This window comes from Roseivirga sp. UBA838, from assembly GCF_002296035.1.
Taxonomy (GTDB): Bacteria; Bacteroidota; Bacteroidia; order Cytophagales; family Cyclobacteriaceae; genus Roseivirga; species Roseivirga thermotolerans.
The window spans coordinates 1-57,671 of the sequence record NZ_DBHC01000033.1 but is presented as its reverse complement, the minus strand read 5'-3'; the positions used below and the strand labels follow the sequence as shown (position 1 = coordinate 57,671).

The 57,671-nt window shown below is 44.2% G+C and carries 41 protein-coding genes and 2 tRNA genes (1 of these 43 running past the window's edge); 17 read left to right on the top strand and 26 right to left on the bottom strand.

Features of this window, described 5'->3' with window-relative positions; all coding sequences use genetic code 11:
- The 3 genes in view from B3O12_RS11390 to purE are tightly spaced (at most 56 nt apart) and all read left to right on the top strand, a layout consistent with a single transcriptional unit that may run on beyond the window.
- Nucleotides 1–403, top strand: the final stretch of a protein-coding gene (locus B3O12_RS11390; RefSeq protein WP_286742424.1) for a MutS-related protein. It extends 1,400 nt beyond the left edge of the window; 403 of the gene's 1,803 nt are visible here — the last part of the coding sequence; its start codon lies off the left edge, out of view; the stop codon is at nucleotides 401–403.
- Nucleotides 404–459: 56 nt separating this feature from the next.
- Nucleotides 460–1,596: a 5-(carboxyamino)imidazole ribonucleotide synthase gene (locus B3O12_RS11385; RefSeq protein WP_286742421.1), complete on the top strand. Its 1,137-nt coding sequence runs from the start codon at nucleotides 460–462 to the stop codon at nucleotides 1,594–1,596.
- Nucleotides 1,593–2,099 (top strand): 5-(carboxyamino)imidazole ribonucleotide mutase, encoded by a 507-nt coding sequence (gene purE / locus B3O12_RS11380; RefSeq protein WP_286742418.1) that lies wholly within the window; start codon nucleotides 1,593–1,595, stop codon nucleotides 2,097–2,099. Before B3O12_RS11385 ends, purE begins: the two co-directional genes overlap by 4 nt.
- Here the strand turns inward: purE and B3O12_RS11375 are convergent.
- From B3O12_RS11375 to B3O12_RS11365, 3 genes are all read right to left on the bottom strand, one after another.
- On the bottom strand, nucleotides 2,096–2,317 hold the full coding sequence (locus tag B3O12_RS11375; RefSeq protein ID WP_189629180.1) for a hypothetical protein: 222 nt from the start codon (nucleotides 2,315–2,317) through the stop codon (nucleotides 2,096–2,098). The genes purE and B3O12_RS11375 overlap by 4 nt on opposite strands.
- A gap of 138 nt (nucleotides 2,318–2,455) precedes the next feature.
- Nucleotides 2,456–5,542, bottom strand: coding sequence for an AsmA family protein (locus B3O12_RS11370; RefSeq protein WP_286742415.1), 3,087 nt, complete (start codon nucleotides 5,540–5,542; stop codon nucleotides 2,456–2,458).
- 119 nt (nucleotides 5,543–5,661) lie between these two features.
- The gene (locus B3O12_RS11365; RefSeq protein ID WP_286742413.1) at nucleotides 5,662–6,198 is read right to left on the bottom strand and encodes a PepSY-associated TM helix domain-containing protein; all 537 of its coding nucleotides are present in this window, start codon (nucleotides 6,196–6,198) and stop codon (nucleotides 5,662–5,664) included.
- A gap of 210 nt (nucleotides 6,199–6,408) precedes the next feature.
- Here B3O12_RS11365 and B3O12_RS11360 point away from each other — a divergent pair, with 210 nt between their 5' ends.
- A complete protein-coding gene (locus B3O12_RS11360) occupies nucleotides 6,409–7,272 on the top strand; it encodes a hypothetical protein (RefSeq protein ID WP_189629177.1) in 864 nt (287 codons plus the stop codon).
- Nucleotides 7,273–7,351: 79 nt separating this feature from the next.
- Here B3O12_RS11360 and B3O12_RS11355 read toward each other — a convergent pair whose 3' ends face one another.
- The 18 genes from B3O12_RS11355 to mutS form a co-directional block, all read right to left on the bottom strand.
- Nucleotides 7,352–9,577 carry an OmpA family protein gene (locus B3O12_RS11355; RefSeq protein WP_286742409.1) on the bottom strand — a complete coding sequence of 742 codons (2,226 nt, stop codon included), beginning with the start codon at nucleotides 9,575–9,577 and terminating at the stop codon, nucleotides 7,352–7,354.
- An 87-nt stretch (nucleotides 9,578–9,664) separates the two neighbouring features.
- Nucleotides 9,665–11,980, bottom strand: coding sequence for a patatin-like phospholipase family protein (locus tag B3O12_RS11350; RefSeq protein WP_286742407.1), 2,316 nt, complete (start codon nucleotides 11,978–11,980; stop codon nucleotides 9,665–9,667).
- Between the two features lie 65 nt (nucleotides 11,981–12,045).
- Nucleotides 12,046–13,332: a M23 family metallopeptidase gene (locus B3O12_RS11345; protein WP_286756371.1), complete on the bottom strand. Its 1,287-nt coding sequence runs from the start codon at nucleotides 13,330–13,332 to the stop codon at nucleotides 12,046–12,048.
- Between the two features lie 227 nt (nucleotides 13,333–13,559).
- A complete protein-coding gene (locus tag B3O12_RS11340; protein WP_286756370.1) occupies nucleotides 13,560–15,584 on the bottom strand; it encodes a protein-disulfide reductase DsbD family protein in 2,025 nt (674 codons plus the stop codon).
- A gap of 24 nt (nucleotides 15,585–15,608) precedes the next feature.
- A complete protein-coding gene (locus B3O12_RS11335; RefSeq protein ID WP_286756369.1) occupies nucleotides 15,609–16,994 on the bottom strand; it encodes a dipeptidase in 1,386 nt (461 codons plus the stop codon).
- A 69-nt stretch (nucleotides 16,995–17,063) separates the two neighbouring features.
- Nucleotides 17,064–17,810: a peroxiredoxin family protein gene (locus tag B3O12_RS11330; RefSeq protein ID WP_286756368.1), complete on the bottom strand. Its 747-nt coding sequence runs from the start codon at nucleotides 17,808–17,810 to the stop codon at nucleotides 17,064–17,066.
- A gap of 5 nt (nucleotides 17,811–17,815) precedes the next feature.
- On the bottom strand, nucleotides 17,816–22,495 hold the full coding sequence (locus B3O12_RS11325; RefSeq protein WP_286756367.1) for a hypothetical protein: 4,680 nt from the start codon (nucleotides 22,493–22,495) through the stop codon (nucleotides 17,816–17,818).
- Between the two features lie 57 nt (nucleotides 22,496–22,552).
- Complete coding sequence (gene prmA / locus B3O12_RS11320; RefSeq protein ID WP_286756366.1) at nucleotides 22,553–23,386, bottom strand: 50S ribosomal protein L11 methyltransferase; 834 nt, start codon at nucleotides 23,384–23,386, stop codon at nucleotides 22,553–22,555.
- On the bottom strand, nucleotides 23,386–24,147 hold the full coding sequence (gene tpiA, locus B3O12_RS11315; RefSeq protein ID WP_189629168.1) for a triose-phosphate isomerase: 762 nt from the start codon (nucleotides 24,145–24,147) through the stop codon (nucleotides 23,386–23,388). Before tpiA ends, prmA begins: the two co-directional genes overlap by 1 nt.
- A 93-nt stretch (nucleotides 24,148–24,240) precedes the next feature.
- Entirely contained in the window at nucleotides 24,241–26,922 is a 2,682-nt protein-coding gene (locus B3O12_RS11310; RefSeq protein ID WP_286756365.1) for an ABC transporter permease, read from the bottom strand.
- Nucleotides 26,919–27,248 carry a PadR family transcriptional regulator gene (locus B3O12_RS11305; protein WP_286742387.1) on the bottom strand — a complete coding sequence of 110 codons (330 nt, stop codon included), beginning with the start codon at nucleotides 27,246–27,248 and terminating at the stop codon, nucleotides 26,919–26,921. Before B3O12_RS11305 ends, B3O12_RS11310 begins: the two co-directional genes overlap by 4 nt.
- A 106-nt stretch (nucleotides 27,249–27,354) precedes the next feature.
- Entirely contained in the window at nucleotides 27,355–29,832 is a 2,478-nt protein-coding gene (locus tag B3O12_RS11300; RefSeq protein ID WP_286756364.1) for a TonB-dependent receptor, read from the bottom strand.
- Nucleotides 29,813–31,171 (bottom strand): HTTM domain-containing protein, encoded by a 1,359-nt coding sequence (locus tag B3O12_RS11295; RefSeq protein WP_286756363.1) that lies wholly within the window; start codon nucleotides 31,169–31,171, stop codon nucleotides 29,813–29,815. The genes B3O12_RS11300 and B3O12_RS11295 overlap by 20 nt, the downstream gene beginning before the upstream one ends.
- Nucleotides 31,171–32,280: an imelysin family protein gene (locus B3O12_RS11290; protein WP_286756362.1), complete on the bottom strand. Its 1,110-nt coding sequence runs from the start codon at nucleotides 32,278–32,280 to the stop codon at nucleotides 31,171–31,173. The genes B3O12_RS11295 and B3O12_RS11290 overlap by 1 nt, the downstream gene beginning before the upstream one ends.
- A 22-nt stretch (nucleotides 32,281–32,302) precedes the next feature.
- The gene (locus B3O12_RS11285; protein ID WP_286743981.1) at nucleotides 32,303–33,535 is read right to left on the bottom strand and encodes a DUF4856 domain-containing protein; all 1,233 of its coding nucleotides are present in this window, start codon (nucleotides 33,533–33,535) and stop codon (nucleotides 32,303–32,305) included.
- A gap of 144 nt (nucleotides 33,536–33,679) precedes the next feature.
- Nucleotides 33,680–33,763 (bottom strand) — tRNA-Leu (locus B3O12_RS11280).
- Nucleotides 33,764–33,883: 120 nt separating this feature from the next.
- A tRNA-Gly gene (locus B3O12_RS11275) sits at nucleotides 33,884–33,956 on the bottom strand.
- Nucleotides 33,957–34,049: 93 nt separating this feature from the next.
- Nucleotides 34,050–36,656, bottom strand: a complete 2,607-nt coding sequence (gene mutS / locus B3O12_RS11270) for a DNA mismatch repair protein MutS (protein WP_286756361.1) — start codon at nucleotides 36,654–36,656, stop codon at nucleotides 34,050–34,052.
- A 276-nt stretch (nucleotides 36,657–36,932) separates the two neighbouring features.
- On the opposite strand from mutS, the gene B3O12_RS11265 reads away from it, so the two are divergent.
- The 9 genes from B3O12_RS11265 to B3O12_RS11225 all read left to right on the top strand — a co-directional run bounded on the left by B3O12_RS11265 (nucleotide 36,933) and on the right by B3O12_RS11225 (nucleotide 46,502).
- On the top strand, nucleotides 36,933–37,847 hold the full coding sequence (locus B3O12_RS11265) for a DUF4382 domain-containing protein (RefSeq protein WP_286756360.1): 915 nt from the start codon (nucleotides 36,933–36,935) through the stop codon (nucleotides 37,845–37,847).
- Between the two features lie 140 nt (nucleotides 37,848–37,987).
- On the top strand, nucleotides 37,988–40,393 hold the full coding sequence (locus B3O12_RS11260; protein WP_286756359.1) for an ATP-binding protein: 2,406 nt from the start codon (nucleotides 37,988–37,990) through the stop codon (nucleotides 40,391–40,393).
- A 31-nt stretch (nucleotides 40,394–40,424) separates the two neighbouring features.
- Nucleotides 40,425–41,771, top strand: a complete 1,347-nt coding sequence (locus tag B3O12_RS11255) for a sigma-54-dependent transcriptional regulator (RefSeq protein WP_286743975.1) — start codon at nucleotides 40,425–40,427, stop codon at nucleotides 41,769–41,771.
- Between the two features lie 231 nt (nucleotides 41,772–42,002).
- Entirely contained in the window at nucleotides 42,003–42,572 is a 570-nt protein-coding gene (locus B3O12_RS11250; RefSeq protein WP_189629158.1) for a hypothetical protein, read from the top strand.
- 24 nt (nucleotides 42,573–42,596) lie between these two features.
- The gene (locus B3O12_RS11245) at nucleotides 42,597–43,517 is read left to right on the top strand and encodes a hypothetical protein (RefSeq protein ID WP_189629157.1); all 921 of its coding nucleotides are present in this window, start codon (nucleotides 42,597–42,599) and stop codon (nucleotides 43,515–43,517) included.
- Nucleotides 43,518–43,594: 77 nt separating this feature from the next.
- Entirely contained in the window at nucleotides 43,595–44,209 is a 615-nt protein-coding gene (locus tag B3O12_RS11240; protein ID WP_189629156.1) for a porin family protein, read from the top strand.
- A 186-nt stretch (nucleotides 44,210–44,395) separates the two neighbouring features.
- Nucleotides 44,396–45,307 carry a hypothetical protein gene (locus tag B3O12_RS11235; RefSeq protein ID WP_286756357.1) on the top strand — a complete coding sequence of 304 codons (912 nt, stop codon included), beginning with the start codon at nucleotides 44,396–44,398 and terminating at the stop codon, nucleotides 45,305–45,307.
- 127 nt (nucleotides 45,308–45,434) lie between these two features.
- Nucleotides 45,435–45,968 (top strand): RNA methyltransferase, encoded by a 534-nt coding sequence (locus B3O12_RS11230; protein WP_286756356.1) that lies wholly within the window; start codon nucleotides 45,435–45,437, stop codon nucleotides 45,966–45,968.
- Between the two features lie 84 nt (nucleotides 45,969–46,052).
- A complete protein-coding gene (locus B3O12_RS11225) occupies nucleotides 46,053–46,502 on the top strand; it encodes a hypothetical protein (RefSeq protein WP_286756355.1) in 450 nt (149 codons plus the stop codon).
- A 27-nt stretch (nucleotides 46,503–46,529) separates the two neighbouring features.
- On the opposite strand, the gene B3O12_RS11220 is transcribed toward B3O12_RS11225, so the two are convergent.
- The 3 genes from B3O12_RS11220 to B3O12_RS11210 are packed head-to-tail and all read right to left on the bottom strand — an operon-like array spanning nucleotide 46,530 to nucleotide 51,847.
- Nucleotides 46,530–47,480: a pyridoxal-phosphate dependent enzyme gene (locus B3O12_RS11220; protein ID WP_286756354.1), complete on the bottom strand. Its 951-nt coding sequence runs from the start codon at nucleotides 47,478–47,480 to the stop codon at nucleotides 46,530–46,532.
- A 1-nt stretch (nucleotide 47,481) separates the two neighbouring features.
- Nucleotides 47,482–50,280, bottom strand: coding sequence for a DNA polymerase I (gene polA, locus B3O12_RS11215; protein WP_286756353.1), 2,799 nt, complete (start codon nucleotides 50,278–50,280; stop codon nucleotides 47,482–47,484).
- A gap of 46 nt (nucleotides 50,281–50,326) precedes the next feature.
- Nucleotides 50,327–51,847, bottom strand: a complete 1,521-nt coding sequence (locus B3O12_RS11210) for a S41 family peptidase (protein ID WP_286756352.1) — start codon at nucleotides 51,845–51,847, stop codon at nucleotides 50,327–50,329.
- Between the two features lie 558 nt (nucleotides 51,848–52,405).
- Here B3O12_RS11210 and B3O12_RS11205 point away from each other — a divergent pair.
- On the top strand, nucleotides 52,406–53,899 hold the full coding sequence (locus B3O12_RS11205) for a DUF5723 family protein (protein WP_286756350.1): 1,494 nt from the start codon (nucleotides 52,406–52,408) through the stop codon (nucleotides 53,897–53,899).
- On the opposite strand, the gene B3O12_RS11200 is transcribed toward B3O12_RS11205, so the two are convergent.
- Together B3O12_RS11200 and B3O12_RS11195 are read right to left on the bottom strand one after the other, a co-directional pair.
- Complete coding sequence (locus tag B3O12_RS11200; protein WP_286756349.1) at nucleotides 53,896–54,342, bottom strand: DinB family protein; 447 nt, start codon at nucleotides 54,340–54,342, stop codon at nucleotides 53,896–53,898. The two genes, B3O12_RS11205 and B3O12_RS11200, sit on opposite strands and share 4 nt — an antisense overlap.
- Complete coding sequence (locus B3O12_RS11195; protein ID WP_189629147.1) at nucleotides 54,339–54,752, bottom strand: hypothetical protein; 414 nt, start codon at nucleotides 54,750–54,752, stop codon at nucleotides 54,339–54,341. The genes B3O12_RS11200 and B3O12_RS11195 overlap by 4 nt, the downstream gene beginning before the upstream one ends.
- 83 nt (nucleotides 54,753–54,835) lie before the next feature.
- Between B3O12_RS11195 and B3O12_RS11190 the strand changes: the two genes are divergently transcribed.
- The 3 genes from B3O12_RS11190 to B3O12_RS11180 all read left to right on the top strand — a co-directional run bounded on the left by B3O12_RS11190 (nucleotide 54,836) and on the right by B3O12_RS11180 (nucleotide 57,584).
- On the top strand, nucleotides 54,836–56,527 hold the full coding sequence (locus tag B3O12_RS11190; RefSeq protein ID WP_286756348.1) for an amidase: 1,692 nt from the start codon (nucleotides 54,836–54,838) through the stop codon (nucleotides 56,525–56,527).
- Nucleotides 56,528–56,599: 72 nt separating this feature from the next.
- Complete coding sequence (locus B3O12_RS11185) at nucleotides 56,600–57,379, top strand: type III pantothenate kinase (protein WP_189629145.1); 780 nt, start codon at nucleotides 56,600–56,602, stop codon at nucleotides 57,377–57,379.
- On the top strand, nucleotides 57,366–57,584 hold the full coding sequence (locus B3O12_RS11180; protein ID WP_189629144.1) for a hypothetical protein: 219 nt from the start codon (nucleotides 57,366–57,368) through the stop codon (nucleotides 57,582–57,584). Before B3O12_RS11185 ends, B3O12_RS11180 begins: the two co-directional genes overlap by 14 nt.
- The last annotated feature ends 87 nt before the right edge of the window (nucleotides 57,585–57,671 follow it).

The window sequence follows — 57,671 nt, the reverse complement described above, 5'->3', positions numbered from 1 at the left end:
GTTTACAAGCATGCGCACCCAAGACGATCTGGAAGAAAGTGTTTCTTCATTTTATGCCGAACTGAAAAGGTTGAAGCAACTATTGGGTCAAATTGATGATGACAGACCCACTCTTTTTATGATCGATGAAGTATTGAAGGGTACCAATTCAGACGACCGTCACAGAGGTGCAACAGCTCTTATCAAACAATTGAACAGGCAAAATGCCTTTGGTTTTGTTTCTACTCACGACATTGTATTGGGCAACATGACCAACGAACTCCAAGGGGTAAAAAACTATAGCTTTAACAGCACCATTTCGGGCAACCAAATACACTTTGACTACAGGCTGACTCCGGGCATTTGCAAAAGTTTTAATGCGACCAAACTAATGCAGCTTATGGGTATTGAGGTAGATGCTTAAAACAGTCTTTGCTTTGGGTTGAATTACTTATTTTTGGGCTCATTTCTAAAAATATCATGGCCTTCGATTCAAATCTAAAAATTGGAGTTCTTGGTGGCGGGCAATTGGGCCGAATGATGATTCAATCGGCTATTGACTTCAACCTGGACATTCACGTACTTGACCCTGACCCTAATGCTCCCTGCAAATGCATAGCTACAAGCTTTGAAACCGGTTCATTAACCGACTATGAGCGGGTAATGGCTTTTGGCCAGGACAAAGACCTGTTGACCATAGAAATTGAAAATGTAAACACGCAAGCGCTCAGCGAACTGGAAAAGCAGGGAAAGAAGGTATTTCCTCAACCGAGGGTTATAGAGCTTATTCAAAACAAGCTACATCAGAAAAAATTTTATGCCGCCAATGGCATCCCTACTGCGGAATTTCAAGAAGTTTCAGGAGCAGCCGAAGTAGCCCAAAAGAAAGATTTTTTGCCATTTGTGAACAAACTGGCCACTGGCGGATACGATGGGCGTGGTGTACAGGTTATTCGTACAGAAGATGCTTTAGGGAAGGCTTTTGATGCTCCCGGCTTTGTAGAAAAACTGGTCGATTTCGATAAAGAGTTAGCGGTAATTGTTGCCCGCAACGAGGCCGGGCAGGTGCAAACATTCCCTACGGTGGAAATGGTCTTTCATCCGGAACACAACTTGGTAGAATACTTATTTTCACCTGCTTCCATTAGCCCTGAAATTGAAGACCAAGCTCAACAACTCGCTAAGGAGCTCATAGAAAAATTAGATATGGTTGGTCTTTTGGCCATTGAAATGTTTCTTACCAAAGAAGGCCATCTGTTGGTTAATGAAATAGCACCACGAACTCATAACAGTGGCCATCAGACTATCGAGGGCAATGTCACTTCGCAATTCGAACAGCACCTCAGAGCCATACTAAACTGGCCCCTTGGCAACACAGACACTCTCATTCCTTCGGCCATGGTAAACCTGTTGGGAGAAGATGGCTACAGTGGAGAGGCTCGCTATGAAGGTATGGAGCAAGTGCTGGCCAAAAACGGTGTGCATGTGCACCTATACGGAAAAAAATTAACCAAACCTTTTCGAAAGATGGGGCATATAACCGTGGCTAACCACAACATTGACCAACTAAAACAAACCGTTAACTTCGTGAAAAGCACCTTAAAAGTAAAAGCATGAGCCAACCACAAGTAGGAATAATAATGGGCAGCCAGTCAGACCTGAGGGTAATGCGAGATGCTGCTCAGGTATTAGAAGAACTGGGTGTATCGTTCGAACTCACCATTGTTTCGGCCCACCGAACACCAGAACGTATGTTCGATTACGCCAAAGCAGCTCGCCAGAAAGGACTTAAGGCTATTATTGCAGGAGCAGGAGGAGCAGCCCACTTGCCAGGAATGGTTGCCTCACTTACCACTTTGCCTGTTATTGGGGTGCCTGTAAAATCAAGTAACTCCATCGATGGATGGGATTCTGTACTTTCCATTCTTCAGATGCCGGGAGGAGTACCTGTGGCTACGGTGGCCCTGGATGGGGCAAAAAACGCAGGTATTTTAGCAGCCCAAATTGTCGGTGCCTTTGACCAAGACGTTGCCAACAAACTTGATACATACAAAGAAAACCTCAAGGCTAAAGTAGAGGAGAGCATTAGTGCTGTATCCAAAAACGGCTGGAAGGCCTAAAAATCGAACTCCGGCTCGGGCGAGGTATGATGAAAGTCATACCAATATTCATACAAGCTGTATTCGAGAGCATCGCTAACAAAGCCCTCGGCTGTGTTGAATGAAAGCGTGCTCGACTCGGGCAAAAACTCTCTGATTTTAATGGCCTGATCGAACGGAAGCCGTGATATGAGCACATAACCGGTGCCTAAGTCTATATGTGGGTTTACCTTTTCCATTTATTATGCAAGCATAACAGTTTTATGGAATAAGATTGATAATGAGCTATTTAAGATTTTGTTAAGTTGACGAAAGCCAATATTAAGCTTCCGTCAACTCTAACTTTAGGTTGTAACTTTTATCTACTGAAGGTCGTCTTAGCGGTTGTCTCCACCTCCCTTATTGTCTTTATTATCTTTCTTCTTTTTCTTGAGAATACCTTCTAACACTCCTTTGGCTTTCTCCCTTACATCTTCAAGCTTTTTATCTACGGAGTCCTTTTCAACCCCTAACTTTCCGGCAGTCAATCTGGCCAGGCTATCCTTTTTCACCTGCAACAGGCTATCGGCCTTGGCCTTCAAGGTATCTTTTTTTGCTTCGATCACATTCTTGGCCGAATCTTTAGCTACATCTACTTTATTCTGAACCTCTTTTTTTACCTCCTCCTTCTTCTCTGCCACTTTATCGGCTACCGCTTCTTTCACCGTATTTTCAACGGTTTTACCATTGGAAGAGGCAATACTCTTTAGTGTAAACTGAGGTTTTGCAAACTGGCCTGCCATTCCCACATTGAGTATTAGGTTATCGCCTCCCAAAGGGTTATTGCCTCCGGTAAGAGACGACACCAGACTATTAAGTTGTGCTCCCACCTTACCGGCCGGCACATTCATACGCAAAACATAGTCTATGGAGCCATCGATACCCGTACTGCCCGATATGGTTGTTTTATACTGTCCCAGGTTTACATCGAAGGGCTTTACATGCAAGCGTCCGTCTTTAATTTCAGCACTCATCTTCACTCGCTCTAGCGTGGCAGCTCCAATATCGCCAAGCTTGGTTACAGAAGCCAAACCCGCTAATACTTCCGATTCGCCCAAACTTGCCTGTAAAACCTGAATAAGCCCCTCTCCTGTCAAAGTAGAATAATCGGGCATCATATCGGCACCTAAGGCTCCCTTAATAGAGAAGTCCGTGGAGAACTGCCCTGTCATTTTCTCGGTAACGGGAGCCAGTTTTTGCACCATATCTACACTTTGAAATGAAGATGGAATGGAAATTCCTGCGGCTCCGAACTTGAAATCGAAGACAGGTTTGGCGGGTTTGCTATCGTACAGACCATTGGCCGTTACTGTTCCATTAAGTGCGTTGAAGCCTGAATTTTTTAGGCTAATCGCACCATTTTTGACTTCAATTTGTCCCACCATGTTGTTCAGGTTAAGGCTGTTGTACTTTACCTGACCTACTTTGGCTGTGAGATTGAATAGTACGTTTTCCGGAATTCGCACAACTTCAAGAGGTTCATCGCCCGATGTAGTTTGCTCTTCTTCTCCGCTTTCTGTCATCCATTCATTCACATCCAGCCTGTCGGCTTCTACATTAAGTCTACCGGACAAGACTTCATGATTTAGGGCAAAACCAAGAAAATTCTCCAGCTTACCACTCATGCTATAACTGGTAGAGCCGGCTTTGCCAACATAATTGGTCAATGCAATGGAGTTATTGTCGAAGCGAGCCTCTGCGCTGCTAATACTAATTTCCTGCTCTATCCCCTCGCCTTCATAGGCAAAACCGGTAAGTATTATTTGGCCCGAAGTAGGCAAGCTACTGTAGCGCTCGGCCTGCAAATCGCTCATTCGGCCACTACTTTGCAAATCGGTTTCAATCTTCCCTTTCAGCTTCATCCCTTCCATAGGATAAAGCGCCATTAATTTCTCTAAATCCAGTGAACCTGAAGATCTCACATCCCATTTAAAATTATCCGGATTTTCTAGTTTCATCTGAGCCACAAACTCCTGACCATCCATTTGTAATGAGAGGTTGTCGACTTTTATTTCGGTATCCGCCAGTTTGCCTGTCTTGTTGGTAACACCGGCTAAAAGCACTAATTTTTCCACAGGCGCAGGCACCTCTGGTGTCTTGATGTAGCCATTTTCCAGGCTCAAGCCAATATCCATTAGCGGGACTTGCTTTTTCAGACTATCGTAAATACCCGAAGCATCGGCTTTAATAGAGAGTAGCCCCCTTAGCTCATAGCCTTTCATGGGGTAATATCTTCCAATTTCAGCCAAATTAAGTTGCCCGTCTACAGAAGCCTTCATTCGGTAGTCTTTCAGGTTTTCAACCACCAGCGAGGCATCTAACGGGTTCGACCCCATTTCCAAATGCAATGTTTCCAGATCTACTCGGGTATTCTCGACAACCCCGTCAGGGTTGCTTACACCAAGTTTTACCTTAACGTTCTTTATGGCATCGGGCAAATCGGGATAATGAAAATAGCCGTTGTCAATAGCCAAATTGAAATGAAAGGCCGGCATGCTACTTTCATTGTAAACACCTTTCAGCTCGCCATCGAAATTAAGTCTTCCTGTAGCCTCTAATTCGTTGAAAGAATTGGAATATACAGCCGGCACGAGAGATAGAAGTTGTTTGAATTCGGCTCCGGGAGAAGCAAAGGAGAGATCCATTCCGTAGCCATCTTCTAACATAGAAAACGAGCCACTGGCCGAAATGGGAAATGTATTTACTTTGAGCACATTGTCTTTGAAGGTATAGGTAGAGTTTGGCAAATCCATAGAAAGAACCACATCCAGATCGACCGACTTGTTATGCAAGTAGTCTATTCCTTCATAGGTAACCTCAACATCTCCAATCGTTCCGGTGGTCTTCAGGTCGAAAATATCATTGGCAAAATCGCCCTCGCCTTTCACGTTAATATCCGCCAGCTGCATAAAGTAAGATAGGCCCTGATCAAAGTAAACAAACTCACTATTACTGATGGTAATGGAGCGCAAACCAAAAGTAACTCCTTCACCATCGCCTGTTTCTTCAGCTGGAATTTCCTCCGTAGTTGCCTTTGCGATGTCGTAGTTGGCCGTACCATCTTCTAAAACAATGATGGTAATGTCGGCACCATCGGCCATTATAGACTTAAGGCTTATGCTTTCTCCGAACATTACTTCTTTAAGATTGACAGTGGCAGAAAGCTCTTGTACTTTGAAGAGTGTATCCTGATCAAAGACTCCTTTTCCAATAATGCCCATATCAGATAGTGAAAGAGTGAAATCAGGGAAGTTCCTTAGTAGGGAAAGGTTAAAGTCATCAAAATATAGTGTGGCCTCCGTATTTTTCTCAAACTCACTAATGATGAGTGCCTTAATTTTATCTTTAAAAAAGACCGGAACGAGTAGCAGGGCCACAAAAAGCACTAAAATAAAACCCAACAGAATCTTAAAAACCTTCTTCATAATTCAACCTTAATAACGCGAAAGCAATTTAGCGATATTCGGGTGCTGCCACCAGAAAGTTTAAATACTTCAAGATTTATTAATGAGAAGTAAAGAAGCAAACCTCTCCAAACGGCAGATTAGCCCTTCGCTTTTATGTTTCTGATTCGCTTAGGCCCATACCAGAGCCACAAACCAGTAACTATAAGAAAAACCAGTCCAATACCCAGTATGTTCATAGAAATGAGCTTAAAAAAGTCGGAGACAATAGATCCGTCATGAATGTGCTCTATCCAGTCGGAGTGACGTTTGGCCACAGAAAGAATTTCCAGGTTTGTAGCATCTACCTGCACTTCCCAGCTACCGCTATCAAAGATCACCTTGGCAATACCCTTACCGGGGCGGTACTCAATCCGGTCGAAATTATCGGCCGTGAGCCCAAGAGAATCTACGGCTGCCAAAGAGGCTTTGGCCAAGGCTTCTACCGACTGATAGTTTTCGAGCGACTGGTTTACTCCTTTTTGAGTAGGCGGTTGTAGCAAAGCAATGTCTTTCTTCCACCCCAGTAAAATGCCGGTAATTGCGGAAAGCAATAAGAAGAGAGCCAGCACCAGCCCTATCCATTTATGAATTTTGCGGTAACTCCTGAGTGATTTCGAAAGCTTTTGAGACGCCATAATTAAAGGAGCGCAATAACTGTAAAATCCAGAATGAGCGCAAGTAGATTTATATGTTAACAGTTAGTTAACATATAGCCTCTCTTACTGACAAAAACCTATGATATGTCGGGCATTTTTTCCAAAAAGTTGCTTAATGTTAATTTAATGTTAACTTTGTATTAATCACAGTTTACATGAGCTACTCAAAACCAGTGCGCAGACAGAGACATGAAGAGGTTGGTGTACATATGGCTTTCTACGTTTATCCTAAGTTCGGGCTTAGGACAAGACCTTTCATGTAAACTGATAGAAAACAGCCCCAAGACCTCTCAGCAACTGCTTCAGTTTTTAGCACTTACCGGTTCAGAAGAAGACTCGGCCATTCTCCAATCATTCGATAGGCTGATTGAACGACTGGAGCGGGTTGAAACTCGAAAAAAGACCGACTACGCGTTTCTAAAGGCACTCTTTTACCGCACTCATTCGGGTATTCTCAAAGAGTACGACAGACTGGCAACCATGAATCAGACGCTGTCTAACGGTAAGTTTGGTTGCCTGACCGGCACTGCGGTTTATGCGCTTTTGCTGGAACATTTCGGTTACGACTACCAGATTATTGAATTGCCCAACCATGTATTCATTCACCTCACGGTCGATGATCATTCGTATGTCTATGAGTCGACATTACCCATGAGTGGTTTCCGTAAAACCTCAGTAGAATTGGAGAAACTTTTGGAACAACCATGGGTCAATCATCGTAGAATAAGCCAGTTGAGTACGGTTGGAGACTGGTTCGAAAACTTCGAGGTAATACCGGGGCAACAGTACAAAACCATCAACCTTCAGCAACTAGCAGGCTTACAATATTTCAACGAGTCTGTGAAACACTACCTGGCTAAAGATTACATCACAGCAATGGAAATGGTTATGACGGGTTACGATCTGTATCCATCAGAAAGAAACGAAAAACTTATGCAACTGATTATTAACAAGATTTTGAAGTACGACATGATTAAGGAGGAGGTAAAAAATCAGTATCTGGAAAAATATGTACGCTTCGTAAAGCGACAAAAAATATCTCAAACAAAATAAGTATCTCATCCCAGATACTATCCCTAATTCAAATACATGCTTACAAAAAAGCCCTTCTGGTAAAGAAGGGCTTCTATTTCTATTCCAGTTTCAGAATTTTGAACTCTACTCTTCGGTTAAGCGCTCTACCCGCCCTGGTGCGGTTAGAAGCTATAGGTATTGTTTCGCCATACCAAACAAACCTCAACCGGTCTTCATCTATACCCAAGGTGGCTAACCCCTTTCTTACAGCCTCTACGCGTCTATAAGAAAGATCCACATTGTATTCATCTGTTCCGTAACTGTCGGTATGACCAGCCAACTCTACAATGGCGTTGGGGTAATCATTCATAAACTTAGCCAGATTTCGCATCTCTATCCACGATTGCTCCTTGAGCAAGTCTTTGTCGAAGTCGAAAAACACATTGCGGATGATGAACGACTTACCTACTGCGGCCTTTACAATCTCAGGAGTAGCATATACGGTTGGAGTGGCTACATTAGAAAGTATCGCATTTTGGCTTAGCTCGGGCAAACCAAGTTCTCTGCGCTGGGCGTTAAGTACCTCAAACGTATCGCGCTTAATTTCGGGAAGAGCCAATGTAATGGCCACTGCTTTGACCACATCTTGCGGCACTGCTATTGGTTCGCCAAGAGCTATCTGGGCACTATCGAGGTCTAGCCTGTCTAACGATACTGCATACACATTGAGGTCGGAAACATCGAGCAAGTCGATGGTACTTCCTACAGGAATATAACCGGGAATCTCTGCCCTGTAACTATAAATTTCATCTGCAGGAAGTTCAATGCAGTAATTGCCTCCCGCATCGGTTCTTACTCTTCCTACTTCTACTCCATCTCGTAGCCTGGAAAATACAACCTCTGCATCGAGAGGCTCCTGTGTATCGGGATCCACAATTCGGCCACACAGTGACACCAGCCTGATTTGGCGTGTAACCAATGGCAAGGTAAAAGAATGGATGTCCAGATCGTTGCCTTCTACTTCGCGACAGAAATAGCCAAAGCCACCATTTTTGGGTATGAACAAAAACATATCGTCCACCTCGGTGTTGATCACCGGCCCCAGGTTTTCAGGTTCTGTCCAGCTCTGCCAGGAGTTATCGAGCCTTCGGGTCATAAACAGGTCTTTCTTACCGTAGCCACTATGCCCGTTAGAGGTAAAAATAAGCGTCTTTTTGTCTGGCATGAGAAATGGCCCTTCCTCTTCTCCTGCCGTATTGATTACCGGCCCCATATGTACGGGTTCTGTCCAAACACCATCTTTTTGAAGGAAACTCACATACAAATCGCGCTGCCCTTCTGTACCCCGGCCTTCTTCTGAAATAATAAGCACCTCACTGTCGGGGGTCAGCCAGAAGTTCACATTTTCATGTACGTTCAGGTCATTATAAATCTTAAGGTTTTGCGGGTAAGTCCAGGTTCTTTTGTCTATTCTTCTGCTTTTGGATAGCCCATAATTCATGCCTCCCTTTAAATATTCATTACCGAGAATAATGAGCTCCTCATCTTCCTGAAGAAAGGCACTTATAAAGTTGGGATCCAGGTTGTTTAGAGGCTCTCCAATGTTAAAGGCCAGACCCCAATCTTGAGTATTCTTATCAAAGTCGGAATACCAAATATCTTCCAGATCATCAAGACCACCAACATTACCTTCGTGGCCTCTCCGGCTAAAGTACAGGGTTTGTCCATCTTTGGTGAGCAAGGGCTTAATCTCTCGTTTATCACTGTTCACCAAATCGTTCAATCGGTATACCTGAAGCTTGGTGTTGATGTTGGGCATCAGGTTAATTCTGGCTTCAATAGGGGTTTTAGAATTAGAAATTCCAATGCAGTCTATATCGCTAAACCCATCAATGGCAGCCCCGTTGAGCACCACCTTTACAGCCGCTACATTGTATGGCGTTTTGTCGATAAAAATACGGAACATGCGCCAACGCTCACGCACAGGCCCGGCCGGCTTGTCGTACACTTTGTATTCATTGCCCTGCTGATCGTATAAAAATACGGTTGTAATTGCTCCGGGATTGTAAGTTTCGCCAATGGCTATCTGCTCTATGGGCATGGGTAAATCAAAACCTACCTTAATAAATTCTACCGTATTAGGTTTGTAGGGTCTCCAGGCATTGGGATTGCTGCCACCGGAAGGTAGAATGTTTGGTTTGAGAAGAGCTTGCCTGGCAGAGTTTTCCAACTCTGTAAATTCAGAGGACACCTGTTCTACCCGAGTGGCCCATTGCACGGTGGTTTGGGCACTCAACGACAAAAAAGTGCTAACTATGAATAGTAGGCTTAGGTAGTGTCTCATGGTGAGTCGCGCGTCTGAGCGCAATCCAATATTAACCAAATTTAAAGATAACTAACTTTGCCTGCTGTCACAATTCAAAAAATATAGCTAATCGTGGGACTTTTGGTTGAAAATGAGGTAGCCGAATGAAAGCATCAATCCCACGGGAGCGCTATTCCCTTCAATGTAGTTGAGCCGCAGGCTTATTGGGCCGGGGATGGCTTCATAGACAAAAGCCAACATACCTTTAATGCGAGGCTTTACGAAACCCACATCCACAACAGCCTCCTGATTTACATCTGCAATTTGACGGTAGGGTACAAAGGCATAAAGTTCTGCGCGGACACTAAGACTTCGGCCCAAACCATAGAGGTGTCTCATTCCGGTAGCCACATATCCGGGGGCTCGAAAATCTTCCAGAAAAAAGGTCTTGGAATCGAACATAGGCTCAAACGATGGAACATAGAGCTGCGTAGCATGGTAGTTCCTTAGTGGCCGAATGGTTGAATAAGAGCTTTCCACCATCCACCCGAAAGTGTAGCGAGAGGTTACCTGACTATATTCCTCAAAACTCAACTGAAAAGTGAGCCAGCTACGGCCAGATCGATAGGTAACCGGGTTGCTTGGATTATACAGTGTTGAGGTGGAACCGGGCATATAGTCGAACGTAGCATTGATGTATTTTAACGATGCATAAAACCGGGAGCCCACAGTAGCGAACTGTTTTTTGTTCAGACTATTTCTCTCATAAGCCAGCTTACTCCTAAACCCTGTAAGCTCTAGCCTGTCGAGCAGGGCATCGGAAGAAACACCGGGCGTATTGCTATACGCATCACGATTGCGCAACAGTCCATCTTCTAATGTCACCACACTTCGCTGGCCGGTACCAATACCCAACACAACGCCCAGTCTTCGATCGATGCGATCGAGTACTAAAGGTTGAACCGACTCATCGAAAAAGTCTTCCGTACTCAGGTAATCCCAGTGGTTGTATTGAAAGTTTGGTTCTACAAAGAATCGGGTCTTAGGATTGACATTAAACCGTGTTGCCAGGTTCAGGCTCTCATAAAACCGCCCGGTAGAAGCCAACATTCGGTAGGTGTTTAGCTTTTTGTTGAAGGAATTCAATTCGGCACCCACCTGCAAAGTACTTACCTGCCGGGTAGATATGTTCCCTCCAAAATCTATGGTCAGTGAATTTTTGGCCGTGGGTTTAAGATAGAGCTCAAGTACATATTGACCGTTGGTTTCATTGTAGGCAAAATTGGGGTAAATGTGCTTGAAATATGGTTCAGAAACCAGTTGAAAATAGGCTCTACTCACCTGGGTGATAGACTGGGGTCCATCGTCAAAATCAATGAGTTTGCGAATAAACTTCTGCTGGTCTGTGGTAAAACCAAAGAGCTTTAACTCACCGAACGAATAGGGCTTAAAGGCATTATGAAAGTCTCTTCTGGCAATAGTGAGTTTTATTGGGTCTCTTCGCCCCTGCACTTTTTGTCTTAGCTCAGGCAAACTCCTTATGGTTGCCGAATAGCCCGAGTCTATGAGCGCTTCCACCTTATCAAAATCTACCGCGGTATATTGTTCAATACTTGGCTCCAGATAAACATCCCCTTCCTTGATTACCGAAGGATCTGTTTTATCCAGAAACATAAACAACAAGGCGTCATTTAAAATCTCTTCATCCTTGTCAAAAGGATAGGTTTCACTCAATTTAGTGGCCACATTGCTTCCAATGACCACATCGGGCGCAAAATGCTCTTTCATAATATCGACCGGGAAATTGTCATATATGCCTCCATCGAACAGATACTGATTTTCATTTTTAATCGGTCGGTAAAAAAAGGGCACCGCCATTGAAGAGCGAACGGCCTTCATAAGCGAACCCGAGTCGAGAGCCAGAGTACGCTGGGTAAACACATCGGCTGCAATGGCGCGATACGGCACCAATAGCTTGTTGAAGTTAAAGCCTGAAGCCTGAGCAGCCTGGCTAAGGTATTCATTGAGCACAAAGTTAATAATGAGGTCGTTTGCCAACGGGGTGTTAAGTTGAGGCCCTGTTTGAGGGTCGAGAATCAAATCGAGCGAAATCCACGAGGCGTTGTCTTCCGCCCGTGTATAGTTGTACTGGTAGCGCTCGGTAGAAGTTCCCTGAACCCAATTTTGAAAAGCCGGGTCTTTTACGATCATTTCAATTTCATCGGGGCTATAGCCAGCTGCATAAAAAGCCCCCACCACTGCCCCCATAGAGGTGCCCACTATATAATCGATTGGAATGTGATTTTCTTCAAGGGCTTTAATGACCCCAATGTGTGCCAATCCCTTGGCTCCGCCTCCACTCAACACCAGACCTACCTTTTGTTGTTGAGCCAACAGGTTGGAGCACAGGAAAATCAAGCCAATGACACAAGCCCTCTTCATGTCTCGAATAAACAAAAAAAGCAGGGCAATGCACCCTGCTCTGTTCTAAGTTTAGATTAATTTTTTTAGTTACTGGCCGAAATACCTTTGCTACCCCAGGTTTTAGGAATATCGTTGAGTTTCTTATTGGTGAGAGAAACCACCGCCTCAAATGGAATTTTATGCTCGGCCTTCAGTGGTGTTTCGGCAGGTAATTCTTCTCTTAAGAAGTCTACCTGAACCCCTCGTTTCCAGAACCTGAAACATAGGTGGTAGCCTGTGGCCAAACCTGTTTTACCTACATAACCAATTACATCTCCCTTTCTTACTTTATCTCCTCGCTTGTACTTACCAAATTTACTCATGTGCAAATACCCGGTTGTGTAGGTGCCATTATGCTTTATTTTTACATAGTTGCCATTGCCCTTGGTAAACCCTCTTTCAATGATTACTCCATCTCCGGCCGCTTTGATAGGTGTGCCCCTATCGGCCGCAAAATCAGTTCCCAGATGAGGTGTTCTACGCTTGAGCACCGGGTGAAATCTGTTCGGGTTATATCGGCTGGAAATTCTTGAGTATTCCACAGGGAAGCGAAGAAAAGCCTTTTGTGCGCTCATGCCTTCTTCATCAAAGTAGTTCAATCCATCTCCCTGATCGTAGGCATAAGTCATGTAGGAATTGCCCCTGTGATTAAATTCAGCACCAATAATATTACCTATACCCACGGGCTGGCCATCAACCACCCGCTCTTCATAAATTACCTTAAACCAATCGCCCTTAAACAAAGCTCTCATATCAAGCTGCCAACCATACAAATCGGCCATTGCATTGACAAGGGCAGGAGACCCACCCTGCTCTCTAATGGCATGGTCTAACGATACTGTAATAAGTCCTGACATGGTTTTTTCAACCACTTCTACCTGCCGCTCTTCCTTAAATACCGCCAGAGAATCATCTAGCTGATAGATTACATACTCCAAATCGTTGGGTTCATACACAAAGTAGGATGCTCTTTTTATGGAGTCGTTGGTATAAAAAATGGTATAGGGTTTGCCAACTACCAGATTGCGAACGCTATGAACTGTTTTGGAAATACGATCGATGGTGAAAATATCCTGATTGCTCAGATTGAAGGGAAACAACAAATCGGCAAAAGTCTGATTTCTTCTAATTCTCCCTTCCTCAATCTCAAAAAGGTCTAATGGTATGCCAAACTTAAACTGAGGCTCTTTAGCTTCTTCTACAAGCTCCTCTGCGGATAAATCCGTTTCTTCTGCCTCTAACCCCCTGTTTTTCTGTGTTTTAAACACTAATAATGCTGCAACAACCAATACTGCTACTGCCCCTGCCACTCCGGCAAATCGTTTATTCATTGACCTATCGTTTTGAGCTTAACGTCAAAGTAAAGCATTTCTGTTTGAATGTAGAAAAAAAGTATAGGAAGTAATACTTTTTAGTATTGACCCTTAGGCTGTTAAGCAACCCTAAGCACCGGGTATATGGCGCTTTTTTAGAAACTGTACCTCAAAAAACATCGGACTAATTATAGTCGATTACCGTTTGTTTGCTTCAACATGCACTGAATTTTGCCAAAAGGCACTTAGTCATCAAGAGTAGTGCTCGATGCCGCAGTGGCACTCATTCTTCTGGCAAACTCAGCCTTGCCTTTGTCCAGAAAGTCTACAAAATTTTCAACGTCCGGATCGTAAGACAATGGAGCTACCAAAGGCTGTTCGTTGGTATCGAGCAACACATAATATGGCTGGGCATTTCCATTGAATTTGGTGATTTGAAAGTCGAAGTTCTGTTTGCCAATGGTCTTTTTAACCTTACCATCGAAAGAGGACGTGTACCATTCCGATTCGGGCAGCTCGGTTTTGTCATCTACATACAAGGCCAGCACCACATAATCTTGCTTTAGCCGCTCTAAAACTGGATTGGCAGACCACACGTTTTGCTCCATCTTACGACAGTTTACACAACCATGGCCTGTGAAGTCTATAAATATGGGCTTGTTTACTTCTCTGGCAAACTCCAGCGCCTGTTCATAGTCGAAAAAGCCTCTCAGGTTGTGCGGAAGCTCCAGAAAGTCGGCATATTTTACTACACCGTCAAAGCCTACCGGTGCCACCTCTACTACCTCAGGTGCTTCTTCCAATCCAAGGGTAACCGCAAAGGAAAAGTCTTTCTGTTTTTCGGGAGGAAGATACCCCGCCAAACCACTGAGTGGTGCTCCTCTAAAGCCCTGAAACAGATATACCGCAAAGGCCAGCGATATACTGGCCACCGCCAACCGCAATGGATGAAGCTTCTTTACTTTGCTATCGTGCGGAAAGCGAATAATGCCTAATAAATACAAGGTGAGCCCTAGTGCCAACACAAACCAAATGGCTATGTAAATTTCACGATCGAGCAAGCCCCAATGATAGGCCTGATCTGCCACACTGAGAAACTTGAACCCAAGGCCTAGCTCAATAAAACCCAGCACTACCTTTACCGAGTTGAGCCATCCGCCAGACTTGGGCAACTCTTTGAGCATACCCGGAAAAAAGGCGAACAACGTAAATGGTATAGCAAAGGCGGTAGAGAAGCCCAACATACCTACCAATGGCTTTATCTTAGCCCCCTGAAAAGACTCTATCAGAACCGTACCTACAATGGGGCCGGTGCAAGAAAAAGACACCAACACCAGGGTAAACGCCATAAAGAACACCCCTAAAAAGCCTCCCTTATTGGCTTTCTTGTCCATCTTATTGACAAATCCGGTTGGTAGATTAATTTCGAAGTAGCCAAAAAACGATATGGCAAAAATCACGAATACGATAAAGAACAGGCTATTGGCTATGGCTCCGGTGGCCAAATCGTTGGCAATACCGGCTCCAAAGAAGCTACTAAAGATAAGCCCCACCAGAATATAAATGAGAATAATAGAGATTCCGTAAGAGGCCGCTTTTAATCTGGCCTTGGCTCTTGACTGGGTGCTGTTGGTAAAAAAGGCCACAGTCATGGGAATCATAGGGAAAACACAAGGGGTTAAAAGGGCAGCCAAACCAAAGAGAAAAGCCGCCAAAAAGAATCCCCAAAGCGAACCACCATCATCGGTCTGCAAAAGCGCACTATAATCTCCCTCAGCCTGTTGATCTTCACCACTTATTACTTTTATAAAATTGAAGTCGAAATCGGCATAGCCGGGTATGCATTGCCCATCTATATCGGTACAAGTCTGAAATGAAAGTGTTCCGGAAATGTTGAGATCTTTCTTCAGCACCCTTACCTTTTGCCTAAATTCACCCTTACCTTCAAAGTAGGTCACATCTGCTTCCCAAATGTTATCGAACTTCTTTTTGGCATCAATGGGAATGAGGTCTCCAATCACTTCAAAACTGTCGTTATCCTCATATATGGCTTCTGTTACCATTGGCCCTACGTCAGGATCTATATCACTAGAGTAGAGGTACCAATTGTCTATTATTTTCACCTTAAAAATAAGCTCTATTACTTCTCCGGTTTGCACCTCGGTTTTGGAGGCATCGAAGGTCCAGTTGGTGGTAATCTTGAGCTGAGCCCAAGATTGGCTAAAAGCCATGAGCCCGACTATAACAAAAAGTAACTTTAGCTTATTCATAGGTGTAAATTAGTGGCTGATTCATTAACGCATCTCTGCAAAATACTTGTAGAACAGCGGAATAGTTTCAATTCCTTTATAATAATTGAAAAGTCCGTAGTGTTCATTGGGCGAGTGGATGGCGTCTGAGTCGAGGCCAAAGCCCATGAGCACGGTCTTGCTACCCAGTATTTGCTCAAACAAGGCTACAATAGGAATGGAACCTCCGCCTCTAAAAGGAACCGGCTCTTTGCCAAATGTTTCTTTCATTGCTCTTGCGGCAGCCAGATAGGCGGGTGAGTCGGTTGAGGTAACAGCCGGCAAGGCTCCATGATGAGGCCTTACTTCTACACTAACTGATGGAGGTGCAATTGACTCAAAGTGGTTTTTGAACAACTCGGTGATCTTATCCGGGTCTTGATGTGGCACCAATCGCATAGAAATTTTAGCATATGCCTTCGAGGCAATCACGGTTTTGGCTCCCTCTCCGGTATATCCTCCCCAAATTCCGTTCACATCTAAGGTAGGGCGAATGGAAGCTCTCTCCATGGTACTGTAGCCTTCTTCTCCCTCCACATCTTTCAACCCTATAGACTTTTTGTAGGCTTCCAGATTAAAGGGGGCTCTGGCCATGGCAGCTCTTTCTTCGGCAGTGAGTTCCAGCACATCGTTATAAAACCCGGGTATATTAATACGCTTCTTTTCATCTTTGAGTGACGCAATCATCTCGGCCAAAACATTGATGGGATTAGGAACTGCCCCGCCATACAGGCCTGAGTGTAAATCGCGATTAGGACCGGTAACCTCTACCTCCAGGTAGCTCAGTCCTCTGAGCCCTACCGTAATAGAGGGTACATCATTGGCAATAATTCCGGTATCGGAAACCAATACAATATTATTGGCCAGCATTTGTTGGTGCTCCCGAAGAAAAACCTCCAAATTATCAGAGCCCACCTCTTCTTCACCTTCAATAATGAACTTTACGTTGCAATCTAATTCTCCGGCCGCCATCATGGCTTCAAAGGCCTTAATATGCATGTACATCTGGCCTTTATCATCGCATGCTCCGCGGGCAAAAATGGCTCCTTCCGGGTGGATATCCGTCTTTTTAATTACGGGCTCAAAAGGAGGTGAATCCCAAAGGTGTAAGGGATCGGGCGGTTGCACATCGTAGTGCCCGTAAACCAACACTGTGGGTGCCGAACTACTTACAGACTTTTCTCCATATACAATCGGATGCCCCTTTGTTTCATACAGTTCGGCCTTATCGGCCCCGGCTGCCTTTAATTTTTCCTGAATATATTCGGCTGCTTTTTTTACATCGGCCTTGTGGCGGCTGTCTGCACTAACTGAAGGGATTCGAAGTAGCTCCAACAGTTCGGTTAAAAACCGGTCTTTATGTTGGTTGATAAAGTCTTGTGTTGCACTCATATAAATCGTCCGTTTGAGTGCAATTTAATGGATTAACAAAGAAATAACAGACCAATGGTCACAAGATTATCATTGGCCGAGAGCGTCTTTGAGGCGTTTGCGCAAAGTATACTTAAGCCCCGGAAAATAGCCTTCCTGAGAAAAGATTACTTTTCCGTTGGGGTCGAGCAGCAAATGGGTAGGATAGCTGGTTACACCGTAAGAATGAGCCACCCTTCGACCATTTGGCAACAGCTCATAGTTGAAGGCGTGTTGCTCTAAAAACTTTGTGATACGTTCGGGGTTATCCAGTCCGATAGCCAAAAAGTTGATTCCCTTAGGTTTAAACTCTTCCACTAACTCATTCAACTCGGGCATTTCCATAATGCAGGGTTTGCAAGCTGCAAACCAAAAATTGAGGAGTACATACTGCCCTTTAAAATCTTGTAGGTTGATGGAATTTCCCTCTAAATTTTTCAGTGTAAAATCAGGAGCTTTTTTGTTGAGCATAAAGTCGCTCCCCTTCATTTTTTCGAACGTACTGATTTTGGCTTGTCTGGCTTCTTCGCTGGCCACTTCAAAAACAGCAGCTTTGGGTGTTCCGTGAGCATCTACATAGAAGGCGGTCATCAGGTCCACGCTCATAAAGTGCTGCATAAACTCGGACGAAGGTACTTTGGTACCATCGTGCAAGTAAGCTTCCAAAGCCGTGATGTCTATTTGAACATTTCGTTTGCTGTCAAGCCGCTTCCACTCCTTGTTAAGAAAGTCGTAGTCTTGGGCCTGAACAAATACCGGAAGGATAAGTGTAAAAATGAGCAGATATATAATTCTCATACGTTTTATTCTTCAAAACCATCTCCTTCAACAGTGCCTTTCTTCTTGAGTGTTTGGCTAGACTCTGAAGCCATTAGCAACTGGTAAGGTTCATCGACACCAAAATACAGTTTTTTATAATCGATTACCCACTGAATAACACGTTCTTTGGTACTTGGAATAGCCCTGAAGTTACCCACCTTGGCCTTACCCGCATTGATGTTCGGTATAAGGGCATTGAAGGCATCGTTAGAAGAAAACGCCTCTAATACAAAGCCATCGTACATAAAGTAGTACCATGTACCATCGGTCATTTCCAAAAGCAGATTCATAATGTCTCCTTCAGGCGTTTTTCTAATTTCCATGTAGCCATCCAGTTCCATATTCAGGTCTACGTTGCTCACATTGGAAAGACTTATTTTACCCTTGCTGTAAAAAGCTTTGTTCTGCTGAGACCACTCCAAATGAACATTGCTTATCACCAGGTCTTTATTCAGCACCCCTCCCGATGCAGCAACCAAAGGAGTGGGAATGGTTTGGTACGACCTATCCCAGGTGCGGGTGGCTTCGTCTCCAATAAACTCTGCCACTTTGTAAATAAGCTCCGAACGGTCTTCATGGGCTTTGGGTACTCCCAGTTTTTCGCCCATCTCTTTCAGGTTTCCGGCCATTGCGGCTTGAGCTTCCAGCGGCAAGCCAAACCCCATGGTAAACATGGCGTCTACCTGAAACTTGGCCGAATCCAGATTACCTTTACCCTTGCCCGCAGCCTGAACATTGGCCATGTTGTTACCCGACAGGAACTTGAGCTTACCTTCAAAGGTCACACTCTGCTGTTCTTCGTTGTAACTAAACATACTTCCGGCAAAATTGTAGGAGGGATCTTCTTTCTTTTTAGGGTTATCTATTCGGAACGATCCGCTATTGGCATCGTAATAAAGAACCCCTCCGCGAGGCACAAAAAAGTCATCGTCCAACCGGTTGCGCTTTTCGGTTATAAAAGACATGTAAGGCTGCCCCTGATCGAAGTGAATGCCGGCATTGAGTGGTTGCCCTAAACGGGTGGTAGCCTCATCAAAAGGTATGATCACCTCCTCAATGTCATCGTTAGACGAGTATTCGATCCAGATATTGCGCTCTTTAAGCTTTTCTAAATCGAGCTTCACTGCTCCGTCCAACTCCAGAGCTTTTTTATAGGCATACATGGTTACTTTTCCTTCGTAGATAAAACCGGGAGAAATACGAATACCTTCTTCGGCCGATACATGGCCGCTAGACCGGGTATGTGGCCCGTGCTCTTTGTCTTTGGGAATGAATTGGAAATCGTTGAACTGAATGGCGAAGGTATCTTGTACAGCATTCACCAACTCATAAGTTCCGCGCCCTTTAAAGCTGGTTCTGGAAAGTATTTCAATTTCGGCATCGTAGAGTCGGTGGTAAGCCCCGGCCGTATCCATTAAAATAACCGCATTCTGAAGCTTTTCAATTTTGGAGTTTTCCAACACCGTGAGCTTGCTTCCTTCCGGTGTAATGAGGGCATCGGCCACTTTTATGTACGGAATACCGGATATATCAAGCTCTTTAGTTTCAATGTTATACACCGCATCGGTTGCATTAAAGGCCAGTGAATCTAAACGAGTGTTGGTAGAGTAAAAAAACGATTGTTCTATGGGCGAATCTTCCGGTTTGCTCATGGTCACCAGTTTGTTGTTCACATCCCACACAGCCGAGGGTATGGAGGTCTTGAACTGGGCATAAGGAAACTCCAAAGCTGCCGCTCCAGCCACCTCCGGTTCAATAGTAGCCATTTGGTTTTCTACATCGAAGTTTATTCGTACTTGTTTAGAGCTAAGTATAGGCTTGGCCGAATTGTCTGCCTTAAGTGTAAAGTCACTGTTTTTAGCTTCAAAATCATTAATGGTAAAGGCAATGGAGTCTGAGGTGAGTTCCGAACCGGAAAGCTCTAGTTCACCGGAACCAAAAAGCCCTGTTTTTCTCAGTAGTAAGCTCCCCCTTAGCCTGGCTTGATTGTCGAAAATATTAAAGGGCTTATCTTTTTGAAGGTTTTTGAGAATCATGCTGTCTTTCTTGGCCAGCCAATTCATGGAATAGGCCTCAATGTTCATGGCCGGATAAGAAACGGTATCGATAAACCCTGCCTGCATTTCTCCCTTAATACCTTTTTCTGCCACCAGCGAATCTAAAAACATGGTGGCTTTCTCATTGTCGAACCTGCCGGTGAGAAACTCAATGACCCCGGGCGATGTAATACCTTGTTTGTTGAGGTGTACCTCTCCATAAAGACGGCCTCCCGTCTGATAGAGGTTATAGCCGCTATCGGGAATGGCATGTATAAATCCAAAACTCTTATCGGGCATTACCTTAAGATTCTCTTTGAACTGGGGCAAAATATTGTTGGAGTAGAAGGTTCCCTGAAAAGCATATTGGGAAGGATCCGCATCGGCCACACTGTCTAACTCAAAAGGAGGTACATCGAAATAGACCGTAGAATCATAGGCTCCTTTTAGCACATCGGACTTATCGAAAATAACACTTGCACTTTCTGAAGAGCTGAATATAGGATACTGTGGCATTGATTTAAGAGCCGATTTATTACCGGGATCGTTGATACGCAAAATACCCGATGTCTTTACCAGTTGATTGCTCAGCACATCCTTCTTTCCTGCATCCATTTCTACCCTCAGCTTTATGGAGTCAATCTTTACCAGATTCACCAGAAAACTATCGTAGCGAAACGTAAAATTCTCTCCGTTGAACTGGAAATTTCCGGCATCTAGAGCACCATCGAACTCAATATCCCGGTTCTTCAGCACTTTAATTTCGCCCTGGGTAGGGGTAATGATTACATCCAATGAGTCGCTCACTAAAAATTTTTCTACCCCTCGCACGGTGAGTACCGAGTCTTTAAAGTTGAAAGTGGCATTGGGAGCGTTGGCTATCACCGAAGAAATGATCAGGTCGTCATAATCTGTTTTTTGTCGGCTGGCCTCCAGGTAATGATACCCCTTCGCCAACACCTCAACCTCGCCCAACACTTCATCGAAACGTACCAGCCCCCTAGACATAAGCAGTTCCATGGTCTTTTTTACCAAACCTTCATCTACCCCGTATTGCCGGGCCATTTGCGAGGTATAGAAAACTCCTCCGTTTTTCTTGGCCATGTTTACCGCGGCAATTAGCGGATGAAAGCTGTATATCTGCGCCAGGTCATGAAATCTATCGGCACTATAAAAATCTTTGGACTCTATGCTCAAGGGCACATCGGCCCTGGCTGAATTGATAAAAATATTGAGTGAGTCGCTGTTAAGATCCCATGAAAGCTGGTCTCCGGTAAGATCCATATTGTAGAAAGATGATCGAAAGGGTGTGGTTTTGTAACCGGGCACACTGGTTTTAGACACCAAACGATCGCGCTTGTAATCATACACAAACTCTATGGCTGGATGAAAAATAGAATCTTGCGCGTGGTAGAGGGTTATATTGGCCTGAACTGCCGAAACCAGCGAGTCTTTGTTATTAAATACAAAGTCTTTGCTGATAGCCTTAAATCGCACCTCTCCGTTTACTCTGCCAATGAGAGTTGAGGGTTCATTATAAGCTGTTTTCGAATAAAAATTCATGCCCTGATAATTGACCCCTCCTTTGAACGTGAGCTTTTCAGAGCCAAGTCCTTTTATGGGTGTTCCGGCATTGTATGAGATAAACCTGGGGTAAGTACCTCTTTCGCTACGGGCCGGACGCAAGTTCAGGGTCAATTCGCCAGATATTGGCTCATCGATTTTAGCCGGCTGATTGAACCATACGTTTTCGAACTTAAAATCGTGAGCATTTACCGGAAATTCATAGCCACCCAACCTCACTTGCATGGCCTCTTTGGCCACACCAAAGGCCGTCCAGTCTATGTATCCATCCTGACCTCTGAACAACTTCTGATCGAACAGAAAATATCCTTCTGTTCGCTCAATTGTAAAGGTATCGGTCTGACTGGCCAGTACTATATCGCCTCGCTTTAAGTGTATAACTGAACCCATTTCACGATATATTTCGGGCATCTCTTTGGTAAAGGGGTCGGCAACCTCCTTCTTTGGCTCAATATATTCTCCTCTCGCCTGAGCCTTTAAGGTTTCAATGTCAACCGGTTCTTCGGGTTGTTGAACAATGATCAGATTGTCAGAGTAGTTGTCTTCATTGAAAGTAATTTCATACTCGGCATTTCTAAAAAATACTGCCTGGTAACGGTCTTTATAAATTGCCTGATCTTTTAAGAATGTATAAAGCGTTTTTATGTAGTAGTCGAGCTGAATCCTGTCGTAGTTCTCTGCGGCCTTCCGAATAGAATAGCTCAGTTTTTCCATGGCTTCGGAAGAAAAGCTTCTTTCCTCTCTGGCCAAACGCAAACCATCGAGCAGCTCTTTAATGTCGTAGCGAATTCTCACTCGCTTTTTATCCAGTGCTAGCAGAGCATGTAAAAGATTGTTTTTAGTAACGGCAGAAAAGCCATTGCTCTGGTAGTTCTCTATAAAGAAGTGATATTCCTGAGGAAAGATGCTTGCATCTGCAGCCTCAACAATAGTCTTAACGTTTGGGGTAAGCACTACTGAGTCGGCAGGTTCGGAAGACTGTCCGGCAAGCGACTGAACTAACAAACAGCTGAGCAATATTGACCAAAGAATGCTCTTGTGCATAGGGGTTCTGGATTTGGCTATCTTAAAGAACGAATAATTAAGGATATTCTTGAGCGATTACTCCACTTTCTCAAGAACTAACGCAACCCAGTTTTTCTCGGTTGTAGATTTCACCTCTTTTAACCCCAATGAGGTTGCTTTTTCCATTATTCTGGCCTTATCGGTGTCGTAGAATCCACTCAAGAACAAATGCCCTTCCGGGCTTAGTAGTTTGTTATACTCCTCCATTTCATCGAGAAGTACATGAGTGTTAATGTTTGCCAGTATGATTTCGTAGCTCTCACCGAGCCGTAGTTCATGAATGGTGCCTTGTTTCACAAAAGCCGGTTCTACATTATTAAGGCCAAAGTTTTCCAAAGCGTTTTCAATACACCAATCGTCAATATCGGTAGCCGCCACGGAAAGGGCTCCCAGCTTGGCGGCCATAATGGCTAAAATACCGGTTCCCGAGCCTACATCCAGTACCTTTTTACCTTTGTGGTCTACCGTCAACTGAAGTGCCAGCAATTGGTGAGTAGTTTCGTGGTGGCCGGTGCCAAAAGACATTTGTGGGTTAATAATAATCTCGTAAGGCACCTGAGGCTTGGCTTCGTGAAAGGTGGCTCTCACATAAATCTGATCTCCAACAGCTATTGGGTCATAATTTTTCTCCCATTCCTCGTTCCAGTTTTCTTTAGGTATTTTCTTGAGCTCGTACCAAATTCTGGTCTGTTTTCTATACCGGTTAAAGAGCGTTTGCAAAGCAGGGTGGCTAAACAACTCTTCCTGAATATAGGCTTCGAAACCTACTTCCGTATCCATAAAGGTTTCAAAATCCAGTTCGCCCATTTCTGCAATTAGTATTTCTCGAAATGGTGGGTCGCAGTGAACGTTTATCTGTATAAAGTCCATTAGTACGACTTAGCAATTTGAATAAAGTCGCGTGCCTTCAGAGAGGCGCCACCTATCAGTCCTCCGTCCACATCGGGCTGGGCCAAAAGTTCTGCAGCATTATCGGGCTTCATCGAGCCACCATAAAGTATGGATACCTGACCGGCTACCTGTTCTCCAAACTGACCGGCCAACGAGGCTCTAATACTCTGGTGCATTTCCTGTGCCTGATCTGAAGAAGCAGTTACTCCAGTGCCAATGGCCCAAATAGGCTCATAGGCAATTACTACTTTGCTCATCTCCTCGGCCGAAAGTTCATACAAGCTTTCTTTCAGCTGGTTGTTTACAAAACCTACATGCTCTCCTGCCTCGCGCGTAGCAAGACTTTCCCCGCAACAGAAAATGGGAGTCAACCCTTTATTTAAGGCCAACTTGACCCGTGCCGCCAGTTGAGCGTTCGTTTCGTGGTGATATTCTCTGCGCTCACTATGGCCTAAAATCACATAGCCTGCACCCACTGACTTAATCATATCGGCCGAAATATCGCCAGTGTATGCACCTGACTCATGTTCGCTCATGTTTTGAGCGCCCAGAAATACACGATCGGCAGATTTTAGTATGGCAGCAACCTGAGACAAATGAATGGCCGGAGTGCACAATACCAGCGACACTCCTGAGGGAACTTCGTCTTGAGCAATGTTTACCACCTCAGAGGCCAATGCAAGCCCTTCTGAAAGGGTTTTATTCATTTTCCAGTTTCCTGCTATAATCTTTCTTCTCATGTTATTTCTGTTTGGACTCAAAGATAGGGCTCTTCAAAAAATTTGTTCCACGGCCAGAAATAAATTTAAGGCTACGATTGCACGAAATGCGACTTACTCATTTCTGATAGCATGCACAGGATTGCGTATAGCTGCTCTAAGGCTTTGATAACTCACAGTAAGCAAGCTGATTCCAATAGCAAGAATAGCCGATAAGACAAATACCCAAAGGGGTAAATCAATACGATAGGAAAAGTCTTGAAGCCACCTGTTCATGGCGTACCAGGCCAGTGGTGTAGCCAAAAGTATGGCCAACAGCACCAACCGTAAAAATCCGGCAGAAAGGCTAACGGAAATATTAAATACACTGGCTCCCAATATTTTTCGGATACTAACTTCTTTGGATCGCCTCTGAACATTGAAAGCCGCCAAACCGAAAAGTCCAAGGCAGGCAATGAATACCGAGAGGAGGGTGAAAATGATAAACATTTTACTGAGACGTTGCTCTGCGTCATAAGTCGTAGCAAAGGAATCGTCCATAAAGTAATAATCAAAGGGCTGACCATCTGCCACGCTGGCCCAGTGCTGTTCTACCTTCTCAAGGGTTTTGGAATAATCAGTTGTCTCTAATTTTATCATCATTCGATTGGCTTCCTTACCCAATACCAGACTTAACCCGTCAATACTGTTGCGAAGAGTCTCAAAATGAAAGTTTTTCACTACTCCAATCACAGTAGAAAATTCCATATTCTCCTTGTCTTCACGCTTAAAGTCTTGCGTTAGTCTTAGCCCAATAGCAGATTGGGGTGTTTTACCCAACATGGCAACAGCGGCCTCGTTGAGAATGACTGCGCTCGAATCGGTTTTTAACTTGTCATCAAAATCTCTACCGGCCACAAGCTCAAGGCCTAAGGTACGCAGGTAGTCAAAGTCTACCTCCCACTGACCAATTATTATTGCTTTATCTGGTTCAAACACATGACCTTCAGGAAAATAGGTAAGCCCGCTGCGGGCCGAAGGTGTTGGTAAATAGCTGCTCAATGACACGCTTTTTACGTTGGATAATTTTTCTATTTCCTGTTTTAGAGTGAGGGCATTATTGCCAAGTACTTGCACATCGTTGAGTACAACTACCTGCTCCTTCTTAAAACCCAGATCTTTATTTCTGATAAAGGAAAGCTGCTGAAATACCACCAAAGTACTGGCGATAAGAAACACCGACACCATAAACTGCACAATTACGAGCAAGCTCCTAATATGAGCCCCATTGGACGGTTGAACCCCTTGCCCTTTGAGTGCTTTTATAGGGGAAAATCGGGAAAGAAAAAGAGCCGGATAACTACCTGAAAGCGATGATAATACCAGGGTAGCAAACAGAAGCACTGCCCAAAACTGCCATTGACCTGCCGGAATTTCGAGCGAGCGATTGGATAGGTAGTTGAAATAGGGCAAGACCAAAAAACTAAGCAAAAGCGCCAAAACCATCGAAAGGAAAGACACCAAACCGGATTCTACCAGAAACTGATGAACAAGGCTTTTTCTATGAGAACCCAATGTTTTTCGAATACCCACCTCTTTAATTCTGTTGAGCGACCGAGCCGTAGAAAGGTTAGTAAAGTTTACACTGGCCAAAAAGATGAGCAGCAGACCTATGAAGCTTAAAATATAAACGTCTTTAATATCACCATTCAGGCTAAACTCACCAGAAATATTAGGCGATTTGAGGTGAATATCTGTGAGTGCTATGGACTCAAAACGCATGTAGTTTCCTGTGGTCCTTTCTTGTTCCTGAGCGCTTTCAATCGTAAGCCCGGGGATAAACTGCATGGCCCAGGGAATAAGGTAGCGCTCCTTAACAGTAGCCAGGTAGTCATCCAGTTGTGCCTTAGTGGCTTCGGGATTTAGTTTTATAAAGGTGGGAAAGTTCCAATTGTTCCAGGCAGGACTGTCATAATCATCAAAACTGTTTATGGAGATTAAAACAGTGTAATCTCTAAATAATGAGTTTTTGGGGAAATCATCTATTACGCCCCTGACCCAATATTTTTGGTCGTTGTCAAGAATCATTATTTGCCCTACGGCCTCATGGATAGAAAAATGTTTCTCAGCAGCACTCTTTGTGAGCACAAGACTATTCACTTCCGACAGCGCAGAATGTGGGTCGCCATACAGCAAGTCTATCCCAAAAAAACTAAAAAAGGCGGAGTCAGCTCCCACCACCTGTTCTTCCTTTACATTGTGCGTTGCATTCTCCGAACGAATAAATATGCTGTTGGTATGCCGAAAGCGTGTTATACTCTCTGCATGTGGAAAGTCACGAAGCATAACATTGGCCAGCGGGCCTGATACGGCTGCATATTCATTGACTTCTCCCGCAATTTTGTTGTCTATATTAACTCTAAAGATTCGTTCAGAATGAGCAAAAGAACGATTAAAACTGAGCTCAAAATGAATGAACAAACCAATAATGAGTGCCCCTGCCATACCAATGGACAGGCCAACTATGTTGAGAGATGAAAAGAATGGCTGCCGGAGTAAGTTCCGCCAGGAAACTTTAAGATAATTGCTAAACATGATTGTTGTATTTGAATAATTGACCTTAATAAATGACTTCACAAAACCCGGCCTAAAACACCTGAGCACTAACCAATAGAAGTAGACTTTGGCCCAAAACCCTGACCGGGGCATACGCTTCTCGAAAACCTCAACTAAATCGCCTTCTATCTCTTCTAAGTAGTCTTCGCGACAAAACCAGCGCAAAAATTTAAGTGCATATTTGGGAGGAAAATGATTCATTGACCAAAGGAGATGTTCGGTATTTGGCGATAAATGCCGGTTCTAAGCTCATAATTGGTATCCAGAGCCTTTTTTCCTGCCGCGGTAAGGGCATAAAGCTTCTTGCGTCTCCCCCCACGTTCGTTTGTTATACCCCCATAACTAGAGGTAACAAATCCTTTACCCTCCAATCGCTTAAGCGCTACATGAATGGCGCTAATGTTGAGTTTTCGGTTGAGCTGTTGCTCCAGCTTTTCCAGAATCAACACCCCATAGGCCGCCTGATGATGAGCGGCAACCATAAGCAAAACCAACTCTTCAAATTCTCCCAAAGTACGATCTGACATAGCTTACTATTTACTTAACAAAAGTAAAAGTAATTATTATTTTCATATTTGTTAAGTAAATAAAAGAAAAGTCTAAGGCTCCATGTAAAAAGCGCCTTAGAATGAACTACAACTTCAGCTGCAAAGTAAAATAGTAGGCTCTTGGGTCTGAAGGTATAATACCCGGTCCGGGGTATCCGGTGGCTCTGCGTGTAAAATATCGCTCGTTCAGTAAATTGTTTATTCCCGATTCAATTTTCCAGCGCCCCAGGGTATAGGACATGGACAGATCCATTACACTGTAGGCCGGTATTTCTCCGATCACACCGTTTCGGGCATCACCCTCTTCAGGCACTGCCGAGTTTTGTACATCGGTAAACTGCTCGGTGAGGTGAGTAAACTGCAGGCTCAAGAGTAGATTGTTATATCCCGCGCTCAGCCCCGTTTTGAGGTTAACGGTGGGAATAAACTCCACCTTTTTGCCTACCACATTGTTCTCTTCAGACGCTAAATATTCTGAACTGGTAAAAGCTGCATTCACAAACCAATTGAGCTTAAATTGGTTAGCATCGAGTTGAAGTGTTCTTGCCAGATTCCAGTCGGCAAAAGTTTCCAGTCCGTAAATAAATGCCTTACCAATGTTCTTTCTCACCCTGTTGGCCCTGTCGTCCAGAATAATGCCAATGCGGTCGTTATACAGCAGGCCAAAACCGCCCAAATCGTATGAAACAGTTTCGTTCCACTTGCCCCTAAGTCCGAAATCGGCCGTAAATCCTGTTTCGTCCCTAATTTCGGGGTCTATGATAAACGTAGGATTCACCGTACGAATATCACTGAACGTTACGGAGCGGTAGTTTTGAGAAAGATTGGCATACACCTCCAAATTATCTGAGTGATCGTAACTTAGGCCCAAACCCAGCAGAAGAAAGCTCCTATTGAGTTCCCGGTTGTCTTGCAGTGTACGGTTGGAAATTGGATTGCCGGCATTGTCGAAATTGACTTGCGTATAAGTACCCTGGCTTTCCGTTTTAATATACTCCAGGCGAAAGCCGGGGGTAAGCGATAAACGGTTGTTTAGGTAAAAGATATTTTCTCCAAACAGGGATACATTGAGGTTTGGAAACAGAAAGTCTGATTGATTGGGGTAATCGGGAAACTCCTGCCTGGCAAAATTAAAATCGACCCCTACCCCTAACGACCCGGGGCCTTGCTGCGACCGATTTTCTGCCTTGTAGAATTTTGTACCAATGAGAAAAACAGCATTTTTTTCCCCCAGCTTATAGCGCGTAAGCAGCCTAGACTCCAGACCCCAATTATTAAAGTCTCCCCTAATAAGGTCCCGAGGAGTCACATAGGTGCCATCATTGTTTTGCTCGTCCAGCTCCGACACGGGGTTTGAATTCAACTGGGTAGGGTTACCTCTAAATCCTACGGAGTTTCTGGAAGCATCAAGCCCAAAGAGGTTCAGGCTAAAGTCTGTATTACCTGAAAACTTATGTTCCAGCTTTAAGGCCATTAGGTTCCATTGCACTTCAAACCAATTGCGTTCCCGGTTGCTAAAATTGGGGTTCCTGTTGAACTGGGTATCGGTAAGGCCCCCGGCCTGTTGTGCCAGGTAGTTTAGATGGGTATAGTCGAACGACAGTCGGGTATTTTCATTGAGTTGGTAGTTCATATTCGCAAAGAAATTCTTTGAATCGAACCCCGAATTAGGCCGGAACCCATCGCCCGTCTTATAGTTAAAGTAGGCATAGTAACTAAACTTTCCTATGGTTCCGGAAAGGCTGTTAAAGCTGGTAAAGAGATTAAAAGACCCAACGGTTTGCCGGCTTGTCAGCTCCACTTTCTTCTTAGGGTTTGGCTCTTTCATTTTAAAATTAATCAGGCCACCAAACTGCGTTCCATACTGAAGGGAGGCCGCTCCTCGGATTACTTGTATTTCACTCAATGCTTCGGCCGGAGGGGTGTAGTAGCTTTCGGGATACCCCAACACATCGGCACTTATATCATAACCATTTTGACGGGTGTTGAAGTTAGATGTTCGGTTGGGATCTAACCCACGACCACCCACACTAAGTTGTAAGCCGGCATCGACACTTTCATATATGTTGAGCCCTACTACCTGAGCATATACCTGCCGGGCATTGTTGGTGGCCAGGTTTCCCAATGCCTTATCGAGCAATACCACTTCAGATTTTTTCCCGGCATATATAGCGGTACCTTCCACCGGCTTCAGTCGGTTTATGCTGAATATCTTTTCTCTCTCTTGAGCAATAACCACCTCTGACAATTCCTGAGTTATTTCCTGAAGACGGAAGTCTACCTCCAAATTGGCACTTGCCACGGTAACTTTGCGCTCAATTACTTTGTAGGAAAACGAGTAGGCCACGAGACTATAGGTGCCGGGTTTCAGGTTGGGTATTTCGTACTCGCCTTTTTCATTGGTTCGGGCAATGTACTGAGTCTCCTCATTATATACCTCGGCCACAGGCACCGGCAAACCTGTTGCTCCGTCTACAACCTTTCCTTTAATGCTGTATTGTGCCCAAGCGTTGGCTCCACAACACAGTGCCAACATAAGTAAACTATAAGCCCTTAATTTCATCTTCGAATGGTAAAATCCAGTCTTTGTGTTTAAACGATTCTTGCTGTTGTGTGAGGTCTACTGTAGGATCTATATATGGCCTGCTTCTACGCCCATTCAGGGCCACATAGCTTTCCACAAAAACACCTAAATTCTTATGGCCCTGAGCTTCGAAATGTTGCTTTAGAAAGTGTGCATATTCCAATATAAAGTCTGGCTGAGTGGCCATTTGTTTTTCCTGAAATGGGGTTAAGAAATCGGCATTATTGACATAAAAACGTTGGCCACTCTCTTTATCTACTACCTTGAAACTGGCATAACCTGCTTTTTCCATAAGCATTACGCGCCACGAAAACCTGTAGCCTTCTTCTGTCCAGAACAGCTCTCCGGGATAGAGGTAATGACGAAAAGGAATGAGCAACTGCAACACAAAAAAGGGCACCAAAACAATTTTTGCCAATTGCATTTTGGTAGGTGCCATCACCAGCCCATTGTCGCACTTTGCTTTGTTTACCCGAATTAACCGAGCCAAAACGCTTAGCACTTTATGGTGCCATTGCGCATTAAAAAATATAGTTGCGCTCACTATCATTATGTATGGAAACATGCCTATTGGAAACAACACACGAGTAAGCACATGAAAGACCACTACGGCCAAAAATGCCCACGGTCTGGTTCTTTTATAGAGCAAAAGAAAGGGGATGGTTAAATCGTATAGTACCCCAAGCCAGCTAAAGGTATAGTGAGCCCACTCTTGCTGTAACCACTGCCCCAAAAAAGGAATATCGAATTTGGAGGGCAGCCAAATTTTAAGCGGCATGGCATGAATTAGCCAATCGCTATTGAGCTTGGCCAATCCTGCATAGAAATAAACTATGCCGAGCAATAGTTTCACGGAGTCTAAACTCCACTGAGGCACATACTGCACCGGTTTTGCATAACCCAGCCAAACATCGAGCGAAAAATACCTGTGTGCCGGCAGGAAAATCATGAGAAAAGAAAGAAGGCTGATGAAGTAGTAGTGGTTGAGATAGGTGGTTTTATCCATGAGCTCTATGTAAGTAAAGCTCAGAAAGAAGGTAATAATGGCTAACCTATAGCGATAACCTGCCACAACGGCAAGGGCTGCCATTGCGCAAAGAGCAAAAAGCAGGTAGGTATAACTGCCAAGTGGTTTCACAAATTCAAAACCATAATAAGAGAAGAAAAAACGCGGCTGAATGTATAGCTTATCAATCCAACCATAGCTCCAAAACCTCACAATGCTCAGAAACATCATGACACCAAAGAAAATGCGAAAGACTGCCAATGGGGCAGCCTCTGCATTTTTATCGATATAGCCTTGGAATCGGGAAAGCATTAATCTCCGTCTGCATCCACAAAATCTACCTGAATACTCAATGCCTGGAACATGTCTACCTTTAAAAGCACCACAACCTTCTGAAGTTCATCGTAGGTTTCTAGCATAGACACATTGTTATCATCTATTTGAGCTGCAAAATCGCTGTTGAGCATTTCGGCTTTTTGCCGGGCCAAGTTCAGTTGCGAATTGATCAGCGCACTTAAATCTTCACCTTCTTTTATGGTGTTCAGATAGTCAAGATAGTGTGCGAAACTTTTGCCCGTGTTGGAGCTGCCCGTACCATTAAAAAAGTCTTGTACAGCATCGAGCGATTCTAAAAAGAGTAATTTACTTTTTGCACTAAAACGAGCCTCCACTTTTTCAGGTAGTGGCGATGTTGAAAAGACTCCGGCAGGGATTCCCACCTTACCGGCTCTCAGGCTCTTCTCGTAGTAGAACATAAAATCATTGGCTAGTTTATTGAGCGAACTGGTAGCCGAAGAACCATTGTTGGCCACAAAAGTATCCCGATAACCTGAGGTCCAATGATTGAGTACTTCTGAGGCCAGATTATGCAGTCTTTCTACTAACTGTTGAAGATACTCCTTGTGTGCCGGAGTACTAAGAATGGCCACCGTGCCTTCATCGGTGTCGGCCTTACCATAAAGCAGATAATCCAGGGCAGGAAACCCTTGTTCATCGTTGGTAGAGGGCAACTCCAAGTTGTAGCTACCCGTGTTTATGTTTTCATCGATTTTTTGAATATCGGCCGGATAAATGTTAGTGAAATTCCTCAATGACACCGATTCCGCTTTGCCAATCTCGAACATGCTCACTCGTTGCCAGTCCAGGTAGGCTTCCAACCAGGCCTCTCTCACATCGGCCAACAGATCTGCAGTAGGTGTCTGGCCAAAAGTGGTAATCGCAGCCTTTAAATCAGTCAGGCTTTCCACATAGTCCTGGTAGTTGGGAATGATGATGTTGTCCGCCCAGTTCACCAGAATTTCAGACCGATCGAAATCATCAATAGGTTCTTCCGTACTGGGGTCTGAATCTGAACAGGCCATTATACCCATCAGCATTAAAACCCATAACGTCCACAGTTTCTTCACTCCTCTCACTACCATCTTCGCTTTTATATTTATGTGATTAGTTTCCTGCCTGAGCTACCGTAAAGTCAAACTTTGCGGCTATTTGGCCCGATACATTATCCAGTGTGGTTGCATCTACATCCCAGAAACCGTTGGCAGAACCATATACGGCCTGAATAAACCCATCTACCTCGGCCTTGGTAAAGTAAGGCATGTCTCCCTGAGGCTGACGTGTGAACCTCAAGCTGTACAGGAACCCGAAACCTTCGGAAAGGTCGTGAAACGCGGTACCATAGGCTGGAGGATCTTGAGCCAAGGCATTTTTACCCTGCTGAAGATAGTATATGGCTCTAATGGCAATTACTTCTGAAAGTTTTTGCCTAACAATGGCCGCCTGTGCATCTCTTACCTCATACTCACCAGCCACTATTGCGGCACGGCCCAGCTTAAGAGCATCGTATACCTCTTGTGCTATACCGGCAAAATCAGGATCGCCTTCCACTCTGCCCAGGTACTTGTTCAAAAAAGCATCGGAAGAACCGATAGTGGCTACAGGATCGGCAGCATTGGCAGCTGTACCAAACAAATAACCATAGGCTTCATCCCACTTATGTTCCATGGTGGTATACATCTTCCCTTCAACCAATACTTCATTGTCATTGTTTGCACGGTTATCGGCTTCATCTAACACAGAAACCGACAAGTAATTGTTAAGCATTTGATCGAGCATAAGGGCACCGATAAGTCCCTTATTTACGGCCTGATCATATTCAAGACCTTTGCCATTCACGTAACGAGTGGATGAACCATCGGCCAATTGACCGGGATTACCCGGAGTGGCTATTTGATTTTCTGCAGGAAACACCTCCGACACCTGCGCACTGATCCAACCTTCAAAGTCGGCTTTGATTTGAGCAGCCTCGGTGGCATTGGTAAAGAAATAGTCTTTAGATGCCCCCGTTTTACTTCTTACGCTTTTGGTAGAAGCATTTAGGTCTGCATTGCTGAAAGGATTGGCATCTCCACCATTGGCCGTTTCGTTTCTGAACATTTCCAACAACAACGCTTCTGTACTATTGTCAAAATCTTTCATGGCACTTACCAATTCAGTGGCCATTTGTATTCGGGTAGTTTGTCCACTAAATGAAACCGTTGACTGTCCATTCCTCTCAAATGTATAAGTGGCAGGAGCCTCAACAGTTGGCAGGGTATCATCACTATCGCTGCAAGCAGCTACGGTTAAAATCACTGTCAATAGGCCTAAACCATACAATCTTCTCAATCCTTTCATCTCTATTCTTATTTAGATTAATTCTAAAGAGTCGCAAATATATAGGGCGACTTTCACATAGACAATCATTAGTTGCAGTAAAATGAAGATGTAAGGTTTGAGGAGGGTTTAAAACAAAAGCCCCGCTTTTCAGCAGGGCTTCTGTACCAGAGGCGGGACTTGAACCCGCACGACCAAAAGGTCACAAGATTTTAAGTCTTGCGTGTCTACCAATTCCACCACTCCGGCTTCAACTACATGGTAGTTGTAATATTCTTAATATACTCTCTGCCCACTCCGGACTTTGAATAGTCAAGTGCCACAGGCCTTAAACTAAAAAAGCGTGTCAAACACGCTTTTTAGCCTCTGAGCGAGAGACGGGATTCGAACCCGCGACCCCGACCTTGGCAAGGTCGTGCTCTACCAACTGAGCTACTCTCGCTTATTATTTCAATCCACTGAACCGCTCTTCTCGCGATTGGGAGTGCAAATTTAACCAAGGGTTATGAATATGCAACGGCTATCTCAAAAAAAATTATTTTTTCAACTTCCCCTTTATCTCGTTCAGCTTCAACAAGGCTTCTACTGGCGAAATGGTATTGATATCTGTTTGCTCCAGAATCTCTTTAATCTCCGTAAATGCCGGGTCAGCCTCAAAAAGTGTCATTTGATAATTGTTCTTAGGAATGGATTTAATCTTCTCGTCACTCTTATTCCGAATCTTATCCTTTTCTAGGTGTTGCATGATTTCTGCTGCCCGAATGACCACCTGATTGGGCATTCCGGCCATCTGGGCTACATGTATACCAAAACTATGTTCGCTACCTCCACGCTTAAGTTTTCTCATGAAGATTACCTTATCGCCCACTTCTTTTACAGAAACATTGTAATTCTTAATGGCCGGAAAGTCTTCCTCTAGTTGGTTCAGCTCATGGTAGTGTGTGGCGAAAAGAGTTTTGGGTTTGAACTTTTCATGGTTATGCAAATATTCCACTATGGACCATGCAATGGATATACCATCGTATGTGCTGGTTCCACGCCCAATCTCATCCATGAGCACCAGCGACCTGTTGGAAAGGTTGTTAAGTATGCTGGCTGTTTCGGTCATTTCTACCATAAAGGTAGATTCCCCTTTAGAAAGGTTGTCGCTGGCTCCCACCCGCGTGAATACCTTATCGGTAATACCCAGGTTGGCCTTGCTGGCCGGCACATAACTTCCCATTTGAGCCATAAGTACAATTAAGGCGGTTTGCCTAAGCAAAGCGGACTTACCCGCCATATTGGGCCCGGTGATAATCAAAATTTGATGATTATGATCATCCAGAGAAACATCGTTAGGTACATAGCTTTCTCCCACGGGTAATTGCTGCTCAATAACAGGGTGACGTCCTTCGTGAATATCAATCACCATTTTATCACTCATTTCGGGGCGGCAATAGTTGTTTTGACGGGCCACTATAGCAAATGAAATGAGACAATCTAATGTGGCAATAAAGCGTGCATTTTGTTGAATCTGCCCTACATAGTCTCCGGCAAAAGCAACCAGTTCCTGAAAAAGGCGTTGTTCAATGACTTTGTACTGGTCTTCTGCGGTAATAATTTTTTCCTCATAGGTTTTCAGCTCTTCGGTAATGTACCTTTCAGCGTTCACCAGTGTTTGCTTGCGAATCCACCCTTCCGGCACTTTACTTTTGTGAGTATTGCTCACCTCCAGGTAATAGCCAAATACCTTATTGTAAGCAATCTTTAATGAGCTTATTCCTGTGTTTTCTATTTCTCTTTGCTGAATCTGGATGAGATAGTCCTTTCCGCTGAAAGCTATTTTGCGTAGTTCATCAAGCTCTTTGTCTATTCCTTCTTTAATAATACCTCCCTGATGCATGAGCATGGGGGCATCATCTTTTACCTCGGCCACAATTCTATCTACCAGTTTTTGGCAGGGCTGAAGTTGGTCGGCCAGACGCTCCAACGATTTCACTCCTGTGTTTTCCAAATAGGCCTTGATAGGAGCTATGTTCTCCAACGACTTACGCAACTGCAGCATTTCGCGCGGATTGATGCGTCCAACCGCTACTTTGGAAATCAGCCGCTCCAAATCGTTGATTTGCTCAAGGTGTTCAGCTATTTGGTCGCGCAGTTCCGGATTTTCATAAAATGCATCGACCACCGAGAGACGTTCTTCAATTCTGTTGCGCTCTTTGAGAGGCAAAACCAGCCACCGCTTCATGAGCCTTCCCCCCATGGGGGTAAGGGTATGATCCAGAATATCAATCAGCGGTACTCCTCCCTGATGTTGCGGATGTATGAGTTCCAGATTGCGAATGGTGAACTTATCCAGCCATACATATTTGTCTTCCTCTATGCGGCTAATGTTGGCAATGTGGCTTACCTCTTTGTGTTCTGTATCTTCCAAATAGTGTAAGATGCCTCCGGCAGCCACAATGCCCAACTGCATTTCTTCAATTCCATAGCCTTTCAGGTTATTAGTGCCAAAGTGGTTGGTTAGCTTTTCATAGCCGTAATCGAAGGCATATACCCAGTCGTCTATAGTATAGGTATTGTAGTCGTCCCGGAAGTGAGCCTCAAACTGGGTTCTTTGATTTTTGGCATAAATAAACTCTGAAGGCATAAGGCCCTGAACCAGTTTATCGATGTATCCGGCACTTCCTTCAGCGGTTAAAAACTCTCCTGTAGAAAGATCGAGAAAAGCGGCACCCACCTGGTCTTTTCCAAAAAACAGGGAGCATAAATAATTATTGCGCTTTTGCTCCAACACATTGTCATTGAAGGATAGCCCCGGAGTTACTAACTCTGTTACGCCACGCTTTACTATGCCTTTTACTGATTTGGGGTCTTCTAGCTGATCGCAGATCGCTACCCGATTGCCGGCTCTCACCAGCTTTGGAAGGTACGTGTCGAGGGAGTGATGTGGAAACCCGGCCAATTCAATATGACTGGCCGCACCGTTGGCTCTTTTAGTGAGTACAATATCAAGCACCTTACTGGCCTTTACGGCATCTTCTCCAAAGGTCTCATAGAAATCTCCCACCCTAAACAATAGCAGTGCACCCGGATACTTCGCCTTAATGGCATTGTATTGTTTCATCAACGGTGTTTCCTTAGCAGATTTGGATGAAGCCATAGGGTAAGAAATGCTTATGTGGTTGACTTTTTGAAAACTCAAAAATAGAAAATTCCCTCTGCCTTACTAGGGCTCAGTCTACTCATTTGCCAACAGTTTCCTGTACAGTTCGCTTTCCGCCTCAATTTCTTTTTCAAAATGAAAGAGAAATTCTCTCAATGATAGAAAAACAAAGGAATACGAAAATTTTACACACTGAATATCAATTACTTACGTCAATGGCATCAGTTTGGAAATAAGACTGGCACAACAATTTGAAACTAAAAACCCAAAACGATGAAAACTATTAAAACATTAATTGCAGCACTTATTGTCACCACAGGTTTTGTCTTGACGAGTTGCGATGACAATGATAATGAAATGAGTGGAACTGGTTCGGCCAGTTTTGAAGCTACAGATGCAGCAGTAGATGCTGAGAATATTTCAGGTGTTTACCTTTCGGTAGATGAACTTCAGGTAATTGCCAATGGAAAAGTAAAAAACACAATTACTTTCGAAGAGCCTGAAACGTTCGACTTAATGGCTTATCAGAACGGGCAAACCAAATTCTTAGGACAGACTGACTTGGATGCCGGAAGCTATGATGAGGTACGACTAATTTTGAACAGCACCTCTCAAGCCTGGGTAGAGTTTACTGACAATACCACCAAGCAGATTTCTGTGCCTAGCGGATCAACTTCAGGTTACAAAATCTTTGGAGACTTTGAAGTATTGGCCAACGGACTTTCTGAAATTGTATTGGACGTTGACCTTAGAAAAGCTTTGGTTAAAGAAGGAAATGGCGACTTTAAGCTAAGACCTACTGCCAGACTAGTATCTAAAGCCAATGCCGGTTCAATTCAGGGTAAAGTAGATATGGACGACATGCAGGATGCTGACAAAGTAGTGGTATATGCCTACCTTGAAGGAACCTACAACGAGGCTGAGCAAAATGAACCAGCTGAAGGTAGAACCAGATTTGAAGGATCTATTAACAGTGCAGTAGCCACTGCCACCGGTAACTTTACGCTGGCCTTTATGCCAGAAGGTAAGTACGAGCTGATTGTAGCTAAGTACAAAGAAAACCAGTTGAACAACGAGGTAGAGTTTGAATCGTCTACCAAAGTAGAAGTTAAGATCAACGGTAGTGTAATGTCGGCCTTCAATGTAAAAGCCCGATCAGTTACCAGCCTGTTAATTGACATATTCTAATCCATAGAACATAAACCCAAAAGACCCTGCTCAGTCAGGGTCTTTTTTTCAATAGTCGATAACAATAGTTCAGGCCAGGAGTTAAATAAGTTACAAACGTCACTTTTTAATTAAAAGACCTTCTACTTATTTAGCCTCCTATGAAAATTATTGAGAGAAGGACACTCGCCTGGATTGTTAATATCGCGCTTCCCGTAACTACGGTAGTGGTTCTCTTTATGGGTTATAAAGCCTATACTAAACTCAACACCATGGTAGATACACTGGAAGAGAGTGCCAAGCCCAATTATAATTTGATTACCCTGAACGAGTTGTCCTTCTACATCAATGAAATGGAAAGAAACATAGATGCCTACAGAGTGGACTCCCGATCGAATCATATGAGATCGTTCAACACCGCGCTCGATGAGAGCCTATACCTTATAGACTCTTTAAAAGAAACCATAGACGACAACAGAGTCGTAGGCCTTTATGATTCCTTATCCAGCCTGCTAGGTCAGTGGGCCAAGGTGCAAACCCAAATAGGGGCACTAAACTCAGATATTCTTGAGAGTACTTTAGATGACCTAACCCAGAAAATTGCACAACTACCCGAAACATTGGCCGAAGATGACACGGCCACCATACCCGAAGAAAAGAAAGGTTTCTTGGGCAGAATTTTTGGCAAGAAAAAAAATCAACAAGATACTACCACACGTCCCAGCCAATCGGAACGTTTGCAAAAAGAAATTTTAGCTGAACTATCCAATGCCAAGTCTCAAAGCAGCCGCGAGGGCGATGCCCTCAAAAACAGACTGGCCAATCTCAGCCAGGAGTCGGCTCAGCTACAGAATGAAATTGTTTCGCTCATTAACAATCTGGAAGCCATAGAAGTAGAGAAAGACCAACAAAACGTGAAAAATGTGGAGCTTCTGGCTAAAGCCACCAACCAGGAAATTGTAGTTTTTTCGGCACTCACTAGCATTCTTTTGCTCATTACCATTGTAACCCAAGTAAACTACCTGGCCAGAAACAGAAAATACCAACAGGCCTTACGATCGGCCAAGCGCAATGCCGAAGAGTTAGCGCATGCCAAGGAGCGCTTTCTGGCCAATATGAGCCATGAAATAAGAACCCCAATGAATGCCATTGCCGGCTTCACCAATCAGCTTCTTAAATCGAATATGTCGCCCGAGCAACGCGATCAGCTAGAGGTAGTAAAAAACTCTTCAGACCACCTCATTCACCTGCTCAATGATATACTGGACCTATCTAAACTCCAGGCCAATAAAGTTGAGTTAGAAAAAGAACTCTTCGATGTTCGAGCTACTCTGCTGGAAGTAATCCGCATTTTCGAAGACAAAGCATCGGCCAAAGGCCTCAAACTAAAATCTGAGTTTGAAGGAGTACCCAAATATGTGAATGGTGACCCTCACCGATTACGGCAAATGATTACCAACCTGGTACACAATGCCATAAAATACACTGACAGTGGTTCTATTACCCTAAGCACCTCGATCCAACAAAAGACCGACAAGCAGGTGACCCTTAAAATTAGCGTGAAAGATACCGGTGTGGGCATACCAAAAGAAAAACAGCAGAAAATATTTGAAGAATTTGAACAGGCCCAGGCAAGCGACCAAAGACAGGGCACCGGGCTAGGGCTGGCCATTACCAGTATGCTCGTTAACCTGCATGGCGGCAGTATAGACATCGATAGCAAGGTAGACGAAGGCACTGAAATGATTCTTTACCTTCCTTATGAAATTGGCGAGGCTCTGACTCCCAAAAAAGATAAGGCCAAAACACCACAAATACACCTGAAGCAATTAACTATACTCATGGCAGACGATGAGCCCTTCAACTTAAAACTACTCGAAGCGGTATTCAAGAGTCATGAGGTAGAGCTTACTTTGGCCAATGACGGGCAGTCGGCTTTAGAAGCCTTACTTTCGCAGCCTTTTGATATTGCCATACTCGATGTGAAAATGCCGGGCATGAGCGGTTTTGAAGTGGTGGAACAGCTTCGAAAAAATGATGGCCCCAACCAAAAAACACCAACCCTGGCGCTTACCGCCACTATTTCTGACCAAGAGCGCCTAATGAGTAAAAAGATTGGTTTCGACCATATTATGCGTAAACCATTCGATGAAGCCGAGTTTCTTGAAGCCGTACACCAACTTACGGCTCAAAAAACCAAAACCCGCAACGGCATTCAGCATTCACAGCATATGAACGGACAAAGTCTTTATGATCTTAGCACCTTAAAAAGCATTGGAGACAAAGATTTTGTAACCGAAATGGTGAATACTTTTAAAATTAGCGCTGCCAAAAGCATCAGAAACCTATACAAAGCCGTAGACCTCAAAATAAGGTCGAGCATTAAAGAAGAGGCCCATAAAATGCTTCCGCCTGCCCGACACCTCAGTGCCAACAGCCTGGTGTCATCTATAGAAAAACTACAGCGCATGGCAGAGCAGGCTAGCTTCGAAGAAATCAATGAGCAGATTAAAATTGTAGAAGAAATCTACTCGCAGATAAAAAAAGACTTAGAAAGCCAGGTTTAAGACCTTACTTTTAACTACTAACTTTTTAGCGATGAACAGCAGTTCTTATTCCATTTATGTTGTCGATGATGACGATTGGTACAGGAAACTTTTGGTATACACCCTGGAGCTTAACCCCGATTTTAAGGTAACAGCTTTTGAAGATGGCACCTCGCTACTGAAAGCCGTAAAGAAAGAGCGGCCCGAAGTACTTACGCTAGACTATCGCCTGCCCGATATTAACGGAGAAGACCTCCTCAAGCAGGTGCTTAGCATTTCTCCTCACACCAAAGTGATCGTAATTAGTGAGCAGAGCGAAATTGAAACGGCCGTCAGCCTGCTCAAATCGGGAGCCTTCGATTACATTACCAAAACCAAAGACATTAAAGAGAGACTTCACAATGTGATTAAACACATTAGGGAACGCTCCGACCTGGAAGAGCGCATTGAAGAACTTCAGACAGAAGTACAGGGTAAGTACGACTTTCAGAAATCAATAATAGGGCAAAGCGAACCCCTAAAGAAAGTCTTCCACCTGCTTCAAAAAGCTACCTCTACCAATATTTCAGTAATTATTAATGGAGAAACCGGTACCGGTAAAGAAGTAATAGCCAAGGCTATTCACTACAATTCAGACCGTAAAAACAATCCTTTTGTGGCGGTAAATATGAGCGCCATTCCAAAAGAACTGGCAGAAAGTGAGCTATTTGGTCACGAGAAAGGAGCCTTTACAGGAGCCGCCAGCCGACACATAGGTAAATTCGAACAGGCCAAGGGAGGAACCCTTTTTCTTGATGAAATGGGCGAAATGGATAAAACTCTTCAGGCCAAAATACTTCGGGCACTGCAGGAACGCGAAATTGTACGTGTGGGTGGCAAAGACACCATTAAAATTGATTGCCGCATAATTGCCGCTACTCACCGCGACCTGCTGAGCGAAGTAAAAGAAGGCAACTTTAGAGAAGATCTTTACTTCAGATTGTTTGGACTTACCATTAACCTGCCTCCATTGCGCGAACGAGGCAAAGACATTTTATTGCTGGCCAAGCACTTTATTAAGGCCTTCTGTAAGGAAAATAATATGGCTGAAAAGAAGCTCTCCTCTGAAGCTAGCAAAAAGCTTATGGGTTATGGCTACCCCGGCAACATTCGCGAACTAAAATCGGTAGTAGAGCTTTCGGTAGTAATGGCCGAAGGCGACACCATTCAGGCCGAAGACATTTCTTTCGGAACAAAAGATATCATTGCCGAATTCTCCGGTGAAGAAATGACCCTGAAAGAGTACAACCTCAAAATTGTAAAGCACTACCTACAGACCTATGATGACGACATTAAGCTAGTCGCTCAAAAACTAGACATAGGACAATCCACCATCTACCGTATGCTCAAGGAGATGTAATCTCAAAAATTTTGTCAAACTGAAAAAAAGCCTCTCAAAAGTAGAGGCTTTTTTATTTATTACCATTCTTAACCACTGTAAATCAGTTAGTTACATTGGTTTCTATTGTTGGTTTCATTTTGGCATAATCAAAGGCAAATGAATGAGCGCACTGGCGCAAAACCAAAACAAAACCGAAATACTCAACAGCCTCAGGCCTCATTCAACCAAATGAACTAAAAACATAAAACCATGAAAAAATCAACATTAACCATACTTGGAATTGCCGTGATGATCATGGCACTAGTAAGTACAACCAATAAACTCAATGCCGCTACCGACCCACAACCTGAAGACTCTGTGATATACCGAGACCCCATGTTGCAAGTAGCCAATAACTACGGCATCAACGCACTGGGTATTAGAGCCGTGGGTACTACCGGGCTCACCTACAAGCATTTTAATGCAAAAGGAAATGCCTTCGAGGCCATTCTTGGATTTGGCAACAACTCGTTCAGCATTACCGGTTTGGCCGAAAAATATGCAGCGCCATTCGACTCTGACTACCTGGAGCTTTACTACGGTTTTGGTGGCCATGCTGTCTTCCAATCCGATTCAAACCTCGGGGTAGATCGCAACCGGTTTGACGATGCAGATGATGCCTTTGGCCTGGGGGTAGATTTTATTTTGGGCCTTGAGTTGATGATTCCTCAAACTCCGCTGGCCTTGAGCTTAGACATTAAGCCATTCTTTGAGGTGGCCACTACGGGCAATGCCTACTTTGGAATTGACCCCGGATTTGGAGTAAAAGTATTCTTCTAGAATAAACCATAAAACCGCATAACCATGAAAAAGACAATGTTAAACAAAATAAAACTGCCCATGGCACTGATGCTCTCCGGAGCTGTGGTGCTCAGCAGTTGTAGCAAGAAGAAAGATGAGCAAATTGCTCAGCAGTCTAGCCAGATAGAAACTATTCAGCAAGAACTAGCTGAGAGGGACTCAACATACAATGAGTTGATTGGAATGCTTAACAAAGCAGAAGAGCAAGTAGCTGAAATTTCAAGGAGAGAAAATCTGGTGGTGAGTACTTCCGGTGAAGAAGGAAAAAAGAAGGAGGGCCAGCTGCTGGAAGAACTACAGCTAATTGACGAACTGGTAAAGGAGTCGAATGCCTCTATTCAGAACCTGAAAGCTCAGCTAAAAAAGAGCAATGTGCAACTCAATGCCTTCCAGAATAGGATCGATAAGCTGTCCGACATGCTCGATGTTCAGAAAGAAACCATTACGCAGTTGAGAGCCGAAGTAGCCAGCAAAAATCAACAGATTGAGCTGATCTCTTCTAAGTACGACTCTATTCAGATTCAAACTGTAGACCAAAAACAGCTTATTGCTGAGCAAACCAGAGAAATTGAATTGCTCAATGACACCAACAACAAGCTTAACAAAGTGCACTACGCAGTAGGCACATTCAAAGAGCTAAAAGAAAAAGGGCTTGTTGATAAAGAAGGAGGCTTCTTATGGATTGGCCGAACCATTGACTTAAAGGCCACAGCCAACACAGAAGACTTTGTTGAAACTGACATAAGAGAGTTTTCTGAGCTCAAAATAGATGCTTCCAAATTTGAACTGGTAACCGAACACCCTAAGGATTCCTACACCATTGTGCAGGATGAAATCAACGAAAACGTAAAATACCTGAAGGTGACAGACGCCAAAAAATTCTGGGAAATTTCGAATTATCTGGTAGTTACTACCAAAGGATAATTCCTCAACAATAGATCGGTGCCGACCCGGTCATTACGGGTCGGCACTCACCTAAAACAACCCAAAACATAACAATCATGAAAACGCGAAACATTTTATTGATAGTACCCATGTTGCTCCTTACCATCGGTTTAAAAGCCCAGGGAGGCTTTGTTATAGGAGCGAACATGTCTAACCTATACATAGATAATGTAGACGATGAAAATGCCAAAATAGGTTTGAACCTGGGCCTTTACAATCGCTGGGATTTAGCCGGCAATGTGGGCATTAGACACGAGTTGCTCTACAGCCAGAAAGGGGCATCGGCCTATTATAACAACTTCTTTCAGGGAAGTGGCACTTATAGGTTCAACCTCAACTACATTAAACTTCCCGTCATGCTATCGGCCAAAGCCGGCTCGCTAGACCTCCATGCCGGACCCTACATTGCCGCCCTCATTAGTGCCAATGTAAAAGATGTAGACAGCAACGGCAACATCAACCAAATCACGGAATTAGACAGGGACGATTTCAATACACTCGACTATGGTGCCGCGCTAGGACTGGCCTACACTTTTAACGGAGGCCACATATCGCTAAGGTACAACTATGGTATGAGAGAAATTGGTCGTAGCGGCTCCTTTGCAGGAGAAGCCACTGAAGACGCTAAAAACTCTGCATTAACGCTGAGTTTAGGTTTAGGTTTTAAGTAGACAAGCACAGGAGGCAACAGCCGCCTACGGTGGCGCTGCCTCCACCTTAACGGGGTAAGCCGGGCGCTTTTGTGCAACACTAACCATAACCCAAACCACCAACAACCAACCCTTAACCCCAGTTTCATCACATTCCGAAAACGGAAATCGTAGTGAATTTTTTTGAACCCTTTAAATAAAAGCAAGATGAAACAAACAATGAAAGTAGGCATGGTACTGCTAGGCGCCCTTACCATAGCCATGTGGTTCGGAATATCTTCCGTATCCAAAAAAAAAGAAGTGCTCACCAACCAATACACCGAACTGGAGGCGGAAATAATGCAGAAAGAATTGGCATTTAACGACATCCTGACCCTCTATGATAAGGTGGAAGGACAGATAGGTGATATCCTGGAGAGAGAAAGGCTTGTTCAGCAGCACAATGCCGACCAGCTCGATAAGCGCAATCCGCAAAAAATCTTTAAGCAGATTAGCATGATTGATGACCTTATCTTTCGGTCGAAGCAAGACTTACGCCAGCTCGAGGATGAAGCCAAAAGTGCTAACCTAAAACTAGGGCTTTTTGAAAGACGAATTGCAGGCCTGCAAGCCGAACTCAGCACACGTTCTGAAACAATAGCTTCGCTAAAAGAAGAGCTCAGTAAAAAAGATGAGTCGCTTGCAAAACTTATTGTTGAGCAAGATTCACTCCACAGCACTATACACGCCCAGTTGGAAAACCTTGAACAGCGATCGTTAGAGGTAAAGCAGCTCACCGCTCAAAACAATGAGCTCAACAAAAGCTACCTCGCCATTGGCACATACGAAGACCTAAAAGCCAAAGGAGTAGTAATGAAAGAAGGTGGTTTTCTGGGCTTATTTGGCAAGGCCTGGAAACTTCAGGAAGAAGCCGATGAAGCTGCCTTTATGACCGTGGACCGGAGAAACCTGCAACGTCTTAGAATTGAAGCCTCTATGCTAGACCTGGTGAGCAGCCATCCGGAAGGATCTTACCAAATACTGCCGGGAGAATCTGAAGCCGAAAAGGTATTGGAGATTACCGATCCTGAGCGATTCTGGAAGGTTAGCAAATACCTGGTGATATCAAAGAAAATTTGAGTTGTTGGTTGGTGTTGATCCCGAAACCCCTTTCGGGACACGAAGCCCGGCTGGAGAGTCGGGCTTCTCCTATTGATAGGGTAAGTCTGGCTCTCCTGGGCTCCAAAATCTTTCCTATTTTTGAATCATGCGAAAAATCAGTAACGAGGAGCTCAACAGACCCGATATAGAAACCTTTAGAGAACTACCCAAACACCCCATAGTTTTGGTTTTGGACAACCTCAGAAGCATGCACAATGTGGGGTCTGCTTTTCGCACGGCCGATGCTTTTGCTATTGAGGCCATCTATCTCTGTGGAATTACCGCCCAACCACCACACCGCGAAATCCATAAAACGGCACTGGGAGCTACTGATTCGGTAGAGTGGAAATACTTTGGCTCCACCAATGAGGCCTGTGAAGATTTGAGAAAAGCGGGCTATCGCATTGCAGCCGTTGAGCAGGCAGATCAAAGTATTCTGCTAAATGAGTTTAGCCCTCTGCCTGACGAAAAGCTAGCTCTTGTTTTTGGCAATGAGGTATTTGGTGTAGAAGAAAGCATTGTTAAATCGGCCGATTTGTGTTTAGAAATCCCTCAGTTCGGCACTAAACATTCCATAAATGTAAGCGTTAGTATTGGGGTGGTTTTGTGGGACATCCTCAGCAAAGTAAGGCGAGCCTGACCCCCAAGCAAAAGTGCTTGTATTGACTGCTCATAACATTACCGTATTTATATGCTATAATTGGCTACATAACACTAACCCATTATGAAAGACATTAACAACAAAGGAAGAGTAAACCGGTTTAAGTATCTGCTCTATTTCTACGGGCTTTTTGTGCTCTTCATGTTTGTTTACACTTTTATTATAGCTCCTGATTTACCACGACTCATTTTACTTGCCGCATTTGCTCCATTGTTTGGCTTTATGTCTTCATTTGTCAATTGGCCCGTATATGTGCATGCTACAGAAGCCGATGGCGGAGTGGTTATTAATACGCAAAAGCTCTTTTCCAAAAAAAGAAACTCGCTGGTGGTTACCAAGTACAACTTCGATAGCTACTTTGAAACAGACCATCTTCACATTGGCCTCAACGTGCTTGATGAGGAGGAGAAACTTAGAAAGCACAGAATAAAAGTGAGTTGGCTAGGACTCAAAGACCTGCGTGCTTTAGAAGAAAAACTGAAAGAGATTAATCCCTATGCCCCAGTAAAATAGCCTCTGGCATTCCTGTATACTCCCTAATTAAAAGGGCAGCTTCCCTAGGTCTATATTGCCTCCGGTAAGAATGACGCCCACTTTTTTGCCTTCGAACAGTTCTTTATTTTTTAAGATGGCAGCAAAAGGAACTGCACAAGAGGGCTCAATGACAATTTTCATTCGCTCCCAAATCATCCGCATTGCATCAATTATTTCTGAATCAGAAACCACCAATATCTGCTTTACAAGAGGCCTAATTATCTCAAAATTCTTGTCTCCCATAGTAGCCAGAAGTCCATCGGCAATACTTTTCGGTGCGTCAATTCTCACAAGCTCTCCCTTTTGCACAGAAAGATACGTATCGTTTGCTCCCTCCGGTTCACCGGCCAATACTTCTACCTTGTCATTCAGATAGTGCGCAGTCAATGCGGTTCCGGCCAGCAGGCCTCCTCCACCAACCGGGGTTATTAAGGTGTTCAATTCGGGCAATTCTTCCAGAAGCTCTTTGGCACAAGTGGCCTGCCCTTCAATAACCTTAAAGTCGTTGTATGGCGAAATAAATACGGCTCCTGTTTCTTTCTGAATTCGTGCAGAAGTTTCTTCGCGAGATGCCTGAGTAGGCTCGCAAAGTGTAATATGAGCTCCATAGCCTTCTACAGCCGCAATTTTTACCTGCGGAGCGGTTTTGGGCATAACAATGTAAGCTGGTACACCGGCCATTTTCGCTGCCAAAGCAATGGCTTGGGCATGATTGCCCGAACTGTGCGTGACAACCCCCCTGGAACGTTGTTCTTTGGGTAGTGAAAAAACAGCGTTTATCCCTCCTCGTGCTTTAAAGGCACCTATTTTCTGAAAGTTCTCACATTTAAAATAAAGCTCTGCACCTACTATAGTGTTAATACTTTCTGAGCTGAGCACCGGTGTACGGTGAATATAGGGCTTAACCCGCTCATGGGCCTGCTCAATATCTTGCCACGATACATTAAATGTTGCCATGCTAGTGTGCTATTAACCAGTTTTCTCCTACGCCTACCTCAACATCCATAGGAACCTCTAAGGTCATAGCGTTTTTCATAAGTTCAGGTATTCGCTCTTTCATTAAGTCAAGCTCGCTTTTGTGAACATCAAATACCAGTTCATCGTGCACCTGCATAATCATTTTAGATTTCAGCTTTTCTTCTTTCATCCATGAATGAATATTAATCATGGCAATTTTAATCATATCGGCTGCACTCCCTTGTATGGGCGCATTAATAGCATTTCTTTCGGCATGGCCCCTAACCGTCATATTCTTTGAATGAATGTCGCGGAGATACCTTCTTCTGCCTAAAATGGTTTCTACGTACGTATACTCTCTGGCCTTATTCACCTGGGCATCCATATATTCCTTTACTCCCGGAAATTCATTGAAATAAGCGGTAATAATTTCCTGAGCTTCTGTGCGGGATATGCCAATGTTTTGTGCCAAACCAAAGGCTGAAATACCATATATGAGCCCAAAGTTTACTTCTTTGGCCTTTCTACGCATGTCTCGGTCTACCTCCTCTAGTGGCACACCAAAAACTTTACTGGCGGTGGTTGCATGAATATCTTTTCCTGACCTAAAGGCTTCGATCATGCTCTTATCTTTCGCAAATGCGGCCACAATTCTAAGTTCAATCTGCGAGTAGTCGGCCGCCATTAGTACATGGTCTTGCGAACGAGGAATAAATGCCTTTCGTATTTCCCTTCCTTTTTCTGTACGGATGGGGATATTTTGCAAGTTTGGGTTGTTGGAGCTTAGCCTTCCGGTGGCCGCCACGGCTTGTCGATAGTCGGTATGGACAAGACCATCTACCGGACTAATCATGTTAGGAAGAGCGTCTACATAGGTAGACTTTAGTTTCTGATATTCTCTGAATTCAAGAATCCTACGGGCAATATCGTGTTCTACAGCCAGTTTGGAAAGTATATCTTCGCCAGTGGCATATTGTCCTGTTTTGGTTTTCTTGGGCTTTTCAACCAACTGAAGTTTTTCGAATAACACCACACCCAACTGCTTGGGAGAAGCTACATTGAATTCTTCCCCGGCCATTTCGAAAATTTCTTTTTGAGCGATGGCACTGGCTTCTTCCAGCTCTTTAGACATAGCAGCAAGGGCCTCCGTGTCTATTTTCACACCATTATATTCTACCTCGGCCAACACATGCATGAGAGGCATTTCTACTTCATCGAACAGCTTTTGTAGTTGCCCCTCGCTTAGGCCGGGAGCGAGTTTATGTTTAAGCTGTAGGGTTATGTCTGCATCTTCTGCCGCATACTCCACCACCTTATGAACAGCTACATCTTTCATATTACCCTGTTTCACACCCTTTTTACCGATGAGTTCGGTTATAGAAATAGGGGTATAGTTGAGTAGATTTTCGGCCAGCACATCCATGTTGTGGCGTGTGTCCGGGTCAATAAGGTAGTGGGCAATCATGGTGTCGAAGACTTTGCCTTTTACCTGAATACCATAGTTCTTGAGCACCTGTATATCATACTTGGCATTCTGCGCAATTTTACCAATCTCTGGGTTTTCGAATACCGGTCTAAATTCCTCTAAAATAGCACGGGTCTCTTCTTTGTCTTCAGGAGTTGGCACGTAGTATGCTTCACCGGTTTTGTAGGCAAAGGCCAGCCCTACCAGATTAGCTTCAATAGGTTCCAGATTGTCTGTTTCTGTATCGAAACAAAACTCTGGCTGGGACAGTAGGTAATTCACCAGGCGCTTTCTGAGGCTGGGTGTATCTATGAGGTGGTAGTGGTGGCGGGTGGTAGAAATGTTCAATTTTTCCTCTACAACCGGCACTTCTTTTTCCATTAGAGGGGGAGCCTCTCCAAACAAAGCCATTTGTTCTGAAGCCACTGGTTTTGGTCTGGTGGTTGTTCCGGTAGACTCGCCCAATATTCTCTTTAGGGTTGTTCTAAACTCTAATTCTTCAAAAATGGACTTTAGCTTATCTACATTGGGTCCGGTATATTCCAAGGCCTTCTCATCGAATGCTATGGGTACTTCAATGTTAATCCTGGCCAGTTTTTTCGAAAGCAGACCCTGTTCTGAAAAAGTGGCAATCTTTTCTCCGAGCTTTCCCTTTATATCGGCCGCGTTATCAATAATGGCCTCCATTGATCCGTATTCTTTCAGCAACTTGGAAGCAGTTTTGGGCCCAACGCCCGGAATGCCCGGAATGTTATCGACAGAGTCGCCCTGCAGGCCAAGCATATCTACAACCTGATCAATCCGTTCAATATCCCATTTATCCAAAACCTGCTGTACTCCCATTATGTCTACCCCATTACCCATAAAAGCAGGTTTGTATAAGTAAATATGCTCTTCCACCAGTTGCCCATAGTCCTTGTCGGGGGTCATCATAAATACTTCAAACCCTGCTCTGGCTGCTTTTTTAGCTAGCGTACCTATCACATCATCGGCTTCGTAACCGTCAAGTTCCAGTACGGGAATATTAAAAGCTCTTACTATATCTTTAACAATAGGTGTCCCAATCTTTATGTCTTCCGGGGTTTCCTCTCGCTGAGCTTTGTACTCGCTGTACTCTTTGTGTCTAAAGGTTGGGGCACTGGTATCGAAAGCTACACCAATGTGTGTTGGCTTTCGTTTTTCTATGATTTCGTACAGGCTGTTGGTAAAGCCAAAAGGAGCTCCTGTATTGAGTCCTTTTGAGTTAATTCTAGGGTTTTTGCTAAATGCAAAATGGGCTCGGTAAATAAGCGCCATAGCATCGAGCAAGAAGAGGGTCTTCTCGGGTTTACTCATTCCATAAAGGTAAATTATTCGGGCTAAGTCAGGAAAATGTTTCTGACTAATTCGTGCCGAACGAGCTTCGCTGGCCTATTAGTTGAAGGGTGAACTCGAAGGCCGTATCTTTTTTGGCCAGCAAGTCTTCATAAGTTTGGGTTACCAAATGATCGGGGAAAGTACCGCGGCCAGTAGACTGATTAGAAACGTTCAGGAATTCCTCATATATGACAGGCACCTGCAAGTTTACTCCGGTATTGGGCAGGCTATAATTGAGCAGCATGTTGGCCGTACGGGCTTTATGACCACCGCCTGTTTCTTCGCCAACCAGCGTAACATTGGGCATATCGCTCAAAATTCGGGCAAGGTCTGCAGCCGCAGAAAAGGTTTTGCCTGAAGTAAGCACATAAATTTGCCCTTTAAATGCCGTTCCTTTCCAGTGAATACCAAGATCGAAGGTATTGTGCCAGTTTTGAACCTCACCTTCAAAGCCTTTTTCGGTGGCATTGGTAAAATGCTGCTTCAGGTAAGCATCGGCCTTGGCAATCACTTCAGCCGAACTATTAGACCCGTTAATACCCACCAGATAGTCTGCCAGGGCAATATCTTGGTTTCTAACCACCGTTTTTGACGGATCGTTTAGCTGACCTCCTCCAATAAATTCATAAAGGAAGTTTAATATTCTGCGATCGCCCCCCTCATTCAATCGTAAATCGATCACTAGGTTTTCAAAGTCGAACTCTTTGGTCTCCTCGTTGTATCGCGATGCCAGTTTCTCATAGAACCAGTCAGGGTTAGCCTGGAACGTATTTAGGGTGAGCACCAATGTCTGAAGGGAGTCGATCGCATCTAAATGTGTAAAGTGATAGTATCTCTCATGTTGTTTGTACACCGGTCTGTAGTAATTATTGGCCAGCATACGATTTCCCTCTATGGCCGCAATTTCGGTTTGGTGTATAGAACCATTGGGCGTTTTATATGTAACCATGAAACTACTGGCAGCTCCATACTTTAAAAAGAAGTAGTAGCCAAAACGGCTTTCAATTTCTCTAATGGGCTTGGTTGAACTAAAGCCGTCTGTCACCGTAAGTGCACTGAGTTGCTCGGTCATGCCCGCAATAGCCTGCTCATTAATTGAAATAAGCTCAGACCCAAGGGGTAGATCGCCATCTTCAAAATCGATGAAATACCTGCCCTCAATAATTCTTACCGGGTAAGGAAAAAACTGAGCAAGGTTAGTGGCACTCTTTAAGAAGTCAGTGTCTAGGCTTACCACAGTGTGGCCACATCTGATTTTATTGTTGAGCTGCGTGAGCAACACGTCAAACTCTTTGTAGGGGATGGACTCAGGCAAGCGGGCAATGGTTTCATCGACCAATTGTCTGAATTCCTTTCGGGAAATGTATTGGTATGGATTCCCATGCTGCTGATCAATTATACTGAAATAAAGCTCAATATCTTCAGCAGCAGCTTCGCGGGATAGGAGTCGATCTAAGTTGTTGTTGGCAAAAAGGGATACGGGTACAATCGACACAATGCCGATCAGCACTAAAAGGAATGCGCTACTAAGCAATTTCTTGTTCATCGTTAACCCTGTTGACTGGTCATCAGGGCGATGTTCAAGTGGCTGTAAGGTGCGTTCCATAACAGCCTAAAATTCCCTGTAAAGGCTCGCTATAATGAGAGCGATTTACTGGTCATTCATTTTGGGTATTTTACTTAGTTCGATCGTAAAACACCTACTTGTCACCCTGATATCAGGGCGTAGGAAAAATACTTATGAGCGCACGCCAAAGCGTAGTCGCTAGTTCGATTCAGGTTGTTTGGAAAAGTAGTCTAAGGGAAGTTTTACTGTGAGAAGGAGTTCTCTAGGTGGTAAGTGAAAGTGTTACAAAGATACAGAAAAACGCATTTCGTACAAAAAATATGGTCGTTGACATACATTTTTATGCATTTTAAAGACAATAACTAAACTTACCCATAAATAGAAAATATGTAACATTTCTTATTTAGTGGAATTTTATTTGGTGTTAGAGAGAAGACCCTGTTGTTTTAGTCGTTAAAGATTCACAAATGCCAAATGCGTTGAGAATGAAAAAAAATTTAGTTTTCATCGCTTATTTTTGGTCAAACCAACCGGTAAGTGCGACATTTTAGCCTAATCATAAGTCTCTGTTTATCAGTAACCTTTTGTTTTCAAAGGCTCTCGGCTCAACAGTTCAATGGCTTTTTTACTTCAGATTTCTCGGGAGTATTGGGCTTGGGGGAGCAGCCTGCTTCAGTAGCCAACTCGCCTTACAAATACGATTTTAATCTGGTGAATGGCAATATATACCTCGCCAACAACATTGCCCACACTGCTAAAAACTCCGAAGGAGCCATTCGGCTTATTCGGTTCGATGATACCGAAACAAAATATGTGAAAGGAAACGCCAGTCTTGGCGGACTTTCTGTATTGCTTTCGTTGAGCCGCAAGCGAGGCGTGGGTATTCGTTACAATGTGAGAAGTGTAATGAACGGCACCGAAATATCGCCCAATTTTGTTGCACAAATCAACCGATTCAACTCACCTGAATACACCGGGCGAACTTACCTGAATGAACAATTGAATTTTTCTTCGGCCACATGGCAAGAACTGGCCTTTACTTATGGAGGCCTACTCAGAGATGACGGGGTGAATCGTATAAAACTGGGTGTTACTCTTAAGGCAGTAAACCCCATGGGCCATGCCTGGGCAGTTTTAGAACGTGCAGATTATGATGTATTGGCGGATGGTAGACTGGACGTAAACCGATTTAACCTACGCGCGGGCTACTCTGCCAACCTTGACGGTTATGAACCTTTTGACGGAACTAATGCCATGCGCATTCCTCCCCAAGGCACAGGTTATAAACTGAGCGGGGCAGACATAGGTCTGGTTTATGAACGGGTTGCCTTTAGAGCCGACCCCAAGAGTGCCTCCGGCACAAGCCTACACCCCGACATTACTTATGAATTCAGAGTAAGTGCCAGCATCACCGACATAGGCACAATGACCATGGACTATGGCTCAGCTTCTTTTGCAACAACCGGACTTAATCCCAATGCAAACAGTGCCGACTTCAACAGCTTGTTCACCGGAGTGACAAGTTTTAGAGCTTTTCGCAATAGTCTTGAAAATTACTTAACCACTACCGATGTTTCAGGCACATACACTGTGAGTTTACCGACCGCCCTGCGACTCAATTACGATTACAACTTTGGCAACAATTTTTACTTTAATGCAGCTGCTTTGGCCGATTTGAGTTGGGCTATGCCGGCAGACTTTCGAGTATCGTATATCAATCACCTTATGCTAACACCTCGTTACGAAACGGGGATTTATGGAGTGTACCTTCCCATAATGTACAACTTTAGCAACGACACCGAAGTGGGGCTGGCAGCTCGTTATGGACCATTCACCATTGGCACTCATACCTTAGAAACGCTCTTTAAGAAAGAGAAAACCTCGGCCGGTTTTTTCTTTAGCATCTCCATCAGCCAGCTGAAAGCCAACGCCAGAAAGCCTTATTGTTTTGGAAGTTCGCGTGTGGGAAGTGCCATGGTAAGAAAGCAGCGCACCCCTATTTATAAGCGCAAGAAGTTTATCTTCTTCTAGCTGCGCACGTAGAAGATAAAGTCTAACGAGGGCGGGTCTATATTTTCTTGTCTCAGCAAGAGCATTACCTGAGCTCTATGGTGGGTACTATGATTTACCACATGGTTCAGAATGTCTTCGATACGCGACTCATAGGTTTGCCCTTTTGAGTTTTTATATTCAATAACCTTTTCCAAATCTTCGGCAGAGTAGAGAAAGTCTAGCCAATCCTGACTCGATCTTTCCAACAACTCAAGGGTTTCTTTTTGAGAGTACTCATCCCAAACACCAACCGTAGACGATTGCCCCTGAACCCTATCTAACCAAATAACCTGCGCATTGGCCAAATGACTGGTAAGCTTAAGCACTTTATCGTTTTCTATGGGATTCACCCTCAGCGATTCTGCCAACTGACCATTGGCCCATAAGTTATATTCAAACAGTCTGGTAAAGCGTTCTTTCATGTTTTCTCTTTTTTGTATTGATAGGCTCTAATGGAAATCCAGAAGAGCAATGGCACCCAAACCAGATCATTCATAATGAGATGAAACAAGGCCTTTTTACCTAAGAATTGCTCCAATACCACCTGATAGAACCACAAGGCTCCCAGTAATTTGGTAAGGGCACCAAAAGCCGCCAAAAACCAAAGTTTGCCGGGGTGTATGGCACATAAAAGATATACCAGTGCCATAGCCAAAACACCTCTACCCTGCCAACGAATAATAGAAGGTGCCACCGCTTCGGTTTCGGCCACCCATTGAAAAAAGGTTTGAGGGAACCATCCAATAAACACTCCCCATAAAATATTATACGCTGCTGCAGCCAGAAGCAGGCCTCTCATCCAGTGTGGAAATAATCTTTGTGGTGTTTCCATCGATTATATAACTTATGTCCATTCTTATTGTTGAAGACTTATTGCGATAAGCCGCTACAATATTAAGCTTAACCTTCTAACCTATGAAAAACCGCTTCTCATTTCTTACAAGCCACAAGGCATTGGGCACTATAGCCGTTGTAGGCCTAAGTTTCTTTGCCGGCTATAAAGTGGCTCAAGACAGCCCCATTGTGGCAGAAGACATTAAAGCTGCACAGAAAATACTGAACCTGAACTTTACAGATAATGAAATAGAACAGCTTTTGCCCAATGTGAACCGCAACCTCAATGGAATACAAGAGCTACACGCCTATGAACTAGACAACAGCACCCCTCCCGCTGTTTGGTTCAAGCCTCAACAAACAGGCAAAGCCATTGCCTCCAGACAGGAAACACTGCGTTGGCAATTACCTGAAAAAGTAGATTTGCCGGCCAACCGAAACGATCTGGCTTTTTACACCGTGGCTGAACTATCGGTACTAATAAGGGAGCGAAAAATTAGCAGTGTAGAGCTTACAGAGTTTTTCGTTGAACGGTTAAAGAAGTATGGAGACACTCTACAGTCGGTAATTACCATTACCGAAGAACGCGCCATGGCACAGGCACGAAAAGCCGATGAACTTCTCAAAAACGGCACTTATTTGGGACCACTGCATGGCATTCCTTACGGAGCAAAAGATTTGCTGGCTGTTCCTGAATACAAAACCACCTGGGGTGCTGGCCCTTTTAAGGAACAGTACAGGGGCGATGAACTGGCTACGGTGGTAAAGAAGCTCGATGAGGCCGGGGCCGTGCTAGTGGCAAAGCTTACCCTGGGAGCCTTGGCCATGGGCGATGTGTGGTACGGAGGCACTACAAAAAACCCCTGGAATTTAGAACAGGGCTCCAGCGGATCGAGCGCAGGCTCAGGATCAAGTACGGCTGCGGGGCTGGTTCCGTTTGCTCTTGGTACCGAAACACTAGGCTCCATTGTTTCGCCTTCAACCCGAAATGGTGTTACCGGACTTCGACCAACCTTTGGCCGTGTGAGTCGGGCAGGAGCTATGGCTCTAAGCTGGACCATGGACAAAATTGGCCCTATGGCCAGAACCGCTCTTGACTGTGCTCTGGTTTTTGAAGCCATTCGCGGAACAGATGGAATAGACCTTACGGTGGAAGATCATCCCTTCAATTTTAAAGGCAGAGTAGATTTAAGCCAGCTTAAGATTGGTTATCTCAAAGACTATTTTGAAAATGGGAGAGGCAGTCAAAAAGAAAACGATGACCAAACACTGGAGGTATTGCGGTCGTTAGGAGCCAATTTAGAGCCGGTAGAATGGGTTTCAGACATGCCATTCAGTGGAATGCAAGCCATATTAACAGCCGAAGCTGCAGCAGCTTTCGATGCACTCACCCGCTCTGATCAGGACACACTGTTAGTCAGACAAAATGCCGGAGCATGGCCCAACCTGTTTCGCTCAGCGCGTTTCACCTCAGCCGTAGATTACATCAATGCTAACAGGGCACGATACGAGCTGATAGAAAAAGTAAATCAGCTAATGAAAAATTACGATGTAATAGTGACTCCAAGCTTTGGAGGAAGTCAACTGCTCACCACTAACCTGACAGGGCACCCGTGTGTGGTACTCAAAAATGGATACAACACCAATGGCAGCCCTACGAGTATATCGTTTATAGGCAACTTATTCGATGAAGCAACCATTCTGGCAGTGGCCAGAGCATATCAGGAGGCCACTGAGTACGATGAGCAACACCCTCCAAAGTTTATCGATTAGTTTGTATAATGTTTAAAGCTTGAAAGTTTTGGGCAACTTTAAGCCCCAAAGCTTGAATGTCAAATTGAAAAGATGCTTTTAGCTATAGACGCAGGTAACACCAACATAGTATTTGGTATTTACAAAGAGGGAGAGTGGATCCATGAATGGCGATTTAACACCGTGCCTGTTAAGAATCAGATTGAGTACGAAATGTTTCTCAGGCTCAATTTTCTTGAGGCAAACCTTAAACTCGAAGAGGTTGATGGTATTGTGATTTCTTCGGTGGTTCCACAACTCAATGATATTCTCTCTGAGTTTTCTAAACCGCTTATTAAGCGCGAGCCGCTGTTCGTTGGGCCAAAGATTTATGAGTATTTACCTGTTCGCACTAAAAGGCCGTACCAGATTGGCACAGACCTAATAGCCAACGCAGTAGCCGGTCATGTGCTGTACAAACAAGATATTGTGATCGTAGATTTTGGTACCGCGCTTACTTTTACCATAGTGGGGGCAGACGGACTCATTCAGGGGGTTAACATTGCTCCCGGATTAAAAACTGCTATCAAGGCACTGGTGGGCAATACTGCTCAACTGCCTGAAGTACCTTTAGAATTGCCTGACTCAGTACTGGGTACAGACACCATACATGCCATTCAGTCGGGAGTGCTTTGGGGCTATGTGAGCATGGTTGAAGGAATGCTCGATAAAATTCATGCAGAATTGGGCCAAAAAACGAAGGTAGTAGCCACAGGAGGTCTTTCGTCTATATTGCATCCCCTCCATCAGCGGTTCGATGAAGTAAAACGACATTTAACACTGGATGGCCTTCGCTTAATTCACCAAATTGTAAACAAAGATGCGCAAGTATAACTGGGCCGTTAAAGGCGTTATTTTCATGCTGGCCGTGTGGCTGATCATTTATATTGGTATTCCATATTTTGACGATACCAAACCTATGGAGCCGGAAAAGAACCTAATTAACCTGATTATTGCTATACCCGCGGGGGTAGCGTTTGGTTGGTACCGATACAAATATTTAAAGGAGAAGTTTCAGAGTAAGCAGGGTAAAGAATAGGGGTTCAAATCTTTTCCATGTCGAGCGAAGCCGAGACATCTGCATGGCAAATTAGCTGTGCAGCTCCTTCCTTCGTCAGGATAGAAA

What these genes read in the sequence shown, in the direction of transcription:
- B3O12_RS11385 (WP_286742421.1), top strand. Translation starts at nt 460, where the DNA reads ATGGCCTTCGATTCAAATCTAAAAATTGGAGTTCTTGGTGGCGGGCAA.
- purE (WP_286742418.1), top strand. Translation starts at nt 1,593, where the DNA reads ATGAGCCAACCACAAGTAGGAATAATAATGGGCAGCCAGTCAGACCTG.
- B3O12_RS11375 (WP_189629180.1), bottom strand. Translation starts at nt 2,317, where the DNA reads ATGGAAAAGGTAAACCCACATATAGACTTAGGCACCGGTTATGTGCTC.
- B3O12_RS11370 (WP_286742415.1), bottom strand. Translation starts at nt 5,542, where the DNA reads ATGAAGAAGGTTTTTAAGATTCTGTTGGGTTTTATTTTAGTGCTTTTT.
- B3O12_RS11365 (WP_286742413.1), bottom strand. Translation starts at nt 6,198, where the DNA reads ATGGCGTCTCAAAAGCTTTCGAAATCACTCAGGAGTTACCGCAAAATT.
- B3O12_RS11360 (WP_189629177.1), top strand. Translation starts at nt 6,409, where the DNA reads ATGAAGAGGTTGGTGTACATATGGCTTTCTACGTTTATCCTAAGTTCG.
- B3O12_RS11355 (WP_286742409.1), bottom strand. Translation starts at nt 9,577, where the DNA reads ATGAGACACTACCTAAGCCTACTATTCATAGTTAGCACTTTTTTGTCG.
- B3O12_RS11350 (WP_286742407.1), bottom strand. Translation starts at nt 11,980, where the DNA reads ATGAAGAGGGCTTGTGTCATTGGCTTGATTTTCCTGTGCTCCAACCTG.
- B3O12_RS11345 (WP_286756371.1), bottom strand. Translation starts at nt 13,332, where the DNA reads ATGAATAAACGATTTGCCGGAGTGGCAGGGGCAGTAGCAGTATTGGTT.
- B3O12_RS11340 (WP_286756370.1), bottom strand. Translation starts at nt 15,584, where the DNA reads ATGAATAAGCTAAAGTTACTTTTTGTTATAGTCGGGCTCATGGCTTTT.
- B3O12_RS11335 (WP_286756369.1), bottom strand. Translation starts at nt 16,994, where the DNA reads ATGAGTGCAACACAAGACTTTATCAACCAACATAAAGACCGGTTTTTA.
- B3O12_RS11330 (WP_286756368.1), bottom strand. Translation starts at nt 17,810, where the DNA reads ATGAGAATTATATATCTGCTCATTTTTACACTTATCCTTCCGGTATTT.
- B3O12_RS11325 (WP_286756367.1), bottom strand. Translation starts at nt 22,495, where the DNA reads ATGCACAAGAGCATTCTTTGGTCAATATTGCTCAGCTGTTTGTTAGTT.
- prmA (WP_286756366.1), bottom strand. Translation starts at nt 23,386, where the DNA reads ATGGACTTTATACAGATAAACGTTCACTGCGACCCACCATTTCGAGAA.
- tpiA (WP_189629168.1), bottom strand. Translation starts at nt 24,147, where the DNA reads ATGAGAAGAAAGATTATAGCAGGAAACTGGAAAATGAATAAAACCCTT.
- B3O12_RS11310 (WP_286756365.1), bottom strand. Translation starts at nt 26,922, where the DNA reads ATGAATCATTTTCCTCCCAAATATGCACTTAAATTTTTGCGCTGGTTT.
- B3O12_RS11305 (WP_286742387.1), bottom strand. Translation starts at nt 27,248, where the DNA reads ATGTCAGATCGTACTTTGGGAGAATTTGAAGAGTTGGTTTTGCTTATG.
- B3O12_RS11300 (WP_286756364.1), bottom strand. Translation starts at nt 29,832, where the DNA reads ATGAAATTAAGGGCTTATAGTTTACTTATGTTGGCACTGTGTTGTGGA.
- B3O12_RS11295 (WP_286756363.1), bottom strand. Translation starts at nt 31,171, where the DNA reads ATGCTTTCCCGATTCCAAGGCTATATCGATAAAAATGCAGAGGCTGCC.
- B3O12_RS11290 (WP_286756362.1), bottom strand. Translation starts at nt 32,280, where the DNA reads ATGGTAGTGAGAGGAGTGAAGAAACTGTGGACGTTATGGGTTTTAATG.
- B3O12_RS11285 (WP_286743981.1), bottom strand. Translation starts at nt 33,535, where the DNA reads ATGAAAGGATTGAGAAGATTGTATGGTTTAGGCCTATTGACAGTGATT.
- mutS (WP_286756361.1), bottom strand. Translation starts at nt 36,656, where the DNA reads ATGGCTTCATCCAAATCTGCTAAGGAAACACCGTTGATGAAACAATAC.
- B3O12_RS11265 (WP_286756360.1), top strand. Translation starts at nt 36,933, where the DNA reads ATGAAAACTATTAAAACATTAATTGCAGCACTTATTGTCACCACAGGT.
- B3O12_RS11260 (WP_286756359.1), top strand. Translation starts at nt 37,988, where the DNA reads ATGAAAATTATTGAGAGAAGGACACTCGCCTGGATTGTTAATATCGCG.
- B3O12_RS11255 (WP_286743975.1), top strand. Translation starts at nt 40,425, where the DNA reads ATGAACAGCAGTTCTTATTCCATTTATGTTGTCGATGATGACGATTGG.
- B3O12_RS11250 (WP_189629158.1), top strand. Translation starts at nt 42,003, where the DNA reads ATGAAAAAATCAACATTAACCATACTTGGAATTGCCGTGATGATCATG.
- B3O12_RS11245 (WP_189629157.1), top strand. Translation starts at nt 42,597, where the DNA reads ATGAAAAAGACAATGTTAAACAAAATAAAACTGCCCATGGCACTGATG.
- B3O12_RS11240 (WP_189629156.1), top strand. Translation starts at nt 43,595, where the DNA reads ATGAAAACGCGAAACATTTTATTGATAGTACCCATGTTGCTCCTTACC.
- B3O12_RS11235 (WP_286756357.1), top strand. Translation starts at nt 44,396, where the DNA reads ATGAAACAAACAATGAAAGTAGGCATGGTACTGCTAGGCGCCCTTACC.
- B3O12_RS11230 (WP_286756356.1), top strand. Translation starts at nt 45,435, where the DNA reads ATGCGAAAAATCAGTAACGAGGAGCTCAACAGACCCGATATAGAAACC.
- B3O12_RS11225 (WP_286756355.1), top strand. Translation starts at nt 46,053, where the DNA reads ATGAAAGACATTAACAACAAAGGAAGAGTAAACCGGTTTAAGTATCTG.
- B3O12_RS11220 (WP_286756354.1), bottom strand. Translation starts at nt 47,480, where the DNA reads ATGGCAACATTTAATGTATCGTGGCAAGATATTGAGCAGGCCCATGAG.
- polA (WP_286756353.1), bottom strand. Translation starts at nt 50,280, where the DNA reads ATGAGTAAACCCGAGAAGACCCTCTTCTTGCTCGATGCTATGGCGCTT.
- B3O12_RS11210 (WP_286756352.1), bottom strand. Translation starts at nt 51,847, where the DNA reads ATGAACAAGAAATTGCTTAGTAGCGCATTCCTTTTAGTGCTGATCGGC.
- B3O12_RS11200 (WP_286756349.1), bottom strand. Translation starts at nt 54,342, where the DNA reads ATGAAAGAACGCTTTACCAGACTGTTTGAATATAACTTATGGGCCAAT.
- B3O12_RS11195 (WP_189629147.1), bottom strand. Translation starts at nt 54,752, where the DNA reads ATGGAAACACCACAAAGATTATTTCCACACTGGATGAGAGGCCTGCTT.
- B3O12_RS11190 (WP_286756348.1), top strand. Translation starts at nt 54,836, where the DNA reads ATGAAAAACCGCTTCTCATTTCTTACAAGCCACAAGGCATTGGGCACT.
- B3O12_RS11185 (WP_189629145.1), top strand. Translation starts at nt 56,600, where the DNA reads ATGCTTTTAGCTATAGACGCAGGTAACACCAACATAGTATTTGGTATT.
- B3O12_RS11180 (WP_189629144.1), top strand. Translation starts at nt 57,366, where the DNA reads ATGCGCAAGTATAACTGGGCCGTTAAAGGCGTTATTTTCATGCTGGCC.